Genomic DNA, 55271 nt, shown 5'->3' with positions numbered 1-55271 from the left:
GTATTAATGCTAACGATAATAAAATTGATCCTGTTATGATTATTGAATTAATCAACAAAATCGTCATGTCAGAATTACAAGGACCTGATAAGCTAAGAATTGAATTAAAAATAATGAGTGATATTGCCCAACGAATTGACTCTATCAGGCAATTGATAAAAACACTATCACCTCAAAAGGTGTTAAGTCAACATTAAATGACATAAAAAAACGTTACCCTACAGAATAACTTGTATAATTTTGCCTATGCTGTTTTAAGCTATTCAACTAGTTTTATATGCTTTAACATATTCCCAAAGGTTATCCATGTTTACACAACCTAGTATCATTATTCAAGCTCCTCGCCTAAATTTATCCTTAATGGAACAAGCAGCCGCTACTGCCAATGCTAATCAATTAGTGTTACTAGGTGCTCATGGTGGCTTGCTTTATGATATCGATACCACTTCAGTAAGTGATATTCAACAATGGGCAAAAAACAATCTCATTGATTTTGCTTATTTTGAACAAGGTTTACAGGATTGGAAAAATATGAAAATTCTTGCCATGGATATGGATTCAACCTTGATTAATATTGAATGTATTGATGAAATAGCGGCAATAGCTGGACGCAAAGAACAAGTAGCAGCAATCACTGAGGCAGCTATGCGAGGTGAAATCAAAGATTTTTCTGAAAGTCTACGCAGACGGGTAGCAATGTTAAAGGGTGTACCAGCGACAGCACTAGAACAAGTCTATACCGAAAAGCTCTTCTTAAACCCAGGAGCTGAACATTTATTACAAAAAGCACATCAAGCAGGAATTAAAACCTTGCTAGTTTCTGGCGGATTTACTTTTTTCACAGAACGTTTAAAACAACGCCTAGGACTTTATGAAACTCATGCCAATACTCTAGAGATTGATAGCAATGGTTATTTAACTGGTGAAGTTTTAGGTGATATTGTCGATGCTCAAGCTAAAGCAAACTATTTAAAAACACTAGCAGAAAAAGAAGGAGCAAGCATTCATCAATGTATCGCTATGGGTGACGGATCGAATGATTTATTAATGATGGAGAATGCCTATTATTCGGTTGCCTATAGGGCAAAACCTATCGTACAAGAACAAGCAAGATTTAGTATTAATCATTCTGGCTTAGATGCTATCCTAAACTGGTTTAACCCATAATTTTAGACAACTACCGCTTTTATCAAGCAACCGCTTTTTTAGGCTTTGGTGGATGGGCATGGCGTCCCATAATAAAGCTAAAAATAACTTTACACCATATTGTGCTACCTGCTACTGCTGTCCAATCATTGTAATGCCACCCCTCGATAACGACACCATAAATCGCATAAACAATCATCAGACCAGCTAACAAATGCAAAATTGTGTCCGCAAGAATAAATTTTCTAGGATTGATGGCAGGTACGCCTCGTTTTAATGCCACTAAGGAATAATCCTTTTTTACACCCATACGATACGCACGATATAACCAAAACCCAGCAATTGGAAATAATGATAAAAATAATAACCAAGTCAGTGCTATATCAACATACTCTGCCATTGTCTTCTCCTTTCTGATACTAGGTTGATAAGATAACTTACCAACCTAGCCATTGCTTAATCAACCACTATAGTCTAGTGATCATGAGCAGCACCCGCGCCACGAGGGATACGGATTGACTCTACTAACTGCTGAATATTAGCAGGAACAGCTGGTGTAACTTTACTTACAATGAAGGCAACCACAAAATTGACTAGTGCACCAATAGCACCAATTCCTTCTGGTGAAATACCAAAGAATGAATTTGGCCCACCGATTAAATCGGTATATGTGGTTCCTTGAATGAAGAAGATACCTTTGTGAGCAAACACATAGAATAGCGTCACAAATAGACCAGTAATCATTCCCCATATTGCCCCTTGCTTATTAATCTTAGTACTAAAAATACCCATCATAATAGCAGGGAACAAACTAGATGCAGCAATACCGAAAGCCAGTGCCACAGTACCTGCCGCAAACCCCGGAGGATTTAAGCCCAACCAACCTGCAAATACAATCGCTACAGCCATAGAAATCTTACCAGCCAATAGCTCGTTTTTCTCACTAATATTTGGATTGATCACACTCTTAATCAAGTCATGGGATACCGCTGAAGAGATAGCCATCAATAGCCCTGCTGCGGTAGATAATGCCGCTGCTAGACCACCAGCCGCAACGAGAGCAATTACCCAGTTTGGTAGCATAGCAATTTCAGGGTTAGCCAATACTAGGATATCGGGATTAACATCCATTTCCGATCCTTTCCAACCAGCTGCTTCTGTCTTAGCAACAAACTCAGGGTTTTTGTTCTTATCATTATAGTATTGAATGAGACCATCACCATTCTTATCATTGAATTTCAATAGTCCAGTATGCTCCCAACGTACCATCCATTCAGGTTTAGCAGAATGACTTAATAATGCAGAGTTATCAAATAAATCTCCGCCTTTTACAACATTAGCATTGACTGTTGCATGGACATTATAACGGGCCATTGCACCAACAGCAGGAGCCGTTGTATAAAGAATCGCAATAAACACTAACGCCCATCCAGCTGATTTACGTGCATCTGATACTTTTGGCACAGTGAAGAAACGCACAATAACGTGAGGTAAACCTGCCGTACCAATCATAAGAGATAAGGTAAAGAAGAAGGTGTTGAGTTTACTACCACCGGCAAATTCGGTTGTATACTCTTTGAAACCTAAATCAAGAATGATTTGATTTAAACGCTCTAATAAAGGTTGACCTGATTCAACTAAATTACCACCTAGACCAGTCTGAGGTAATACATGTCCCGTTAATTGTAATGAGATAAAAATAGCAGGAATCGTGTAAGCAAGAATTAACACAATAAATTGGGCTACTTGTGTATAAGTGATACCCTTCATACCACCAAATACAGCGTAGAAGAATACGATACCCATACCGATATAAATACCAGTTTCGTTAGATACATCTAGGAAACGAGAGAACGCTACACCCACACCAGTCATTTGACCAATAACATAGGTAACAGAAGCTAATAATAAACATACTACCGCTACGGTACGCGCACTATTACTATAGAAACGATCACCAATAAACTCAGGCACAGTGAAACGACCAAATTTACGTAGATATGGTGCTAATAACATCGCTAATAGCACATAACCACCTGTCCAGCCCATTAAGAATACGGTACCACCATATCCCATATTGGCAATAAGACCAGCCATACCAATAAATGAAGCCGCAGACATCCAGTCTGCACCTGTTGCCATACCATTTACAATAGGATGTACACCGCCACCAGCTACATAGAACTCTTGGGTGCTACCAGCGCGAGACCACCATGCAATACCGAGGTAAAGTGCAAAACTGAGTCCAACGACTATATACGTAATTGTTTGTAAATCCATACTGAACTCCTATTCCTCGTGTACATCGAAACGTTTATCAATATCACCCATTTTCTTGGTGTAGTAGAAAATCAGGATAATGAAGATATAAATAGAGCCCTGTTGAGCAAACCAGAATCCTAATGGATAACCTCCAATATGGAATTGGTTAAAGAACTCGACGAACAAAATACCCGCACCATAAGAGCATAAAAACCAAACAACGAGAATGGACAATAACAACCTTTTAGTTGCTTTCCAGTACCCGCCATGGTCGATTTGTTGATGATTGTCGCTCATTTTTGTTCTCCTCTTTTAGATTATAAGAATGTAATAGATTAATGCTTCATAAACGACTGTTTCAGTATATTTTCATCCATTAAAAAGGCAAAGGTTTTTTTCTAAAAATTAGGGAAATCTCTAATAAATTAAGATATTTTTTATTTAAAAATAAGTAGTTATACTAGGTACATATAGTCACTATTTTCGATACAGTAACTGGTATGCCTATAAATTTTTTTGATTTAAATTAAATTCAAATCAGCTTTGTTACATATTTTTATTTTGCCTAATCTAGCAATCAACAGGGTCTCGTTATGGAAGCTATCCGCTCAACCATTAGTCATTTACAACAATTCTTACCTTTCCAAAAAATGGATATTTCATCAATGACACTATTAGCGGAGCAAGCAGAAATCAATTACTTTTCCGAAGGGGAAATTCTTCTAGATAATAAAAAAGATACGCCACCTGATGTGTTTTTTATTATGAAACAAGGCGTTGTCCAAAGCCAACGAGAAGCAAAAGAAAACCAATTCTATAAGAATGCCTTTGAATTTGAAGAAGGCGAAGGTTTTCCATTTGGACCACTCATTTCTAATACCCCAAATACTAGCCAATTTATTGCACTAACGGATTGTTTTGTTTATCAAATTCCTAGCTCAGTGTTTTACCAGTTAAGAGAGCAAAGTACAGAATTTCGTGCGTTCTGTGAAACTCGTGTGGCTTCATTATTAGAGGAATCAAAACGTATTATTCAAAATCAATATACCAATAGCACCACCTCTCAACAGACCTTATCTCTTCAACTAGGAGAGTTACTCAACAAAGAAGCATTTTCATGTAAAGCCGATAAGCCCATTCGTGATGTTCTAGATATGATGGATAAAACTGGTATTGGCTCTATGGTAGTCGTTAATGAGCATATTCAGCCTATTGGTATATTTACCTTACATGATGTTTTACGTCGAATTACCATTCCGCAAGCATCCCTTGATCGACCTATAGCTGATTTCATGACGACTGACCCTATCTGTTTAAATAAAGAGGATATGGCTTATGAAGCTGCTTTATTAATGGCGAAATATGGCTTTAGACATATTCTCATTATTGATCACCAGCATACCTTTTTAGGTGTAGTGTCTGAGCGAGACTTATTTTCTTTACAACGTATTGGACTACGCGATATTAGCCATATGATTCATCATGCAACACATTTAGAAGAGCTCAAGCTATCACTTGTAGAGATTAAAAAACTGGCTCAAAACATGATGGCTCAAGGTGTGGCAATTGGACAACTCACCCATATTATTTCAACCTTAAATGATTTAATTACCGAGAAAGTTATTGAGCTACAACAAAAAGCACATCCAGAATTAGCAAATATTGATTTTTGTTGGATTGCCATGGGGTCAGAAGGCCGTATGGAACAAATGTTTTATACAGATCAAGATAACGGTATTATTTATAAGGATAGTCAAAACAACCATGCACATAAACAAGTACTATTGTCATTTGCTCATGCTGTCAATCACGATTTAGATAAGCTTGGCTTTCCACTATGCAAAGGTAATATCATGGCAATGAATCCTGAATGCTGTTTGAGTGAAAAAGAATGGCAGCAACGATTTACTAAATGGATTGATGTACCTGATTCCAAAGCTTTATTAAATAGTACGATTTTTTTCGATTTCCGAGCCATTTCGGGCGACTTTTCCCTAGCAAATGATTTACGTACTTGGTTGCAAGAATATGCCTCAATACAAAAAATGTTCTTCCGCTTTCTCACGCAAAATGCCTTAAATAATCGCCCTCCTCTTGGATTACTCAAGGATTTTAATACTAATAGCCATAATGCGATTGACTTGAAAATAAATGGTTCTGCCTTATTGGTTGATATAGCACGTATTCTTGCGCTTGAACATGGTTCAAATAGTACCAACACTGTTCAACGCTTTAAAGATATTATTAACAAAGCTGGCTTTACTGAAAAACAAATTAATGGGTGTATTGAATCTTTCTTGTTTATCCAACTATTACGTATGCAACATCATTTTGAGTTGGATAAAGCCAATCTACCGCTAAGTAATGAAATAAAACCAAGCGAGCTAAACTCTCTAAATACCCGTGTATTAAAAGAAGCTTTTCGCTTAATCCGTGAACTCCAAAGTAGCCTTGCTCATCGTTTCCATTTATAGAGGCGAATATGTCACTACCCCGATTCATTAAATCTTTCTTTAATCCTAGTCCTGTCATAGATGAACATATTCAACAACGTCTTGAGCGATGGAAAGCTTTACCTGAACCAGACTTAGCACAACCATTCACCAATATAAAATTTATTATTCTTGATGTAGAAACAAGTGGATTTAGTTTACGCAAAGACCAATTAATTGCCATTGGTGCTTGTCAATTAATCAATGGAAAAATTCCTCTATCGCAAACACTAGATGTTATTCTGAGGCAAGAACAAAGTAGTAGCAAAAAAAATATTTTAATCCATCGCATTAGCAGACAAGCGCAACTCAATGGCATAGATCCGGCTGAAGCACTAATGCAATTTTTAGAGTTTATTGGTAAACAACCTCTTGTTGCCTTTTATGTAGGGTTCGATAAACCAATGCTAAATAAAGCATTAAAAAAATACCTTGGCATAGATTTAAATAATCGTACTTGGCTAGATATTGCTTTTGTTGCCCCCTTATTCTTTCCTGAACATGCCAGACAGCATCGTAATCTAGATTATTGGATGAATTTATTTGCTATTCAAAATAGCAATAGACATAAAGCCATCTCTGATGCCATTGCAACAGCTCAAGTCATGCAAGTGATTATGAAATCAGCGCCAGAGAATCTTAAAATAACTGAACTAAAACGAATGGAAGCAAAAGCCATGCGTATTCATCAAGAATTACACGGACAAAAATAATAGTCTTATTGGCAAATATATAAAGAGATTTTCAACTCTTCTTCAATATACTAGGAAGCAGATTTTGGATGACGCATCAAATGTCGCCACACAAATCCTGGAAAAGATAGCACCAAGAAAATACAAATACCTATAGCGTAAAATTGCCAGCTTTGTGTATATTTATTGGCATAGTAAGATTCAATAAAGAAGCCCACAGCAGCGACAAAACAGATAGCAAGAATCAACTCTAGCAATTCAATACCAATATTTTTATACGAAATATATTTGCCATAAAAATAGCCTGGTGCCATAAAAATCAATATATATACAAATAGCGCAAAGAGTTTAGCACTAAGAGGAAAAGCAGGTTCAGATAATAGATAAAACGTGAACCCCATCAACACATATGATATTAATGCTCTTGCCGTATAAAACCCAGCAAATTTTTCTGGCTCACCCTTAAGTTGATAAGGGACAAAAGCAAATATCCGCTTGGTCAAAAACGGCAAATTAGCACAAACAATCGCCAACAATATAATTAACCAAACGGATATTTCTGGATACATACTACTTATTCAAAAAAACTAATTATTGTCCAAATTTAAGTGAAGCATCAATCACTTGGACACATAGTGTTAATAAAGCGCCAGGTAAAATACCTAGCAACACAATTAAGAAACCATTCACTGATAATACACCACTACGGAAACTTACTTGGTTACCGATAGCAGGTGCATTTACTGGTGGCTCATCAAAGTAGACTGTTTTCACTACTCTTAGATAGTAAAAAGCACCAATTAATGAGAACAGTACAGCAATCACTGTTAGTGCAATATGACCCGCTGCTAATGCGGCTTGAAGCACAACCAATTTAGCATAGAATCCTACTAATGGAGGAATACCTGCTAACGAGAACATCAAGATTAAGATAGCAAATGCCAGTAATGGATTGCGTTTATTTAAACCTGCTAAATCGCTAATCTCTTCACTTTCGAAATGATTACGGCTAAGGATTAACACCACACCAAATGAAGCTAATGTTGTTAACACATAGGTAATCATGTAGAACAATGATGCACCATAGGCTCCACTAGTCAATTTACCATCAGAAACACCCGACAATAAACCTAGCAACACAAAACCAATATGTGAAATAGTCGAGTAGGCAAGCATACGTTTAAAGTTAGTTTGCATAATCGCTGTCAAGTTACCAATCGCAAGTGATAACACTGCTAAGATAATTAACATTGGTTGCCAACTGATTGACACAGCATTCATCGTCTCAACTAATAAGCGTAATGCCATCGCAAAAGCCGCTAATTTTGGAGCCGCAGCAATAGTCAACGTAACTGCTGTTGGTGCTCCCTGATAAACGTCAGGAATCCACATATGGAAAGGCACCGCTCCAAGTTTGAAGGCAATACCACCTACGACAAATACAACACCTAATACAAATGCCATTTGCTCATATTTACCTGAATGTAATGCTTGCGCGACATCAGCTAAATTTACATAGCCAGTCGCACCATACACCATTGAGATACCATAGAGCATAAAGCCAGAAGCTAAAGAGCCAAGAATATAGTATTTCATCGCAGACTCAATGCTACCTAAATGGTCACGGCGGACAGCAACTAGCGCATATAACGCCAATGACATTAACTCTAAACCAAGGTAAATAGTTAACATGCTTGACGCAGAAATCATCACCATTTGACCTAGTAAAGCATAAAGTGTTAAGGCATAGTACTCACCACCTTTCACCATAAAACGCTCGACTAAATACGTGCGGCTATAGATTAACGTAACAAGTACAGCAATGTATGAAAATACTTTTAATAGGTGTGCTAATGGATCAACTGTAAATTGTTGATAAAAAGTCGTTCCATCTACCCCACTATTCCATTGGAATAAAGAGATAATACACACAACAACTAATGAGACTATTGATAGTGTGTAACTTAATGCACTATCTTTCGATTTCGCAAAAGCCTCTACAAGTAGAATACCGGTTGCCAAAATACAGAGAACAATTTCCGGTAATGCGAGTACAAAATTAAATTGATTATCCATTATTGTCCTAGCCTACAGTTTAGATTGAGCAACATGCTCAAGTAAGTTTTGTGCTGAAACGTGAATAACATCTGTAAATGCTTGTGGATATACACCCATAAATAATGTAAATACAGCTAAACAAGCGAGGACAGCAAATTCACGTTTATTAATATCACTCATTTCTGCTACATGTGGATTTTTGACTGAACCATACGCAACACGTTTAACCATCCATAATGAGTAAGAAGCACCCAAAATTAATGCGGTTGCCGTTAATAGACCAATCCAGAAATTATATTCCACCGCACCTAAAATCACATAGAACTCACCAACGAATCCACTTGTCGCTGGTAAACCACTATTTGCCATAGAGAACAATACAAAGAAAGTCACAAATTTTGGCATCACATTAATCACACCACCGTAATCAGCAATACGACGTGAATGTAAGCGATCATAAAGTACACCGATACACATAAACATCGCACCAGAGACGAAGCCATGTGAAATCATTTGGATAATAGCACCCTCAAGACCTGTTGTATTAAACATAAAGAAGCCTAAGGTCACAAATGCCATATGTGCCACAGAAGAATAGGCAACCAATTTTTTCATATCGTCCTGAACAATTGCTACAAGACCAATATAAATCACCGCAATTAATGATAATGCAATCATTAAACCTGCCATGCTTTGTGATGCATCAGGAGCGATAGGTAAAGAGAAACGCAAGAAACCATACGCACCTAATTTCAACATAATCGCTGCAAGTACAATTGAACCACCTGTAGGCGCTTCAACGTGAGCATCAGGCAACCAAGTATGAACTGGCCACATCGGTACTTTAACAGCAAAGGCTGCAAACAAGGCAAAGAAAATGAATAGTTGTGGCGTCATACCTAAAGGCAATTTTTGCCATGTCGCAATATCAAACGTGCCTGTTTGAGTATACAAATAAATAAACGCAATCAGTGTTAGTAAAGAACCTAGCAATGTATATAAAAAGAATTTGAAGGCGGCATAAACACGATTTGGTCCTCCCCAAACACCAATAATAATATACATAGGAATAAGCGTTGCTTCGAAAAATACATAGAAAAGCAAGCCATCTAATGCGACAAACACACCTACCATTAATCCAGAAAGGATTAAGAAAGCGGCCATGTATTGCGCTACTCGGCTAGTGATAACCTCCCAACCAGCTACTACCACCATAATGGTAATAAATGCGGTTAGGATCACAAACCATACACTGATACCGTCCACACCTAAATGGTAAGATACATTAAAGGCATCAATCCAAGCTACTTGCTCTACAAACTGCATATCTGCTGTAGATGCGTCAAAGCCCGCGATAATAGGTAACGTTACTAAAAAACTGACTATTGCACCAATCAATGCCATTTTTCTCGTATAGTCTGCGCGATCATCTCGCCCAAAAACTAATACTAAAATACCAGCAATAATGGGTACAAAAATCGATAAGGAAAGCCATGGAATAGTTGATGTCATTTCGCCGCCCTTATTTCACCAAAACAAAGAAAGAAATTAATACGATTAAACCCGCAATCATTGCAAACGCATAATGATAAATATGACCTGATTGTAGTACTCGGCTAATTGCCGCTACTAAACCGACTAAACGGGTTGAACCACCAATAAGGATGCCTTCAATAATACCTTTATCGCCGACATTCCAGAATAACTTACCTAAGCTACGTGCTCCTCGTGCAAATACATTCTCATAAATCCAATCTACATAGTATTTGTTTTCAAGAACACGATTCACGCCAGAGAATGCTTTATAAATCTTAGGAGGTAATGAAGGATTAATCACATACCCATATAAGGCTACAACTAAACCTGCTACCATTAACCAGAATGGTAACGTAGTAAATGCGTGAATACCATACTCTACCCAACCGTGGAAATGTTCTGCTAATGCAGGCATTGCTGTGCTATGTTCGCCACCAGTAAAGATAACATCTTTAAAGTAACCACCAAATAACAATGCATCAACTGCCCAAGCACCAATGCCGACTGACGGAATAGCTAATACCACTAATGGCAAGGTTACGACCCATGGTGACTCGTGTGGTTTACCACCATGATGTCCATGATCATCATGTCCGTGATTATCGTGATGATCATTATGTGCATGGTCTGTCGTATCAAATCTCTCTTTACCATGGAACACTAAGAAGTAAACACGGAAAGAGTAAAGAGATGTCACGAATACACCGATCAGAGTTGCATAATAAGCAAAGCCGGAACCCCAAACACTTGCATGGTGGGCAGCCTCAATAACATGCTCTTTCGAATAAAAACCTGAGAAGAACGGTGTACCAACTAGTGATAATGTACCAATTAAGAAAGTAATCCAAGTGATTGGCATATATTTGCGTAAACCACCCATATTACGAATATCTTGGTCATGATGCATACCAATAATGACTGAACCAGCTCCCAAGAACAATAATGCTTTAAAGAAAGCATGTGTCATTAAGTGGAATACTGCCACTGAGTAAGCAGATGCTCCTAGTGCTACAGTCATATAACCAAGTTGCGATAATGTTGAGTAAGCCACAACGCGTTTAATATCGTTTTGGATAAGACCCAAGATACCTAAGAATAACGCACCAATTGCGCCCACCACAATAATCAATGATAAAGCACTAGGAGCTAACTCATAGATTGGAGAGAAGCGTGATACCATAAAGATACCTGCTGTCACCATGGTTGCCGCATGAATTAACGCTGAAATAGGAGTAGGACCTTCCATTGAGTCAGGTAACCATGCATGTAATGGCACTTGAGCTGATTTACCCATAGCACCAATGAATAGGCAAATACATGCGAGAGTCAGCATATGCCAATCACCTAAAACAGTGACCTGATTTAATTCTTGCGTTTTTGCAAAAATTTGATCGTAATTCATTGAACCAGTGAAAGCAAAAAGTAAACCAATACCTAGGATAAATCCAAAGTCACCCACACGGTTTACCAAGAATGCTTTCATGTTCGCAAAAATGGCGGTATCTTTGGTATACCAGAAACCGATAAGTAGATAAGAGACTAAACCTACTGCTTCCCAACCAAAGAACAATAGCAACATATTATTACCCATCACTAGCATTAACATAGAGAAGGTGAATAATGAAATATAGGCAAAGAAGCGTTGGTAGCCGGGGTCATCAGCCATATAGCCAATCGTGTAGATATGTACCATCAATGAAACTGATGTGACTACAACCATCATTAATGCACTTAAAGGATCAATTAAAAATCCTATATCAATCTTAATGTTGCCAATCATGCTCCACGTATAGATTGAGTCATTAAAATAGGCATCATGCATAATGACTTGGTACAGTACAAAAATTGAGGCAATCGCTGAGAAAGCAACTAATGCAATCGTCACCATATGCGATCCTCTACGGCTCACACAATTCCCCAAAAAGCCTGTACCAAATAAGCCTGCCAAAATTGCACCTAGCAATGGTGCAAAGGCAATGCATGCTAAGAGAATAGGAGAAAATGTTGTCATTCTTAATCCCCTTACCCTTTTAGACGAGCTACGTCGTCTACATTAATAGAATTAATCTTACGGAATAGTAATACTAAAATCGCTAAACCAATTGCCGCTTCAGAGGCAGCCACCGTAAGAATAAAAAACACAAAAATTTGACCCGCTGTATCAGGTAAGCCATTTACAGGATGCCATACAGAAAATGCCACAAAATTTATATTGACAGCTAATAACATCAATTCAATTGACATTAGCAAGCTAATCAAGTTGCGACGATTAAAGAAAATACCAAAAATACCTAATGCAAATAAAATTGCACCAAGAATAAGGTAATGCGCTAGAGTAATAGTCATTATTTTTCACCCCCATCAACATTAGGAGTGTCCACTTCTGATTTCATATCCACTAAACGTACACGATCTTTTGCTTTGACATATAACTGATCACTAGCAAGAATATATTTACGGTTCTTACGATCACGTAATGTTAAGGCAATCGCTGAAATCATACCCACTAAAAGAATCAACGCACCCACTTGAATTGCAAATGAGTATTGAGTATACATCGCTATACCTAACTCTAGTGTATTGTTATAACCTTCAGGCAAGGTAGCAGGTGCTGGTGTATTTAAATAAGCTGACCCTAATACAAAGGCCACTTCAGTCACCATAATACCTCCCACAACGATACCGATAGGCAAGTAAGTTCTAAAACTACTACGTAATGATTCTGGAACGACATCAATCATCATCACTACGAATAAGAACAGCACCATCACTGCTCCTACATATACCACAATCAGTAATAGCCCGAGAAATTCTGCGCCAATCAAAATCCACAGCATTGATGCTGTAAAGAACCCTAAAATAAGGTGTAATACAGCAACTACTGGATGGCGTGCTAATATGACTCGCACCGATGCATAAATGAGCACTACCGCTAAAATATAAAATAACACAGTTGAAAATATCATGTTATTCACCTGCCCTATCGATAAGGCGCATCAGCTTCACGACGCGCTGCAATTTCTGGTTCATACTTATCACCAACGGCTAAAAGCATATCTTTAGTGAAATATAAATCACCACGTTTTTCTCCGTGATATTCGTGAATATGTGTTTCCACAATCGCATCGACAGGACAACTTTCTTCACAAAAACCACAGAAAATACATTTGGTTAAGTCAATGTCATAACGCTTAGTACGGCGACTACCGTCTGCTCGTTCTTCAGACTCAATACTAATTGCCATTGCTGGACAAATAGCTTCACATAATTTACAGGCAATACAACGCTCTTCACCATTAGCATATCGGCGTTGTGCATGTAAACCACGAAAACGTGGTGACATCGGTGTCTTTTCATATGGATAACGTAAGGTAAATTTTGGCTTGAAGAAATATTTACCTGTTAATGCCATACCCTTGAGTAACTCAGTCAAGAATAGGCTTCCAAAGTGATTTTTAAAACTCATCTTACCTACTCCTTAGTTATGGGTCCAAATATTAAATGGTGTTTGCATCCAAATCGCCACAACTACTAACCAAATACCTGTTAATGGGATGAAAATTTTCCACCCCAAACGCATAATTTGGTCATAACGATAACGTGGGAATGATGCACGGAACCAAATAAAGAACGACACAACAACAAAAGCCTTGATGCCTAACCATAGCCAACCTGGAATCATATTAAATGGCGCAAAGTCTAAAGGACTAGACCAACCACCAAGGAATAAAATTGATGCCATTGCTGATAAAAGAATCATATTGGCATACTCTGCTAAGAAGAACATTGCAAAGCCCATACCAGAATATTCCACCATATGACCAGCTACGATCTCAGACTCACCCTCAACCACATCAAATGGATGACGGTTTGTCTCCGCAACTGTTGAAATCACATAAATAACGAACAATGGTAATAATGGTAACCAGTTCCAAGAAAGGAATGTTAGTCCTAAATCAGCAAACCAACCCTTTGTTTGTGTTGTCACAATACCATTCATATTTAGCGTACCAGACACAAGCAACACAGTTAGTAATACAAAACCCATCGCCAATTCATATGAAATCATTTGCGCTGATGCACGCATAGCGGCAATAAATGGATATTTGGAGTTTGATGCCCAACCTGCAAGAATCACACCATATACACCTAATGACGTCACAGCCATCACAAACAATAATCCTGCATTGATATTAGCCAATACAGCTTCAGGACCAAAAGGTATCACAGCCCAAGCCGCTAATGCGGGAACTAATGTCAAGATTGGAGCCACAATATACAAAATTTTGTTTGACTTTGAAGGAACAATAACTTCTTTTGTTAATAACTTTAGTACGTCCGCAAATGGCTGTAGAATACCACCAGGCCCCACTCTATTTGGACCGCGACGGATATGCATATAACCAATCATGCGACGTTCCCATAATGTTAAGAAAGCCACACAGATAATAATTGGCAATGCAATCACTAAAATTTTAATGATTGACCAAATGACTAACCACGCTGTTTCACCAATAAGGTTAATACCCCAGGTATTAAGCGCAGCTATACCATCTGTGAACCAAGACCAAATATCCATTTTAGATTCGCTCCACAGTTAAACGGGCATAGGAATTACCTAATACCGCAGTTTCATCAAATCCTTGAGCCAAACGAATAGTTCCGTCAGCAAGGTCGTTGTCTGCCTCAACAACAAACTCTGCAGAACCATTAGCAGACTTCACTCTTACCTTATCACCAATTGCCACTTGCATAGAAGCTAATGTATTAGCATTCAACCGTGCTTTTGGCGCTTTACTGATCTCAGTTGCTTGTAAAGATTCAGCACGTCTTACTACAGCATCTGTACGATAAATAGATACTTCTGCAACACGCTCTAAACCTGTTTCAGCTTCACCACGACGAACTTCTTGACCAATGACATTGACTTTATTATTAAGTTTAGCTGCTACACTAGTACCAACTAACTCATCACGAACTTGCTCTGATGACTCTTGCTCAAAACCAGAGAATTGTAAAAGATTACCCATCACACGCAAGACTTTCCATGCTGGACGTGATTGACCTTGAGAAGCAACAACTCCTTTAAAGCTTTGTACACGACCTTCTGCATTAATAAATGTACCTGATGTTTCAGTAAATGGCGCTACAGGTAACATCACTTTAGCCCAAGAAGATGCGGCTGACTTATAGGAAGTTAGTGCAATACCAAATGCATTGGCTAATGTTTTCTCTGCTTGTAAGCCATTTTCAATATCAAACTTAGGCTCAGCATGTAAGACCACATAAGCTTTTAACTGGTTATCAACCATTTGTTTAGCACTCAATCCATCACCTTGAGCAACAGCACCAACGATATAAGCACCCACAGTATTTGCTGCTGCAGTTAGGAAGCCTAATGTTGCATCATAGGCTTGTGCTAAATCTTGTGCCTTAGCTACAATTTGAGAAGCATCAGGTGCCGCAACTGCTGCATTACCTAAGAATACAGCAGGCTTAGTACCACCTACTAGATGGCTTGCCAAGACTTGTACTGGATCTGCCATATCCACTTGCTGACCTGCTTTTTGAGCAACTACTGCCTTAGCCACAGCATCAACTGTATTAGCTAATTGACTAGGCGCAACTGTTAAACGAGCACTAATAGGGAATAAAGGATCTTCACCATAACTATCAATTAAAACGATACGAGCTCCACGTTTTGCTACTTGACGTAAACGTTGTGCCATTAATGGATGATCTTTACGTAAATATGAACCGATTACTACAACACCGTCTACTGTATCTAAATCAGCGATTGGCATGCCTAACCAAGGAGCTCCCTGGAATGCACGCGCAAAGTTCGCATCGTTATTACGCAACAATGAATCCACATTAGCAGACCCTAAACCATTGAATAAACGTTTTAGTAACGCTAACTCTTCTAATGTAGATGTTTCACTAGTTAACGCACCAATATATTCTGGGCCGTCATGAGTAGCAATTTGTTGTAACGCATCAGTAGCCACTTTGAGTGCATCTTGCCAAGAGGTCTCACGCCAAACATTGTTCTCATCTCTCACCATTGGTACTGTGAGACGATCTTCGACATTCAACCCTTCGTATGACCAACGATCTTTATCGCTAATCCAGCACTCATTTACCTCTTCATTTTCAAAAGGCACTACACGCATCACTTGATCGCCTTTGACCTGAACAACGAGGTTAGTACCTAAACTATCATGAGGACTAACAGAGCGACGACGAGCTAACTCCCATGTACGCGCTGAATAACGGAAAGGTTTTGATGTTAAAGCCCCCACTGGACAAATATCAATCATATTGCCAGATAGTTCAGACTCAACAGCCTTACCAACAAATGAAGTAATCTCTGAGTGCTCACCACGATTTAACATGCCAAGTTCCATTTGACCAGCGACTTCCTGACCGAAACGAACACAACGAGTACATTGAATACAACGCGACATTTCCTCAGCAGAAACCAAAGGTCCCATTGACTTATGCATCACTACACGTTTTTCTTCTTTATAGCGCGAAGCAGATTTACCATAGCCAACAGCTAAGTCTTGTAACTGGCATTCACCACCTTGGTCACAAATTGGGCAATCTAATGGGTGATTAATTAATAAAAATTCCATCACCGCTTCTTGAGCCGCTTTTGCTTTTTCTGAGTTTGTATGAACCACCATACCTTGTGTCACTGGTGTTGCACAGGCAGGTAATGCTTTAGGAGCCTTTTCCACTTCCACTAAACACATACGGCAGTTAGCTGCAATAGATAACTTCTTGTGATAGCAAAAATGTGGCACATAAATACCGAGTTCGTTGGCTGCATGCATTACCATGCTACCGTCAGGAACTGATACTGTTTTACCATCAATAGTCAATTCAACCATTTTTGACCTACTTATAAGGAGCTACAACACATTTTTTATGTTCAATGTGGTGCGCAAATTCATCACGATAATGTTTTAAGAAACCACGTACTGGCATTGCAGCGGCATCACCTAGCGCACAAATCGTACGCCCCATAATATTACCCGCTACTGTATCTAGCATGTCTAAATCTTCTTGACGACCCTGTCCATGCTCAATTCTATTCACAATCCGATATAGCCAACCAGTACCCTCACGACAAGGAGTACATTGACCACAGCTTTCTTCATAATAGAAATAAGATAATCTCAATAATGATTTGACCATGCATCGTGTATCATCCATCACGATTACAGCACCAGACCCTAGCATTGAACCTGCTTTTGAAATAGAGTCATAATCCATGGTTAAATCCATCATAATATTGCCTGGAATCACTGGTGCACTTGATCCACCAGGAATAACAGCTTTTAGGTTAGCTCCATTTCGCATACCGCCAGCCAACTCCAACAATGTAGAAAATGGAGTACCTAAAGGAATCTCGTAAGTTCCTGGACGCTCTACATCACCGGTGATAGAGAATAATTTTGTACCACCATTATTTGGAATACCTACCTCAGCATACGCTTGACCACCATTGCGAATAATCCATGGTACAGCCGCAAAGGTTTCAGTATTATTAATCGTTGTTGGTTTACCATATAAACCAAAGCTTGCTGGGAACGGTGGTTTAAAACGTGGCTGACCTTTTTTACCTTCTAATGATTCTAAAAGACCAGTTTCTTCACCGCATACATAAGCACCATAACCATGATGAGCGTGAAGCTGAAAGCTGAAATCTGTTCCTAGAATATTAGCCCCTAGGAAACCAGCTGCTCTCGCCTCTTCTAATGCTTGTTCAAAACGTTGATAGATTTCGAAAATTTCACCGTGGATATAGTTATAACCGACACTAACACCCATAGCAAAACCAGCAATAATCATACCTTCAATCACTGCATGAGGATTAAAACGTAAAATATCACGGTCTTTGAATGTTCCTGGTTCACCTTCATCCGAGTTACAAACAATATATTTTTGACCCGGGAAAGAACGAGGCATAAAGCTCCACTTTAGACCTGTCGGGAAACCTGCACCACCACGACCACGTAAACCAGATGCTTTTACTTCAGCAATCACTTCTTCTTGAGTCATGCCTGTTGTGAGAATTTTACGAACAGCTTCGTAACCACCCCGTTTAATATAATCCTCAAGATGCCAGTTATCACCATTCAAATCAGCAAGAATTTGAGGCTTAATATGGCGTCCGTGCAGTGCCATACTATTGACTAAATCATTGCCTGGATTTGGTGCTAGACCATGAGAATACTTATCTAAAAAACTCATGCTTGCCCCTCTTTGCGAATATCAGCTAACATCTCATCAATGCGCTCTTTTGACATGCGAACACACATATGATGGTTATTGACCAATAAAACAGGTGCATCACCACAGGCGCCCATACATTCACCCTCTTTAAGAGTAACTAGCCCATCTGGTGTTGTTTCATTCACATCAATACCCAATTGTTCTTTTAGGTAATCCAGTGTTTTTTCACCGTCTCTTAAAGCACACGGCAAGTTTGTACAAACAGTAATTTTGAAACGACCCACTGGTTTAAGGTCATACATATTATAAAATGTCGCTACCTCTTGTACCGCAATAGGAGGCATACCAATATAGTTAGCGACATCATCAATGATTTCTGGAGAAACCCAGCCTTTCTCAGTTTGCGCAATACGCAATGCTGACATGACTGCTGACTGACGCTGATCGGCTGGATATTTCGCCAATTCAATATCAATCAATTTATAAGCCTGTTCTGAAAGCAACATAGTTATTGTTCCAAATAATTTGCTAGTACAACGCTAGCGGTCAATTTCACCAAACACAATATCTTGAGTACCGATAATCGTGACTGCATCTGCCAACATATGTCCACGTGACATTTCATCTAATGATTGCAAGTGCACAAACCCTGGCGCACGAATTTTCAAGCGATAAGGCTTATTCGCACCGTCAGATACCATATAAATACCAAACTCACCTTTCGGATGCTCAACTGCAGAATATACTTCACCTGCAGGAACTGAATAGCCTTCAGTGAAAAGTTTGAAATGGTGAATCAAATCTTCCATCCCTGTTTTCATATCTGCTCTTTTTGGTGGAGCAATCTTATGATCATCTGTAATTACAGGGCCTGGATTATTTTTCAACCATTTAACACATTGGGCAATAATTCGATTACTCTCACGCATTTCGGCAACACGCACTAAGTAACGATCATAGCAGTCACCATTTACACCAACAGGAACATTAAACTCTAGTCGATCATAAACTTCATAAGGTTGTTTGCGACGTAAATCCCATTCAACACCCGAACCTCGTAACATAACACCAGAAAAACCTAATTGTTTAGCACGTTCAGGTTCAACAACACCAATACCCACTAAACGTTGCTTCCAAATACGATTATCTGTTAAAAGCGTTTCATACTCATCCACACATTTAGGGAAACGCAATGTGAAGTCTTCAATAAAGTCCAATAAAGAACCTTCACGATTTGCATTTAAGCGTTTTAATTCTCGAACACTACGATATTTTGAGTCAATCTCGTGTTTTGGCATTGTATCTGGCAAATCACGATATACACCACCAGGACGATAGTAAGCTGCATGCATACGAGCACCTGATACCGCTTCGTAACAGTCCATTAAATCCTCACGTTCACGGAATGCATAAAGCATTACTGCCATCGCCCCGACGTCAAGTGCATGCGTACCCACACTCATTAGGTGATTAAGGATACGAGTAATTTCATCAAACATAACTCGGATATATTGAGCACGAATAGGCACCTCAATACCCATTAAACGCTCAATTGCCATCACATAAGCGTGCTCATTACTCAGCATAGATACGTAGTCCAAACGATCCATATAAGGCAAGGCCTGCAAGAACGTTTTAGATTCAGCTAATTTTTCAGTACCACGATGCAATAAACCAATATGTGGATCCGCTCGTTGAATAACCTCACCATTTAATTCTAGGATTAAACGTAACACACCATGTGCTGCAGGGTGCTGAGGACCAAAGTTCAGGGTATAACTTTTAATATCTGACATAATCTTATCGTCCTGCTCCATAACCCTCTTCACGAATTACACGTGGTGTAATCTCACGAGGCTCAATAGTGACTGGTTGATAAATAACACGTTGACTCTCTTGGTCATAACGCATTTCTACGTAACCAGATAATGGGAAATCTTTACGGAATGGATGACCGATAAAACCATAGTCTGTCAAAATACGACGTAAGTCTGGATGTCCCTCAAACAGGATACCAAACATATCAAACGCCTCTCTTTCAAACCATCCTAAACTCGGCCATACCTCTACCAATGAAGGCAACATTGGTAAATCATCATCCGTTGCAAATACACGCACACGCAAGCGCCAGTTATGCGTAATTGATAGCAAGTGTACGACTGCAGCAAAGCGACCAGGAAAAGGAGTCTTCGGACCATTACCAGGCAGACCATAATTTAAATAATCCACGCCTGCCAAATCAATCCCCACTTCAAATTTAAGAGAAGGATGATCTCTAAGCTGCGTACAGGTTTTCACCCATTGTGCGACAGGAACTTCTAAGGTGACTTCACCATGCTTGATAGTCAACGGAAAAGACTCACCAAATTGTTCACGTAATCTATTTTCTAAAGTTTCTAAATGCGTCATTTCGATACCATTTTAAGTTAGCTCGCCAATTCTATGCTTCTCGAGCAATAGTATTAGTACGACGGATTTTATTTTGTAATTGCAACAAACCATAAACAAGTGCCTCGGCTGTTGGAGGACAACCAGGCACATAAATATCTACTGGAACAACTCGATCGCATCCACGCACCACAGAATATGAATAGTGATAATAACCACCACCATTAGCACAGGACCCCATCGAAACTACCCAACGAGGCTCTGCCATCTGATCATATACTTTACGTAGAGCAGGCGCCATTTTATTGCATAATGTACCAGCCACAATCATGACATCAGATTGGCGAGGACTTGGGCGGAAAATTATACCAAATTGGTCTAAATCGTAACGTGCGGCACCTGCATGCATCATTTCCACCGCACAACAGGCTAGACCAAAAGTCATCGGCCACATAGAACCAGTTTTTACCCAGTTCATTACTGCATCAGTGCTAGTAACTAAAAAACCTTTATTATTTAATTGTTCTTCCATAATAATCGACTTCCTAAGAGTTTAATCCCAGTCTAAAGCACCTTTTTTCCACTCGTAGATAAAACCGACTGTCAAAATCACTAAGAACAGCATTGCTGTACCAAAGCCGACCAAACCTACATGACCATTAGCAATTGCCCATGGGAATAAGAAAGCTAACTCTAAATCAAACAAAATAAAAAGAATAGCCACTAAATAATAGCGCACATCAAAACGCATACGCGCATCTTCAAATGCTTCAAAACCACACTCATAAGGAGAATCTTTTTCAGTACCAGGCTTACGGGGACCTAAAAAAGAACCTGCAAAGAGCAAGAAACCACCCAATCCCGTTGCAACAAGGATGAACAGTAACACAGGGAAATATTCAGCAATATTCATGAATAGCCGCCTATTTTAAAAAGATAAAAAAGTTTATAAACTTGTAGATTGTAGCATTTTAGCTAAGCTTATGAGGAGCTTGTTTCAAATTAATTAAATATTTCAGTCAATTTGTTGATGACATAGCACACTTAATCATTTGTCTTTACAAAAACCCTTTTTTGTGTACTATATTTACACAATGATTTTCATGAGACGCACTGGTCTGCCAAAATACACACTTAACCATTGTGCAGCTAAGTCACCTTCACTCACCACTCGTTTTGAGCCCAATCTCTCATCAGCAATCGTTTCAATAGCACTCTCATCATCCTCAAGGACATCCATGGGAATATCTAAGCGTAACATTCCTGGGGCACGGATAACCAAATAACCAAATTTGATATCAAGAGTCATATCTACTATTTTTGGATGGTCTTTAGATAATAATTTATTATCCTCATCAAGCAAAACCCACCGATTTTGATAATCCTCAACTACTTCCTTATTCTGCACAGCAGGACACTGCATAATGGGCGTATACATTCTTTAACTCTCTCCCTTTTCTCTTCTTCTAATATTTTTTACCGATTCAATGACGGAACCACTAAGGTACCAACATCAAGTTGTGCCTTCAAATCAGATAACTTACCCTCAATCAAGATAGGTAACGTTGCTTTTTTAACCTGCACAGTTACCAATCCCTTTTTAACTTTTAGAGGAACTTTTGTTTCAATGACCCCTGGTACATAAAGGTAGTCACTTGCCAATTGAAAATTGGCTTCTCCTTCTTTAGTTTTAAAATCAACAGCCGAGGAATTTATGATTCCCTGCTGGATAGTCAGCAATTCATTTTTAATCTTACCCACCAACTTAATCTTATTAAACGTCATTTGTTCATCAGGATTATTTACCAGAGGCACTTTTAAATTCCACGGATTCATATAGTCTTCAGGATTTTTAAGAATTGATTCAAGATTCAGTCCTTTTAGTGTCCCTTGTCCCGACTCTAAATCAATATCAGCCACCATATTTTTAATTAGCTCATCATCAGAACTACCTTGAGAAGAAAAAAGGATTTTTGCCTTCACCGGTGTTTCTATAAATGAATCTCTATGAAAGTAATCAAAAATTTTCTGCGACTGAATATCTGATAAATTTATATCACCCTCTAAGTACTGCTGATCGACTGTATAAGCCCCGTTAGCATAAACAGAACCCCCAAACAAATTCGCTCTCACAGACTTGACATTGACATTGTTATAATCAAAATTTAATGTTGCCCCTAAATCATCTAAGATAAGATTATCATAGGTAACTTTTTGAAAATTGAAGGTCCCCACACCACTTAATCGCGACAACAACAATTGTTTAACCGTTAATGCTTGTTTTTGTTCTACATTAGCATGAGACGTTTCACTCGAAGGTTTTACTTGTTTGGCTGCAGTAACAGGCGCCACTTCTGTGCTCGGCTTATCCTTAACCAATTCTTTAAGAGGAGCACTCAGATCATTTAAAAAAGCTTCCAAATCAAATTCTTTTGCCTGAACATCAAAAGTAACTTGTGGTTTAAAAAGATTTTTGACAGATCCAGTGACACTAATATCCCCCTGAGATAGCAACGCATTCAATAAGAAATTGGTTTGTTGTTTATTGAAAAAAGTTTGTATATTACCTGTCAGAGGAATAACCTGACGTCCCTTTGGCTGCTCATTAAGTTCAATATTTCCTAAGATAGTAGGTAAATCTATTGATTGTTCAAATAGACTTATAGAGCCTGGCGATTCCAAATTGAGTTTTAAAGAATGGCTTTTATCGACATTATATAAGCCCTTAACCTGTACATTTTTTACACGCAAGGACGAGGCAGTTCCAGAAATTTTATCCAAAAGAATTTCTAAATTCAGTTGTTGCTGTAACGTATTAACTGACACTTTACCTTTAACTGGTTCACCCCCTGCAACCTCAGGTGAAATATTAAGCTCAGGCGCACCAAAATTAATATCTACTGTTTGCTTATCTTTTCTGATAACATTTGCTTTAACATTAAAATTATTTAAAGCTAAACTAATTTTAGGAACATCATAATTCAAAACAGGTGCTTCAAATCCTGCGCTCAACGTATCAATCGTTGATTTTTCTAAACCGTTACCCTGAATAGTTAATTCTAAATTTTTGCCCACCAAGGCATTTAAATTAGAATCAAATACAACAGACCCCTCAGCTGTGGTTTCCGTTAAGTCTAAATCATTCCACCTACCCTTTAAGTCCGCTTTTAAACGATTAAACTCATATTTATTATCTTGAGGATTCAATAGCATAAGCCCGTTTAACACCAACTTACTGTCTACATCGGGTTTATCACCTTTAACATCGGCATTCAAATTTAAATCAAATGCCTGTCCTGCCGTAATACGCCCTGTTCTTACACCCATATTTTGAAGCTGGACGTTATAATCCCGTTGCTTATCTTGTAGGGTAACCTGACCATTATTCAGTGTAAGACCAGCAATATCAATTTTAAAATCTGTTTGTTCAACTCGCTCTGATACCGTTTTATTAAGTGAGTGAATATTTGGAATAATAGGAACCGATTTTGCTAAAGAGAAGTCCAATAGATTATCAAAATTAAACTTACCATTTTCGTCTTTCTCAATATGCATATTAAAACCATCAATATCTAAATGATCTACTAAGAATCGATTAGACATTAACGGCCACAATGCCACAGCCATTTTGGCATGCTTGATATCAGCAAAAACAGTAGAACTTCCCTGTTCAGATAAAGAAACGTCTTCAAGAGACAACCCTATTCTAGGGAAAAGTGATAAATTAATATCCCCATCAACGACTAATTCACGGTTATATTGTTCTTTTATCAATTGAGCTAATTTATTTTTATATGCGGTTGGATCCAAATTTAAAATAAAAACAGCTACCCCAATAAAGGCTACCACCAATAAAACGACACAGCTCACTACTATGCGTTTAAACCACTTCTTCATTATCTAGTCCTATCAATATCGGCGGTGTCAAATTCACTTATACATTAAATAAGAAATTTAAAACATCACCGTCTTTCACGATATAGTCCTTACCTTCTGCACGCATTTTACCGGCTTCCTTAGCACCTTGCTCACCCTTATATTGGATAAAATCTTCAAAGGCAATTGTTTGGGCACGAATAAAGCCGCGTTCAAAGTCGGTATGAATCACACCTGCTGCTTTAGGAGCTGTATCACCGATCTTAATTGTCCAAGCACGAACTTCTTTAACACCCGCAGTAAAGTATGTTTGCAGCCCAAGTAGTTTGAACCCGGCACGAATCACGCGATTTAAGCCTGGCTCTTGCATACCCATATCAGCCAAAAACATTTCTTTATCCTCATCTTCCAAATCAGCAATCTCTGCCTCAATCGCTGCGCAAACGGCAACAACAGGGGAATTTTCAGATTCAGCATATTTTTTGACTGCATCAAGATGGGGATTATTGTCAAAGCCATCTTCTTTTACATTGGCCACATACATAGCAGGTTTTGCTGTAATAAATCCATAAGGTTTGATAATAGCAAGTTCTTCATCATCTAATTGTAACGAACGGATAGCTTTAGCTTCATTAAGTACAGGAACAATTTTTTCTAATACTGCCGTTAATTTCTGCGCCTCTTTATCTCCAGCACGAGCAACTTTTTGAGATTTTAATAACGCTTTTTCTGCTGATGCTAAATCCGCTAAAGCCAATTCAGTATTAATCACTTCAATATCATTAATCGGATCTACTTTGCCAGCAACATGTACCACATTAGGATCTTCAAAACAACGTACCACATGCACAACGGCATCTGTTTCTCTAATATTTGCTAAGAATTGGTTGCCCAAGCCCTCTCCTTTTGAAGCCCCAGCTACTAGACCAGCAATATCCACAAACTCAACCGTGGCAGGCAAAATACGTTCAGGTTTTACAATTTCTGCTAACTGTTTTAAACGAGTATCTGGTACCTCAACAATACCAACATTAGGTTCAATAGTACAGAAAGGATAATTTTCTGCAGCAATACCCGCTTTGGTCAATGCATTAAAAAGCGTTGATTTTCCAACATTAGGTAATCCAACAATACCACACTGTAAAGCCATAACAATCCTTAAAAAATTTTATTTAAACAAGAAACACTCTCGTTCATTTATCTCAATATTTCTATAATACACTTGCCATTATGGAAGGATTTATCCACCATAAAATCGCTAAAAGCAAAGCAGGAACTCCATTAAACATAGCGTGCATCACCACTGGAGTCACAAAACTATCTCTTACTCTCATCCATGCCAAAACACTACCGGTTAACCATTGAGGCAAAATCAAAAATGGCAATAAATACCATTCTTTTTGTGCACTACCCGGTGTTAATTCATAATTCCATAAATGCATACTTGCAAAAATAAATACAGAAATATGAAATACAAATGGAAAAATCTTAATATAAACTTTTCGCCATCTATACGGTAACGCCTGTTTTTCTGTGGTCAGATTAAATAAATCAAACAGTAGAAACAGGGCTAATAATACCATAACCACAGCTAAACTCATGACTCTGATACCATTACTAAACACATAAATCATTGCACCGACATAGAGAATGATTAATTTTGGTCGTCGCAAGCTATAACGAAATAGTAATTCTTCTACCAAAGGCGCCCATATTGCTGCCATAAAAAATAGGATGGGAACATATAAACTATGAAGTTTATGATTGGCCCCCAATGAACCAGAGACTCCCATCGCAATAGGGGCAAGTACAAAAACATTCATTCCCCATAAAAAAATTAACCATTTAAATAATAGTGTAAACGGTGTATGTATTTTTAGGTCACTCCACCAACCACTACCACGACGCCCCTCTATACGCACATTGAGCGTAGGTTTTTTCATATATTGCCAATACTCTAGCAAGTCTTGTTTAAACGTACGCATTACTTATCCTTATGCTCAGACAATGCTCGAGAGGCTAAATTTTTATCACCTCGCAACAAAGCATCAATAGACACCCTCGCCCGCATCAAACTATCTTCCAAAAATGGCATATCTTCTTTTCGCGGCGGATGCAATACATAATCAGCCACCTGTTGACTTAAGCCCAACTTACGTGGATGCCCAACGCCAATTCTAATACGCCAGAAATCCGGACTACCCAGTTGGGCTTGTATATCTCTTAAACCATTATGACCCGCATGCCCCCCACCTTTTTTTAATTTTACCTCACCGGGCATCAGATCAAGTTCATCATGTAACACCAAAATCTGTTCTGTAGTAATTTTATAAAACTGAGCCAAGGCTCTTACGGCTTGACCAGACCTGTTCATATAGGTAGATGGCTTTAATAAGTATATATTACCTTCTAGTGTTTTAAATTTTGCGACCAAACCAAAAAAACCAGGCTCAACATTAAAACTAGCCTTATAACTCTCAGCTAATTGATCTACTAACCAAAACCCAACATTATGACGAGTAGCCTCATACTCTATTCCTGGATTTCCAAGACCAACAATTAAACGAATAGGTTCCATGCAAAATCTCCTTATGAACAAAAACCCCCGCAGTTAGGAACAACGGGGGTCAGATAGATAATTCGTTAAACTATATTAACAAATACCTAATTATTCAGCAGCAGCTTCGCCTTCATTTTTATCAGCAGCTGCATCACCTTCTTCTGCTACTTCAGAACCACCTGCAGGAACAACGGCAGAAGCAATCACAGGGTCATCACCGTGAACGATAAATTCAACGCCTTTTGGTACTTTAACATTGCTCAAGTGTACCACGCCAGCATTATCTAACTCACTTAGATCTACTTCGATAAATTGTGGTAAATCTTTTGGTAAGCAAGAAATTTCTACTTCGGTTACGATACGAGAAATATTATTACCGTGCAATTTAACGGCAGGAGAGTTTTCTTCATTAACAAAGTGTAAAGGCACTTTTGTATGAAGTTTTTGAGAGGCATCAACGCGTTGGAAGTCAACGTGTAAAACTTGTGGTTTGTAAGCATGCCATTGAACAGCACGTAATAATACTGTTTCAACTTTACCGTCTAAATGCATATCTAATACAGAAGCATGGAACTCTTCTTTACGAACTGCATGATAGATTTCATTGTGATCTAGCTCAATGCTTAATGCTTCACCTTTACCACCGTAAACGATACCTGGTAAACGACCAGCACGGCGCAGGCGGCGGCTCGCACTCGATCCCTGTACGCTACGTGAAGTTGCTGTAAATTTCATGGATAACTCCGATTAAAAAAATAAAAAAGCCTTGAATCAATCAAAGGCAAGGAAAAAGGTTGTCACCGCGACCAGCAACAACCCAATAAAAATTATTCTGCAAACATTGAGCTCACTGACTCTGCTGTAGAAATACGAGAGATAGTTTCACCCAATAAAGCAGCCGTTGATAATTGACGAATTTTACCACAGTTTGCTGCTGCTTCAGATAAAGGAATCGTATCTGTCACAACTAACTCATCAATCTCAGAAGCCGTAATACGTGGAATTGCCTCACCAGATAATACTGGATGCGTACAGTAAGCATAAACAGCTTTCGCACCTCTTTCTTTTAAGGCAGCAGCCGCTTTAGTTAGCGTACCTGCTGTATCCACCATATCGTCCATAATTAAACAAGTACGACCTTGAATATCACCAATAATATTCATCACTTCAGAGACGTTTGCTCTAGGACGACGCTTATCAATAATAGCCAAGTCTGTTTCTAATTGTTTTGCCAATGCACGAGCTCGCACCACACCACCAATATCAGGAGAGACAACGACTAAATCTTCATATTTACGACTAGCAATATCTTCTAATAAAACAGGGCTTGCATAAATATTATCCACGGGAATATCAAAGAAACCTTGGATTTGATCTGCATGTAAATCCATCGTCAATACACGATTAACACCAACCGCTTGCAACATATTCGCCACAACCTTTGCGGTAATTGCCACACGAGCAGAACGTGGGCGACGATCTTGTCTTGCATAACCAAAATATGGTATAGCTGCCGTAATTGTTCCAGCAGAGGCACGACGCAAAGCATCAACCATTACCATAATCTCCATCAGATTATCATTGGTCGGTGCACATGTCGGTTGTAAAACAAACACTTCTCTACCACGCACATTTTCTAAAATTTCTACCATCACCTCGCCATCAGAAAAACGACCAACCGTCATTTTACCTAGTGGCATACTTAAGTGATTAGCAACATCTGCAGCCAATTTTGGATTAGCTGTCCCCGTAAAAATCATGAAGTTATTCGTAGGCATGGTAGTAATAGAATATAGAGGCGTGAGATTTTAAATAAAAAAACCGCTTATCCCAACAACCAAAAGGATGTAGCATAAACGGTCCAATAAGTGTTGGCTGGGGCGGAAGGATTCGAACCTTCGCATGCCGGAATCAAAATCCGGTGCCTTAACCAGCTTGGCGACGCCCCAACACTGTATCTTTATCAAGACTGCTTAGATTGCTTGCCTGACAAGAACTAAATTATGAACCATTTCTTAATTGTTGCATAGTGTTTTACACTAAATTTTCAGAAAAAGTTAAAAAAAAAACAACAAAACAATGTTTTTCAGATAACAAAAAAAATCGTTCCTTTTAAAAATCGTTCCTTTTAATGTTGCTCTCTCAGTTTTTTGCGTAACTATTTATTAAAAATTAATCTTCACTGAATACTTAACGGTTCTTCATGCTTGTATTGGATGAGTCCTTAAAGTACGCACAAGGAAAATATTTTCAATTGGCAATGCCAAAGACGACTGCGACAATAGGGTTAATAATTTTTCTTTCGCCATTAACCCCTCTTGTTCATTACCACATGGCATAAAAAAACATGACCCAGACCCTGTCATACGAAACGTAAAGCCTTCCTGATTAAGCAAAGAAATCATCGTTTGTAAATCGGGATACAGCTTAAAGGCTATAGGCTCCAAGTCATTATGCCCCACCAATCTTCCCTGTTCAATACCTACCTTTAACGTTTGTAATTGCTGATCGGATAAAACTGTAGTGTCTCTTTTTAAGTCACTATCTTTAAAAATCAATGCCGTGGGAATCGAAAGGGCAGGCCTTAAAATAAGATAGCATTGAGGCTTCAATTCAAAGGCAGTTAATTGCTCACCAACACCACTTGCAATAGCTGATTGTCCAAAAATAAAAAAAGGAACATCAGCCCCCAATTCCAACCCAAGCTTAGCTAAAGTTTGCTGAGACAAGCCACATTGCCATAAATGATTTAACGCCATTAAGGTCGTTGCAGCATCACTAGAACCTCCCCCTAAGCCAGCACCACTAGGAATAATTTTATCCACATAAATGTTTGCCCCCAATTTACGTTGGCTATATGTTTGGAGCAGTTTTGCTGCCTTAATCACTAGGTCAGACTCTTCTGGAATACCTTCAATTTGGTTAACGCGCCGAATAATACCGTCAGAGCGCACAGTAAAATCCAATTTATCGCACAAATCCACCATCACAAATAGTGATTGCAATTGATGATATCCGTCAGCTCGACGCCCATTAACATGCAAAAACAAATTTAATTTAGCAGGTGCTAAGGCTGAATAATCACTCATGGTGGTAAATTTTCTAAGAGTCCAATAAGGTCAATATAATTAAAACAATTAAGATTCTATTGAACAATCAAACGAATCTTAATTCTTTCTGTCGTTTGGTTACGGATAAGATTAAACTTAGTCGGACCGATACTATCGTAGTCACTCATAGTGACATCCCAACCTGCTTGTTTAAAAGAAGTTAATTTACCAGCGTTATCATGAGATTCTTCGATCAACGGCTGATTAGGAATCTTTTGGCCTTTAATCCAATAACGTAAACCACTCACTGGAATTTCTTGCCCTATCACTTGTGCCACTAACGCATCTGGATTGGGAGCTTCAAACACTTCGCCAGAAGATCGTGTTAATTTTGAATATCCTGGCAATACCTCGACTCTGGCTAAGGTCTGTCCTAGTGGGCTACTCAAGTCAAGAACAACGTTTTCACCTACACCATTCCATAAGAAATTACCTTGCACAGAATCTGTATTTTTATCTTGTGTTTTATCAAATACCAATAACGCAAATTTACCTGTTCTTTGTATGGCGTTTTGTGCATTCACACCAGTTCCTTGGCTAGGCTGTTGTGGTGCTAAACTCGAACAAGCCGCCAATGTAGCTACTGTAAGAACACTCATTAATCTGATTAATTTTTTCATCATTTCTTATCCAAATTCAATCGTTTACTAGTTTCTAGCAAAATTGGGTCTGAGGGGTAATTAGACAAGCCATAATCAAGGATATCCTTAGCTCTTTTTTGTTCCCCTAAGGTATTGTAGACATCCGCTAAGTGAGCGGCAATAATGGGCTGTTGTTCAATATCGTATGCTCGCTCCAAATATTGCATCGCAGAGTCATAGTTTTTTAACCGATATTGTAACCACCCCATACTATCAAGAATATAAGGATTTGATGCATCTATACGCAATGCTTCCGTGAGTAATTGTTCTGCTTCTTCTAAATTATAGTTTCTGTCTGCATAAATATAACCTAGCGCATTATAACCATCAGCCATATTTGGCTCTGATTTAATCACTTCCCTCAGCAATTTTTCTGCTGGCCACACCTCACCTCTTTTTTCATAAAGCATCGCCAAGGCATATTTAATATCAGCACTTTCAGGCAACTCTTTGAGTGCATCGTTGTAATATACAACAGCCTGATCAGTACGACCCGACTCATTTAACAGATTTCCTCCAAACCAAAGAATATTTCCTCTGCTTTCTGGAAACGCAATCGTCGCATTTTCTAATACGGATAAAGCCTGACGCACATCACTCAAATTTGCTAATAGCTGGGCTTTTTCCATCAGCATGTTAGCATCTAATTTATCCGCCTTAATTAAGTCGATTTGATTTAAGGCTAAACGATATTTTTTTTCTGCTTTTAAAATAGATACCATTAACTTACGAGCATCTAACAATGAGTCTTCTAATGAAGAAGGACTAGTGACATTTGCAGAGTCGCCATTGTTCGCTTTTATACTATCGCTTTCCTCGCTACTAATAGCCGTGTCAATATTTGTATCGTCATTAACCTTTTCGGTAACTTTCTTATTAATCTGTTTTTTTACTTTTTCGGCGGCAAGTTTTTTTACCGTTAAGTCAATAAATTGACTTAATACCTTACGTGCATGAGTCCAATCTTGTGCATCGTAGTGGATTAATGCTTGGAAATACAATAACTCACTATCTTTAGGGTTACGCTTTTGCAATTTACTTATTTCAGCAATTGCCTCATCATAAGCGTTATCCTTACTAAGTTCATTAATATAACTCAGTGATAAAATACGATTGTCAGGATTTTTTTTCAGAAATTCTTTGACAAATGCCATACCCTGCGCTCGTTTTGGACCTTGTGCAAGGCTTAACACTCGAATTGCTGCATCCTCAGAGGTTGGATTCGTATCAATGGCTTTAAATGTTTCCTGCCATGCCAAATCGTCCTTATCAGCTTCTATCGCAAAATCAGCATATAAAAGGTGATAATTTGTTGAGGAAAATGCAAATGGTTTAGTACTATCTTCAAATAATTTTAACGCTTTATTCTTATCTTTTAACTCACTCAAAATAGCAGCATTATCACTTAATTTATCCTCAATTTTATCCTTAGCTGCTGTTTTTAAATTCTGTTGCAATACCTGAACTAACTCATCTTCTTTACCTGTTTCACCCAGTAATAGCATATATAGATTAGCTACTTCCTCATTATCAGGATCTTCTTTATACCAATATCTAACCGCTTCATAAGCCTGTTCATATTTGCCTTCGGAATAATAATAACTAGTGGCAATTTCAGCAATCCAAGGTACTACTTCATATGACTTAGTAAAATTCAACGCTTCCTGAGCGGCATAAGCATAGTTCCCATCTACCAAAGCAGTTTCTATCGTCAAAATACTTTGAATTTTGTCCGGATCTACATCATTTTCTTGATTTTTTTTATTCACAGAAAAAGAATGCGCATGCTCATTGACCGTCATGTGCATCGGTGAATTGTTTTCACCGACCGACTCAACTGTGGTATTTTGTGCTAACACACTTTCAACAAGAAAGCTTGCGACAAGACTAATGAATAACCTACGTTTAGCTATATTCATACTGTACTAATATAATTCCACACTACTAATTACCTTGCCCGGGTTCAAAATAGCATTAGGATCTAAGGCTCTCTTAATTTTCCTCATTAATGCCAACCCAATCTCATCTTTATAATCAGGCAAAATATCTTTCTTCAATTGACCAATACCATGTTCAGCAGAGATTGATCCATCAAACCGAGCAACACTATCATAGACAATTGTGTTCATCTCTTTTTGTAAGTCTAAGAAACCTTCTTCCTGTCCATCAGGTGCTCCAACATTATAGTGTAAATTACCGTCACCTAAATGACCAAATACAATATGTTGTACCCCTGGAAAACGCTCTTGAAGTAACGCATTAGTTTGCTCAATAAAAGCACTTACTTGCGAAATTGGAATAGCAATATCATGCTTAATCCCCTTACCCACTTTGATTTCAGCAAAAGGAATACTCTCACGGATATGCCATAAGTCATTACTTTGTTGAACTGTTTGAGCAATAATAGCATCCTGCACAACTCCTTGCTCGATAGCGTTACCAATCACCTTTTCTACTAATTGATTAGCATGATCTTGGTCTTCATGATCAGAAATTTCAATCAATACATACCATGGTGATTTATTGACCTCAAAAGGAATTTTAACCGTCGGTAAATGCTGCCTAACACTCTCTATACAAAATGATGAAATCAATTCAAAGCCTGTCAACAATGACCCAAAACCTTGTTTCAGTACTGACAATACGTGAACGGCCGCATCAACATCCTTAATAGCTAATAACGCCGTGCGAATAGCTTGAGGTTTTGGAAATAGTTTTAAGGTAGCTGCTGTAATAATTCCTAAAGTTCCTTCACTCCCAATAAATAAGTCGCGCAAATCATAACCAGTATTATCTTTGCGTAGTCCTTTTAGACCATTCCAAATTTCACCCTCTGCTGTCACTACTTGCAATCCTAGCGTTAAGTCTCTGGCATTCCCATAGCGTACTACTTGTGTTCCACCAGCATTAGTCGCTAAATTACCACCGATTGTACAACTCCCTTCAGACGCCAAGCTTAAAGGAAAAAGTCGTCCAACCTCCTCAGCTGCTGTCTGAATAGTCTGTAAGATACAACCTGCTTCTACTGTTATGGTGTCATTATCTGTATCAATGGCGATAATATTATTTAAGCGATTAGTGAGTAGAACTACAGCATCCCCCTTATTACCAGGCGTTGCTCCTCCGCATAAGCCAGTATTCCCACCTTGTGTCACAATGGGGGTAACATATTGTTGGCACAGGCGCACCACATCAGCAATCTCTTCTACATTAGCCGGACGGACGACTGCCAAAGCTTTTCCTGTAAAACGACCTCGCCAATCTGTCAAAAATGGTGTAGCTTCTTCACCACTTAGCACAAACTCCTCACCCACAACTTGCTGCAGATCTTCAAATAAAGACATATTTTTCCCTTGCACATACTATCACAATGTTTAAATTTTGTGATTTTTAATCTATGATGATTCATTCTACCTAAAAAACAGGTCATAATATTCTAATCTTATTTATTTTTTCAAATACACCATGACACAGATTAATCCTAACGTTTTTAAGGCATATGATATTAGAGGAATTTTTCCTACACAAATTAATACTGAGTTTGCCCTACTTCTCGGTAGAGCATTAGGCGCCAGAACCAAACAACTTGGTCATACACAATTTGTAATAGGTTTTGATGGTCGTCACAGTAGCCCAGAATTAGCCAAAGCATTATCTACCGGTCTTCAAGATCAAGGGTTAGAGGTCATCAACATTGGCATGGTACCCACACCATTAGTTTATTTTTACACTTATGCTCACCATATTGGTGCTTGTGTAGCGATTACTGGTAGTCACAATCCTCCCGATTATAATGGTTTTAAGATGATGTTAGATGGTAAAGCTATCTACGGCGAAGCAGTCATCTCTTTAAAACAAGAGATGCTCTCTTTAGACCAACAGCCACTATTAAAAGCATCAGGATCAGAAAAAAATATTAATATAATCCCCGATTATATTAAACGCATTTGTTCCGACATCAAACTTGCTCGTCCTATGCATATTGCCATTGATGCTGGTAATGGTATTGGTGGTAAAGTAGCCCCTGAATTATTCCGTTCGCTAGGTTGTACTGTTGATGAGCTTTTCTGCGACGTAAATGCCGATTTTCCTAATCATCACCCTGATCCAGCTGACCCTCATAATTTAGAAGATTTAATCAAACACGTGAAGGAATCTGATTGTGAAATTGGTCTAGCATTTGACGGTGACGGTGATCGTCTAGGTGTCGTCACCAAATCAGGAGAAATTATTTGGCCTGACCGTCAATTAATTTTATATAGCCAAGACGTATTAAAACGTGAGCCTGGTGCGACCATTGTATTTGATGTGAAATGCAGTCGTCATGTTGCCGAACAAATCGAAGCCGCTGGTGGTACTGCCTTAATGTGGCAAACAGGTCATTCTTTAATCAAACAAAAAATGAAAGATGTCAATGCTGCTCTTGGCGGTGAAATGAGTGGGCATACATTCTTTAAAGAGCGTTGGTATGGGTTTGATGACGGCTTATATACAGGTACACGTTTATTAGAAATTCTCTCTGCTTATAATAATCCGTCTACCGTATTAGAGGCTTTACCTCAAGATAAAAATACGCCTGAGATTAAAGTAGAAATGCAAGAAGGTCAGCCACATGCCTTGATTAAAGTATTACAAGAAAAGGCTTCGCTACCGACAGCCAAACGCCTGATTACGATTGACGGCATTCGTGCAGAGTATGAGGACGGTTTTGGACTGGCTCGTGCGTCTAACACCACGCCTGTTCTTGTGCTTCGTTTTGAAGGTCGTAATGAAGAAAGCTTGGCACGTATTAAAGCCGAGTTCAAGGCGATGCTAAAAGAACACGCCGGAATTGATGTGGTGATTTAAATTCAGACTTTATCGGGACTTATAGCACCATATCTGCTACCTTTTACTGTGCACAAAGTGCCCGATAAACCTCTAGGTGTTTTTCAATAATAATGGGCATGGCAAATTCTTGCTCTGCCAAAGCTCTCCCCTCTTTACCCATTGATTGGCGTAACTCAGGATTATCGGCTAATTGTTGTACCGCCTTGAAAATAGCCTCCCCATCTTTTACGGGCACAAGTAAACCACTTTTATTTGGCGTAATTGTATCACGACAACCTGGCACATCTGTTGTTACTATCGGTCTACCTGCCGCTGCAGCTTCTAATAATGACTTAGGAATCCCTTCTCTATACGATGGCAACACTATGATATGTGACTTTGCATAAAGCGTTGCAATATCGTTTACTTCCCCTAGCAAGGTAACATATTTACCTATAGCTTGGTACTCTTCTTCTGTTAATGAAGCAGGGTTTCCTTCATCAATACTGCCTGCTAATTGCCAGACAAATTGTTTTTGTGTGTCTAATTTAGCCGCTTCCACAAACTCAAAAACCCCCTTATCCTTAAGCAATCGAGCTGCCATAGTAATGGTGATTGGCTCATTGGGCTCTGGTGTATAGCGAAACTCTTTCATATCCACACCAGCACCACGGATTAATACCACTTGCGTTGGCGTGACGGCACCAATACCCGTCAAGAGTTGTTGGTCATCCCTATTTTGAAAAATCGTTCGACTATGTTTATGCCCTAGCGCAAATTGATAGAGTCTAGATACCACCAATTTCAAAATATCTAGCCCTTTTCGCTGGCGCGTAAAAATATAACCTAAGCCCGAAATAGCATATACCACTGATGGTATCCTTGCTAAGCGTGCAGCAATACCACCATATAGTACAGGCTTAATTGTCACTAAATGGACTAAATCAGGTTTGACTTTTTTGAGTAAACGATACAAACCTATAATTGTTTTTAGTTCACTCAAGGGATTGGTACCACTACGTGACATCTCAATGGGATAATGCGTAAAACCTAATTGTTTAATCTTAGCGACTGACTCTCCATCCATTGTGGCGATTTCTACTTGATAACCTTGTTGTTTAGCCGCTAACGCAATCTTTACACGATGTGACAGAAAAAAAGCAGGGTTATTTACGATAAATAAAATTTTTTTCATCTCTCTTTTCCCTATCGCTTAGCCATCGCGTGCCAGATACTTTCATAATGGCTTACCATCGTTTGCAAGCTAAATGACTCAAGAACACGTTGACGACCTTGTTGTGCGAATGCTAACCAGTGCTCTGCTTGCTCCTTGCTTTGATGTGGCTTAGCTAATAAATCTAAGGCTTGATTCATTTTTTCTGCCAAATCCTTAGGATTAGCTGGTTGTGCTACCCATCCATATTGATCCACAATTAAAGCAGCATCACCCACATCAGTAACGACATTAGGGCTTAAACAAGCCATAGACTCTGAAACCACATTAGGAAAGCCCTCTGCAATACTTGAAAGTACATGAATATCTATTGCTGACATAATCTCTGGAATATCAGCACGTAGTCCAAGCAATAAAACATCTTTATCCACCATTAAGCTCAGTTCAGCCAATAACTGCATTAATTCAGCATTATCTCGATCTAAACCTTTACCCACTAATACCAAAACCGCATCAGGATGACTCTTCTTAATTTCCTGAAATGCGATTAATAAACTCTTATGATCTTTTAAAGGATTCCAACGTGCTACAAATCCTAATACGGGTATTTGCTCACTAATATGCCAACTTTCTCTGAGTGCTTGTGCAGCAGCTACATTTATTTGCCATTTAGAAAAATCATAGCCATTTTGAATGACGTGCATTTTGCTTTTTTGATAACCCCAAGAAGCATGAATCAACGCAGCCTTTTCTCCACATACAATAATTTTTTCAGGAATAAAACAAGAGAAAAAAGCACTGATACGTGCCAAATAATAATTCATTTTTGAGGTATTTTTTAAGCTATCACCAGAGTTACGAATCCCCCAAGCAATATGCTTATAGCCAGCTACTCTCGCTGCAATACCACCAAAGAAGTCACCATGATACATCCAAGTCTGGATCACATCACCCCGAAGCTGTTTCAATAACTTTACTAATTTCCAAAAATCACCCAAACCTACTTTACCTGATTGCATACCAATCGTATAAACAGCCACGCCAGCTTGTCGTAACACCTCACCAAAAACACCCTCATCAGAAAAACTAACGACAATATTTTCTACTGATGAATGGGTTACCAAACGACTTAATACCGTTTCTGCACCGCCTTGACCGAGTCCACTAATTAAATGAATGACTCGCAATGTCATGCCATCACCTCTTTGAACAATTGATCCCATTGTTCTAATACACAAACTTCAGAATATCTTTCAAACACACTTTCTTGGGCTATCATCGCCAAACGATTTCTTTCATCTGCATTTTGCATTAATTCTTTAAGTGCTTGCTGATAAGCTATCTCATCACCTAAAGGAATAAGTTTAGCTATTTTGCCATCAAGACTAAGCTCTCTAGGTCCACTTGGACAGTCATAGCAAACAACTGGCAAGCCATTCGCCATTGCCTCAAGCATTACATTTGGAAAACCCTCTAGCCGAGAACTCATCGCCAACATAGAGGCTGATCTCATCACATCCCAAGGAGTTGTTGTTTTGCCCATCAGAATAATTTGATCGCCCATATCATGCCATTGGATTAAATCATCTAATTTATCTTTTTCTGGACCATCACCATAAATATGCAAATCCCAATCAGGGAATTGTTTAGCAATTGTAGCGAAATTTTTAATCAGTACATCAAACTGTTTGCTAGCTACCAAACGCCCCATAGCGACCACTACTTTTTGATTTTTGACGGTCGGAGAGAGTTTTTTCAATGCAGATGGTAAAGGATTGGGAATAACGGATATTTTTTTTAATCTAGGCAATTCTTGCTGAAAACGCTTTGCCCGACTGTTCAGTTTGGAGCATAACCACATCTGCCCATGGATAAGTTAATTGACGCAAACGTTTTAAACTTGAACTAATTTGTTGAAAGCTAGGATCAGAGCGTTCACACACAATAATAGGACAAGAAAGTCCTTTATGAGCTAATAAAGCCATCACATTGACATTCGTCAAAAATGATACCACGACATCTGGTTGATACTCTTTAATTACCTTTCGTAAAATAAATGGTTTAGTAACTCGTGCTAATAATGGATTTTTGGATAAACGTTGACTTAACCAATCAACTTTTATATGAGCATTTAATGGGTAAAAAGACTGCCCACTACCTTGACTATAACAAGGCACTAGAATAACCTCATAGCCCTTAATCGACCACGCATTCGCTAATGTACTAGCAACACGCTCTGCTCCCCCTGCATTTAAAGAGCTGACTAAAAATAATATTCTCATCAGTTAGACCTCAATAGCGTAAGCATCAATCCATGCTTGAAGCATTAAAATACCCCATAAATGAGCACTCCAATCTCCTTTTTTATTCAGATGAGCTTGCCATGTTTGCTGAATAATATCGCTATTTAATAAGCCCTGTTGTTGCAACCGACGATTGTCTAATAACTGATTAGCCCATTCTCGTAATGGTCCACGCAACCACTCACCTAGCGGGACAGAAAAACCTTTTTTAGGTCTATCTAACAGAGCCTTAGGAACATAGCGATAGAGTAACTCTTTCATTAACCATTTTTGCTGTCCATCACGCTCTTTATACTTCCAGTGAATATCCCAAACAAATTCAAAAAGTTGATGATCTAACAAAGGGACTCGAGTTTCTAAAGAATAATACATTGCGGCTCTATCTACTTTCACCAAAATATCATCAGGAAGATAAGACAAGGTATCTACAATCATCATACTTTCTTTTAGACTACGCAAAGCCGATAGTGAAAACGCCGTTACAGGTTCTTTAGCCCCTAACACCAATTGCTCTGGATGTTTCCAATATGACACAAAAGGCTGATAAAACTCGACCGCATTTTCAGCTTGTAGTAATTGTACTGATTGCTCTAACTTAGCCCGGTGAGAAATATCACTTGTTTTGTCCGCTAAAATTCGTGCTGTTTTGGCTAATGGTTTATGTAGAAAATAAGGTAATTTTTCATAGTAATTCCACCATTTTTGCGCACGTTTATAGCGATTATAACCACCAAATAGCTCATCTCCTGCATCACCCGACAAAGCTACTTTGACGTGTTGAGAGGTTAATTTCATCATCGTCAATACAGGCAATTGTGATGAATCTGCAAACGGTTCACTATAAGCTTGTGGTAACTCTGACACCATATTCAAAGCATCATTGGCATTCATGTATAACTCAGTATGATAAGTTCCTAAATGCTTGGCGACTGCTTTAGCATATTCCGCTTCATTATATTGTGGCTCTTCAAAGCCAATAGAAAACGTATTAATCGGTGTCGCGCTTTGTTTTTGCATCATCGCAACAATTAACGATGAATCTGTCCCACCTGACAAGAAAGCCCCTAAAGGAACATCGGCAAGCATTTGCCCTTTTACAGCTCTCGATAATTCAATCTCAAACGCATCTACAGCACTATTATCATTCGTAAAAACACGATCACTCGTTCGTTTCGCATGCTCATACGCTGACCAATAATTAGTGGCGCTAGGCCAATCCATCCCTGTTTCAAGCTGTTGCTTAGTAAAAACAATATAATGTGCTGGCAATAATTTTTGCGTAGTTTCAAAAATAGTATATGGCGCAGGGATATAGTTATGTCTTAATAATAGTGCGGCAGCATGACGATTAATTTTTTTCGAAAATCCCTCCATTGGCATGATGGCTTTTAGATCAGAGGCAAAAAATAAACCTCCGTTCTCACCTTTAGCAAAATATAATGGTTTTTCACCAAACCGATCTCTTGCTAATGTCAAGGTTTCTTGTTGCTTATCCCATAGAGCAAATGCAAACATTCCCACTAATTTTTTTAATGTTGCATCCACACCCCATGATTCAATGCAAGCTAACAAGGTTTCTGTATCAGAGTGTCCTCGCCAACTGTCTTTGCCAAGCTCATTTCTTAACTGCAAGTGATTATAAATTTCACCGTTAAATACAATGACGAATCGATCGCTGTCACTAAACATGGGTTGATGTCCATGAACCGACAAATCCTGAATGGCAAGACGCACATGAGCAAAGCCTACTGTCTCATCCTGACTTAACCAGACGCCTTGACTATCAGGACCTCTTTGTTTAATTCGCTCACAAGCTTGCTGTAGCAAACTATTTTTGTTTTCTAATGCTCCAATGACACCAACAATACCGCACATGAGCGTTACCTCTTTTCATCTATTAATTCATGAAATAAATTGTCCCATTGGACACTAATTGTTTGCATAGAAAAACGTTCTAGCACTTCAGGCGCTTTGGCTGCAAGATCTGCTCTTTTTTCTGGATGTTGCATCAAATCCCGCAACTGTTCCGCTAGTGCATTAACATCTTCCGCTGGTCTGACGAGCACACCATCAACACGGTCTCGAATAATTTCTCTTGGTCCCGTATCACAATCAAATGAGACAACACACAAGCCACTCGCCATTGCTTCTTGAAGACTATTCGATAACCCCTCATTGCGTGAACTTAATACAAACAAATCTGCTTGCTCGTACCACTGTGCTAAATTCCCAACTCGCCCAGGCACAATAACTTTTTCTTTTAAATTTAAACTATCTATTTGTACTTCTAACTTATGACGCTCTGCACCTTCCCCTAAAATAACTAAACGCCAATCAGGGCAATCAGTGGCTATTTGAGAAAACGCATTAAGTAATAAATCAAACCCTTTTTCGTAATGCAATCTACCCACAGCGAGTAGCATTTTGCTTCCTGATGGCTTATCTATCGGTACCACTGGTTTAGAGATTTTAAGTGGCCACTGAACAGCATTCTGAATAATAGTAACATCAGACCCCGGCACATTTTGTTTCAACCAATCGGCACTCATTTGGGTTAATGCAATGACTTTATCTGCTTTTGGATAAGCGAATTTTCTTAACTTTAGCCAAAAGTTGGATAGTTTTTGAGAAGGAGGGTACGCATGTTCTGTTGCAATGACTTTACTGCGTAAACCCATATTTGCTAAAACCGAGTAAACGGATGAGCTTGTCATAAAGCCTATAACAATATCGGGACGATATTGACGAATTTTGCGTCTAATCGCCTGTTATTTTTTTAAACTGTGCAAATAGACCTACCTCACCATGCTGATGAGTACTCAGTCGCATCACTCGATCATCTGCTACGTATAAATCTGTTTTGGGATCTGATTGTGTCAGTATAGAAACGTCATACCCTTTATACGCCCAATAATTAGCCAAATCAACAGCCACCCGTTCAGCACCTCCACCATGAATGGAAGGGATGACTAGCATAATAGATAAGATTCTTTTACTCTGTATCATACTTAATCGGTGAGCGCCATGCCATTAAAAAATAACATAAAAATGAGCAAAGATACATACTTGCAGTGGCGAGCATAATACCTTCTATACCGTAGATAGGTACTAATAAATAATTCATTAAAAACTTAACAGCAAAATTAGTCAATGCAATGATAGCCATCCAACGATAACGATTTTGACTTGCTAATAACTGCACTAAAATCAGCACACCAAAATAAAATGGCACTTGCAATAAACCAAAGCGAAGTACTTGCGCAACTGCCTCAGTATTTTCTGCTGTAAAAGCACCTCGCTCAAAAACAATTTTGACCATGTAAGGTGCAATAAACCACGCAATAAATAGGGCAATAACTCCTAAACCCACCATGGCTAATGCCCATTTTAACGCAATATTTCGTGCCTGTAGTGGGTTACCTCTATGCTGCACATCCGCTAATACGGGTAACGCAGCTCTCCCCACAGAGGCAGCACCGATACCAATCACTACAGAAATTAGTCTAGTAGCATACCCCATAGTGGCATTGGCATTATTCCCAATATGAGCCGCATACATTTGATCTAATGGCTGCACAAAACTCAACGCTATTTGTCCTACAAGCATTAACCCTGCGGCACTCATTAAACTAGACCATTGATTAGACGTAAAACGCCATGAAGGAATAACTACTCTTTCGTCATCTAGCTTATTTGCCATATATTGCAATAATACTGTTTGTAATAGATAGCCTGCTAGGGTTCCTAAGGCTATCGGCCAAACAGATACATCGCCAGGAGAAAGCATTACCCATGCAAAAATAAACAGTGCAGGTAAACTATCTAATAAATTATTGATATGACGCTCATGTGATCTTAAACGAGCTGTGCTCAAGCCAATGAATAAAATCAATAACCCAACTGGCGCAAATACCCAAATCATTTGCTCACTAAATGCTTTAGCGTGAACACTTAACTTACCAGCCATATGTTCCAATATGATAGGCCAAGCCAACCAAATGACGACAGTACTCACTACCCCTATGGTCAGCACCCATGCCTGTAACTCAGCAATGAAACGGTATCTCTCTTGTTTATCTAAATGCTTAAGTTTAACTAGCACAGGAATAAGCACAATAGAAAAGGCACCCACTATCGTTAAAGGTAACCAATTTGCCATGCTCTGAGTAAATTGATAGGCATCCACAACATCGCTAACGCCATAGCGATTCGCCAATGCCATTTCCTTGATAGCACCGGCTAATTTACCCACAATTAAGAAGAAAGCGACCCGCATCGCACCTGAAATAATGCGCATATGGTCGCTTTTGTGATCTTTTTTATTTTCCAAAATTTACTTTAAAAATTGAATATACCAAGGCATGGCTTTAGCTAAGCCTTGAACAATTGAATACGCTGGCTCATACCCCAGCTGTGTTCTTGCTTTATCAATATTCGCAAATGAATGGCGAACATCGCCTGCCCTAAAATCAGCATACTGAGGTGCCAATGAATAATGCACACCATTTTCTGCCAACGTTTCTTTAATATACTTAAACAAGGTATTTAACGTTGTTTGGGCATGATAAGCCACATTGTATACTTCAAAACCTGTCTCCGGCATATGTGTAGCTGCCAATATATTCGCTTGAATCACATTTTCAACAAAACAAAAATCTCGACTGGTCTCTCCATCACCATTGACTGTGATAGTTTGCTGATGGATCATCGCCGATGTCCATTTTGGAATCACTGCCGCATACGCACCATTCGGTGTTTGACGCTTACCAAAGACATTAAAGTAGCGCAACCCTATTGATTTGAACCCATAGGTACTCGCAAACACTTTCGCATACAACTCATCCACTAATTTAGTAATCGCATACGGTGATAAGGGATTACCAATTTTATGCTCTACTTTTGGCAGATCAGGGTGGTCCCCATAGGTTGAGCTAGACGCCGCAAAGACAAACGCCTTAACTTGTTCATCTCTTGCTGCCACCATCATATTGAGAAAACCACCAATATTGACATCATTACTCGTGATGGGATCATTAATTGAGCGAGGCACAGAGCCTAATGCCGCCTGATGCAACACATAGTCCACGCCTCTTAAAGCTTCTCTACAAGTATCTAGATGACGAATATCTCCTTCTATGAAGCGAAAACGCGCCCATTGTTCAGGGGTAACTTGCGCTTTTACCTCATCTAGATTATGTTGAAAACCTGTTGCAAAATTGTCTAGCCCAACAACAGTTTGATCCATCCCCAACAAGGCTTCTAATAAATTAGAACCGATAAACCCTGCACAACCAGTAACCAACCAGGTCTTTGGATGATGCTTTAACGATTCACATACTTGTTCAAATGCTTTACTCATTTCTATCCTAACTTATAAGCGAATATCAGCTTCTTGTGCGCTTAATACGTATTTCAAGTCATACAATACATGCTCTGGCTTACCTAATGCACGTATTTTCTGTACACCCATCTCTACAAATTGATGATGAGCTACGCCTAGAATAATACCGTCATAAGCACCCTGCTCTGGCACTTTCACTGGTGTAATACCATATTCATGCTGTGCTTCTTCTGCATCCACCCATGGATCATAAACATCCACGTGAATACTGTATTCACCCAATTCTTTGACAATATCAACAATGCGTGTATTACGAATATCTGGACAATTTTCTTTGAACGTTAAGCCCATCACTAACACACGAGCACCTTGTACTTGAATCTTACGCTTAGTCATCGCTTTGACCAATTGTGATACCACATATGACCCCATACTATCGTTTAAACGACGACCCGCTAGGATAATCTCTGGGTGATAGCCAATCGCTTGCGCTTTATGAGTTAAATAATATGGATCCACACCAATACAGTGACCACCCACAAGACCCGGACGGAATGGTAAAAAGTTCCATTTCGTACCTGCTGCCTCTAATACCGCTTGCGTATCAATGCCTAAACGATTAAAAATTAATGCCAATTCATTAATCAACGCAATATTCACATCTCGTTGCGTATTCTCAATCACTTTAGCTGCCTCTGCGACACGGATGCTAGAGGCTTTGTGTGTGCCTGCGGTAATAATAGAACGATATAACTCATCCACCACATCTGCTACTTCTGGGGTTGAACCTGACGTGACTTTCTTAATTGTTGAAACACGGTGCTGTTTATCCCCCGGATTAATACGCTCTGGACTATATCCCGCAAAGAAATCTTTGTTATACGTTAAGCCAGAAAATTTCTCAAGTACGGGAACACAAACTTCTTCTGTGGCACCAGGATAAACTGTTGATTCATAGATGACAATATCACCTTTTTTAAGTTACTTTACCAATGGTCTCACTAGCTTTAACAAGCGGTGTTAAATCTGGTTGCTTATAGTCATCAATTGGCGTAGGCACAGTCACAATAAACGTATTTGATTTGCCTAGCTCTTGACTATCTGCACTAAAACGTAGATGACTCGCTTCTTTTAATTCTTCTGACGATACCTCTAACGTATGATCTACCCCTGATTGGAGTTCTGCGATACGTTTCTGATTAATATCAAATCCTAATGCGTCCCTCTTTTTACCAAACTCTACGGCTAAGGGCAAACCAACATAACCTAAGCCTACAATGGCTAGCTTAATGTCTTCTAATTTCATTTCCTATAAACTCCTAAAGAGCAAAAATTTATTTTATCAAATTCAACTCAACTAAAAAGATAAAAATCGTAAAGCAGTAACAAGCTGAAAAATTCTCCTACGACCTACTATATAAATAAAGTACTCTTATCTTTTCTGAAAAATCGATGGTAATAATAACCACCTAGACAACGCCATTTTACTAATCGTGAATACAACCAAATATAAACACTGGAAAATAACAACATCCCCGCACATAACAGCAAGGCATTATCCCAAAACAAAGTAGCAGGCACTAAATTTACTAATGTTAATACCCATAGATATGGTGACGTCAGTGCATTACATAAATAAGGTGCCGATGCTCGCCCTTCACGATCAAACGCCGAACGTACCAATCGTCTAAAAATCAATTGATGCAAATGTAATGCATCAGGCTGATCAACTGGCACTCCTCGCTTAAATTTACGACGCCAGATAGAAAATAATGTTTCAAATACTGGATAAAACAATACCGCTAATGCATAAAACGGTGAAACAGATGGATTACGCATCACTAATAACACCGCTAACTCAGCGAGAATAAACCCAATAAAATAAGCGCCTCCATCCCCAAGGAATACTCGACCAAAAGGAAAGTTCCATACAAAAAAGCCCACTATCGCAGATGCCATTGACAACGCGATAGTAAAGACAGCCATATCTCCAACTTGATAGGCTACCAAAGCAAGAGAGATGGACATAAGCACAGATACCATAGAAGCCAAACCATTCATGCCATCCACTAAATTAAGTGCATGCGTACAGCCACCAACGGCGACGACTGTAAAGATGAGGGAAATAGGCCAAAAGCTAAAAATATAGTCAAGCCACTCCACATCTACTCGACTCACTCCACCAAAAAACCACCATGCCATTGCGGCAGAAATAAAAGCAGCGATTAAACGCTTACCAGCGCCAACGTCTTTAGTAATATCCTCTAAGATCCCTGCCCCAAACACTGGCAACGAAGCCACAAATAGAGCAGGCCAAAGCCAATGTAATGTCATATTATCTGGCTTACCCCAGACCAAAAGACCTGCCAATGTTCCTGCAAATACGGCTAATCCACCCACACGAGGAGTAGATACTTTATGCGAAGCTTGAGGTTTGTTTAAATCATAATCACCTGTAAAACGACCATGCCATCGTTCAGAAAAGACAATCAGACCGCCTACAGTAAAGGCTGTTAGTACTACGTAGAGATAATGAAGCGAAATAGACACTTTATTCCAATATATAAACAGTCAACTAAATAAATATACAGTAAATACAGTCAACAAGACTTTTGTTTTGCTATCTTAGCCCGAATTCACTATAAGTTTACTGGTAATCCAAAGATTAACCTAATAGTGTCCTATTACGGCAACAGAATTTGATATTTTTAACACTTTATTAGGGTTTTTACTTAATTTTTCTTGCAATGCACAAAAAAAACTGCCATAATGACTTCATTGATGGTTAGTAACCATCTTCAGTTGTCTCCTCCACCCTCCTCCTTTGGTGGATTTAGCCCAAAGTTGCAAAACTTTGGGCTTTTTTTTATCTATTCAGTTTTAGTGTCTTTAATATTAATTATTCTCTTTCGTACACAACAAAATCAAACGCTAAACCATTTTGTTCAGGCTGAGGAGCACGTGATACTTCTTTCCAATGAGCTTTTTCTAATACAGGAAAATAAGTATCTCCATCCATATCAGAATGAATTTCTGTCGCATATACTCTGTGGACGAGAGGGAGAGCCTCCTGATAAATCTGCCCACCACCAATCACAAAAATATTTTCGGCTTGGCTAGCTTTTGCTACAGCAATAGCCTCCTCTAGAGAAGTTACTGTCTGAGTGCCTTCTGCCTGAAAATTCTTATCCCGAGATATCACAATATTAAGGCGACCAGGCAAAGGTCTTCCAAGTGAATCCCTAGTTTTACGCCCCATAATAATAGGACACCCCATAGTCGTTTGTTTAAAATACGCCAAATCAGCAGGTAACTTCCAAGGCATGGTATTGTCCTTACCAATCACGTGCTGCTGATTATAGGCAACGATAATATTTAATCTACTCATTGAACAACCTATCCATTGTTTATTGATGGAATATTAACCTAAATAGCACACCACACCTAAACTATTACTAATTACTAGCAAATAAATACTGTAACCTACTGCTAAATAATGTTGCTGTGCTACCATATTTGTTAATATTTCCTAACTAGCCATTTGATACACTAGCTATATTTTAAAATTCTTATATCCTATATAATACCCCACTAAGTATTAATGCTAAAAAAATCTTGGCGATTAAGGGCGCACAAGAGTAACAAAATAACAGAGTGATTACATGAAACAATATCTTGAGCTATGTCAACGTATTATCGATGAAGGTGTATGGATCGAAAATGAACGCACAGGTAAACGTTGCTTAACGGTGATTAACGCTGATTTAACCTATGATGTAGGTGCAAATGAGTTTCCTCTTGTTACTACGAGAAAAAGTTACTGGAAAGCGGCTATCGCAGAACTACTTGGTTATTTGCGTGGTTATGATAATGCTGCACAATTTCGTGCGATTGGTTGTAATACTTGGAATGCCAATGCTAATGATAACCCGGCATGGCTCGCTAATCCATATCGCAAAGGCGAAGATGATATGGGACGAGTATATGGCGTACAAGGTCGACATTGGCGTAACTCACAAGGTGAAGAATTTGACCAACTTCAAAAAATTTATCAGGATTTAAAAAATGGTATTGATGATAGAGGTGAAATCTTAAGTTTTTATAATCCAGGTGAATTTCATATGGGATGCTTACGTCCATGCATGCATACGCATAATTTTTCACTATTAGGTGATACGCTGTATTTGACTTCTTATCAGCGCTCTTGTGATGTCCCTCTTGGACAAAACTTTAATCAAATTCAAGTCTTTACGTTGCTAGCTCTTATGGCTCAAATAACAGGACATAAGGCTGGTAAGGCATATCACAAAATCGTCAATGCGCATATCTACGAAGACCAATTGGCGTTAATGAGAGACGTTCAACTCAAGCGTGAACCGTACCCTGCGCCCAAATTACATATCAACCCGAATATCAAAACACTTAATGATATCGAAACATGGGTGGCACTAGATGATTTTGAGGTGGAAGGCTATCAATACCATGAGGCGATAGCTTATCCATTTTCTGTCTAGTGATTCAATAGCTTAGAAGTTTATTTGAATCTGCCATAAAACTAACAGATTTAAATAAACTTAAACTAACTATAGAACGCCTGAAACTTAAGACATCTCAAATACTGTAATTTCATGACTAAATGTCGCTGTTTTCTCTAGCATGGCAATTGCAGAACAATATTTATCATGTGACAATTGCACCGCACGCTCAACTGTTTCAGGTTTTAATTGCTTACCACCCACTTTGAAATGAAAGTGAATTTTGGTAAATACTTTTGGATCTGTGTCTGCTCGCTCTGCCGTAATATCCACCGTGCACTGCAATACTTCTTGGCGGCTTCTTTTTAAGATAAGAACCACATCATAAGCACTACAACCGCCAGCACCTGTCAGCATTAACTCCATAGGTCGAGGTGCTAAATTATTACCACCACCTTCTGGCGCTCCATCCATAGCAACGACATGACCACTACCCGTTTTGGTCACAAATAGCATACCCTCTGGACCATTCCATTGCACAGTACACTGCATAGTTATCCTCTCTTATATTATCTTGATAAACAGAATCTCACTAAAGAGGTTCTTTTCTTTAAAAGAACTCTCCTATTGTAAACATAGTAAGCTATGATAAGGTCTAGAATCTTATCAACAAATAAAAAAGACTAAGCCATTTTATCTGACTTAGTCTTTTACTGTATAAGCTTAGCTGTCACCGAAGCTCAATCAGAACACCTTGATAAAAGAACTAATCTCTTATACAAATTGCTCTGCCAAATGACATGCTACTTGACGCCCATCAACCTCTCGAAGTGATGGCTCTTCTTTACTACAGCGCTCTACGGCATGAGGGCAACGTTTATGGAAAGAACAACCTGGAGGTGGATTAATCGGTGAAGGTAACTCACCTTTAATCTTGATTTTCTTATAACGTTTTTCTGGTTGAATTGAAGGCGTTGCTGATAACAAAGCCTGTGTATAAGGATGTAACGGCTTAGTATAAAGTTTCTTTTTATCACTAATTTCTACCGCTTTGCCTAAATACATTACTAGCACATCATCTGCGACATGTTCAACTACAGCTAAGTTATGCGAGATAAATACATACGCAATCTTTAGCTGCTCTTGCAAATCCATAAATAAATTGAGGACTTGTGCTTGAATGGACACATCCAACGCAGAAGTAGGCTCATCAGCAATCACTATTTTAGGATTTAAAATCATCGCACGCGCAATAGCAATACGTTGTCGTTGTCCACCAGAAAACATATGAGGATAACGATAATAATGTTCTGGACGCAAGCCAACAATCTTCATTATTTCATCGACTTTTTGTTTGCGTTCCTGAGCATTTAAATTGGTATTGATAATTAATGGCTCAGATAATTGATCGCCAATCTTTCTACGTGGATTTAGTGATCCATAAGGATTTTGGAACACCATTTGTACCTTACGACGCAAAGATTTTATTTGTGCATGATTATCATAATCCACTGCTTCACCGTCAATAGAAACAGTACCTGCACTTGGGTGCTCAATTAAGGTTAACTGTCTAGCTAATGTAGATTTACCAGAGCCAGACTCTCCTACAATAGCTAATGTCTTGCCTTCTTCTAGATCAAAACTAATGCCATTTAGTGCTTTAACTGTGGCTTTGGGTTTAAGAAAACCACGTGAAACATCATAAAAACGTGCTAAATCGCGCACACTTAACACTATATTACCCATGTGGTTTCTCCATCGCGATTAACGGTTTCAAACAACGAACAGCACGTTCAGCAAAATACTCTAGAGGAACTTTATTTTGCTGGCATTTGTCATCCACATAAGGACAACGTGGCGATAATAAACAGCCTTTGGGGCGGTCATATTGTCCCGGTACAATACCAGGGAGAGTTTTTAAACGAGACTGCCCATGGCTAGATTCTGGAATAGAGGCAAGTAATGCCTCAGTGTATGGATGTGCAGGTCGCATAAAAATTTCTGGGATTTTACCTATTTCTACCCCTTGACCTGCATACATTACACAGACTCTATGTGCCACTTCAGTTACGACAGCCAAATCATGAGTAATCATGATTAATGCCATATTTTTTTCTTTTTGCAAGTTCACTAACAAATCCATAATCTGTGCTTGAATTGTCACGTCTAATGCTGTTGTTGGTTCATCTGCAATTAATAATTTTGGCTCACAGGCAATCGCCATAGCAATCGCAACACGCTGACTCATACCACCTGATAGTTGATGTGGATAAGCCTCCAAACGAGATTCAGGCTCAGGGATTTCTACAATTTTAAGCAACTCAATGGCTCGCTCACGTAATGCTCTCCCTTTTAGACCAATATGGACTTTTAACACTTCCTCGATTTGGAAACCTACGGTAAAACTAGGGTTTAACGCCGTCATCGGATCTTGGAAAATCATAGAGATATCTTTACCGATAATTTTACGACGCTCTTTCGGACTGATATTCAACATATCTTTGCCATCAAAGACTAACTTATCCGCTGTGATCTTACCTTGCCCACCTAAAAGTCCCATCAATGCCATCATAGTAACTGACTTACCAGAGCCAGATTCACCCACGATACCTAGGATTTCTCCCTCGTCAACATTAATAGTTAAACCATCAACCGCATAAAAAGGCTTTTCATCTGTGCCAAAACGGACTGATAGATTTTTAATTTCTAATAAACTCATACCCGTTCTTTCCTTATGCTGCTTGTTTTAACTTAGGATCTAAAGCATCGCGTAGACCGTCACCCATTAGGTTAATCGCCAATACGGTTAATAAAATTGTTAACCCTGGAAAAGTAACTACCCACCATGCACTAGAAATATAATCACGAGCTGTCGCCAACATCGTTCCCCATTCTGGTGCTGGTGGCTGTACTCCTAAACCTAAGAAGCCTAAAGCAGCAATATCCAAAATCGCAGATGAGAAACCTAATGTCGCTTGTACAATAATAGGTGCCATACAGTTAGGCAAGACAGCGACAAACATTAAGCGTAATGTACTTGCCCCCGATACACGCGAAGCAACCACGTAGTCTTTATTTAACTCACTCATCACTGAGCCACGAACAAGACGAATATATGCAGGTAAACCAACTACCGCAATCGCAATCATAGCATTCATAATACCAGGCCCAAGAATAGCCATAATCGCAATAGCCAATAATACCGATGGTAATGCCAGCATAATATCGGCAAAACGCATAATCACCTTGCCTAAAACGTTAGGATAAAACCCAGCCAGTAACCCTAAAATAATACCAGGGATTAACGTTAAGATGACGGAGGAAATACCAATAAATAACGACAAACGCCCACCGTGCATAATACGCGATAATATGTCACGTCCCGCCTCATCAGTCCCCAGTATGAACTGTGACGTACCATTTTCTTGCCACATAGGTGGTTGCAACATATGGTCTCTAAACTGCTCTACTGGACTATAAGGGGAAATAAATGGCGCAAAGATTGCCACTAATACCATAAAAATGAGAAAAACTAACCCAGCCACAGCACCTTTATTACGGGCAAAGTGTGATACAAACTCTTTGAATGGTGATGGGTATTTAATTTCTACCTTATTCTCTGTTGTCATCATAATTCCTTAACGAGAATGGCGAATTCGTGGATTCACAATACCATAAACCACATCGACCAATAAGTTAACAATAATAATCATAGTTGCCACTATTAGCAGACCATTTTGAACAACAGGATAGTCCCGACGGAAAATAGAATCCACTAACCATTTACCAATCCCCGGCCAAGAGAAAATGGTTTCAGTCAATACAGCACCTCCGATTAAGGTTCCTATTTGTAAACCAATCACAGTTACCACAGCAATCAAGGCATTTCTTAACGTGTGAATAAAAATCACTCTTCTAGGTGACAACCCTTTTGCTTTTGCTGTTCTAACATAATCCTCACCCATTACCTCTAGCATTGATGAACGTGTCATACGAGAAATAACCGCTAATGGAATAGTACCTAGCACTATTGTCGGCAGAATTAAATGGTGTAACGCATCTAACCAAGCACCTTTATTAAATTCTGGATCTTCTAACTCTGCCATCCACGCATCAATTAACATAAAACCTGTATGGGGTTGCACATCAAAATTTAGGCTAATACGACCAGAGACAGGCGTCCATCCTAACATACTTGAAAACAACATGATAAGCATTAACCCCCACCAAAAAATTGGCATAGAATAACCAGTCAAAGACAAGCTCATCACACTATGGTCAATCCAAGAACCACGCTTAACCGCTGCAAGAACCCCTAATAAAATACCAAACACAACACCAAATAATAAGGCCATTAAGCCTAGTTCTAATGTTGCAGGGAATAGTGCCTTAAACTCAGACCAGACACTAGTACTGGTTACAAATGATTTACCTAAATTACCATGGGCTAAACTAGATAAATAGTTGAAATATTGTTCATATAAAGGCTTATCCAAGCCTAATTTTTGCATCATACTGGCATACACTTGAGGATCATTTGATCGCTCACCGATCATAATTTGGACCGGATCACCAGGAATCGCGTGAATTAATAAAAACGTTAGTAATGTAATCCCAAAGAAAGTGGGGATCAATACTAAAATGCGTTTTAGCAGAAATAGAAACATTATAATTATCCTGTCTGCTCAGTTTATTCATTTATAGTCATAACACTATAAATATAACCACCAAGAAAAAAACCAAAGGAGCAGAGCAAGCAATTGCTCCACTCCCACATCTGTTCAGCATCAAAACTTATTTAACGCTGACACCTGTAAACTCAAAGGCACCAAAAGGACTAATTTTGAAACCTTCTACGTTTTTACCCATAGGCACGCTCACAATAGAGGTACCAATAGGAGAGCCAGGCATTTGCTCATGCCAAATCACTTGTGCTTGTTCATAAAGCTTAGTTCGTTGGCCCATGTCACTTAATTGACGTGCTTCAGCAATCAACTTTTGGAAAGGATCATAGCAGAAGCGAGAATAGTTATTCCCACCCACAGCCTCACAGCTAAATAATGTACCTAACCAGTTATCAGGGTCTCCATTATCACCTGTCCAGCCTGCCATCATGATTTGATGCTCACCCGATTTAGCACGCTTCATATACTCACCCCATTCATAGGTGGTAATATTCACTTTGACACCAATCTTCGCCCAGTCGGCTTGTAGGATCTCTGCCATTAAGCAGCCATTTGGGTTATAAGGACGTTGTACAGGTAAAGACCATAAGGTCGCTTCAAACCCATTAGGATAGCCCGCTTTCGCTAATAACTCTTTTGCTTTGGCGATGTCCGTTTCACGAGATTTAATCTCTTTATTGAATGACCATTGGGTTGGTGGCATTGGGTTTGGAGCTAGCTCCCCTTGACCACCATAAACCGCCTGAATAATGGCAGGTTTATTCATTGCCATATCAAGAGCCACACGTACATCCGTCTTATTAAATGGCTCTTTCTCAGTATTATAGTAAATAAACCCTACATTAAAACCAGGCTGTGACATTACTTTTAACTTAACATCTTTTTTCATGCCGTCAATATCCGCCGGCAATGGGTAAGACATGATATGACATTCACCCGCTTTTAATTTTTGATAACGAACAGACGCATCTTTCGTAATCGCAAAAATTAAGTTATCTACCAACGGCATATCATCTTTATTCCAGTACTCCTTATTCGCTTTATAACGAATTGAGGCGTCTTTTTGATAGCGTTCAAAAATAAATGGTCCTGTCCCTACGGGTTGCTGATTAATCATTTCTGCTTTACCGTCAGCTAATAATTTATCCGCATACTCTTTGGAATAAATAGAACCAATAGGCATCGCTAAGGTCTGTGTAAATGAGGCATCCGTATTATTTAGCGTGATTTTAACAGTGTAATCATCCATTTTTTCCACGGATTTAACATTAGCTTTTAAACCCATATCCGTATAGTAGGGAAACTCCACTGGATACGCTTTATTAAAGGCGTTTTCTTTGTTGCCTAGGCGATCAAACGTATATACCACGTCATCGGCATTAAATTCACGTGTTGGTGTAAAGTATTTAGTCGTATGCCATTTCACCCCTTTGCGTAGGTGGAATGTATACACCAAACCATCATCAGACACATCACTGA

51 protein-coding genes, 1 tRNA gene and 2 pseudogenes are annotated in these 55271 nt (G+C 38.9%); 6 read left to right on the top strand and 48 right to left on the bottom strand.

What is annotated here, in order from left to right; translation table 11 throughout:
* Together V757_RS0113880 and serB are read left to right on the top strand one after the other, a co-directional pair.
* The coding region (locus tag V757_RS0113880) for a hypothetical protein (RefSeq protein ID WP_031274424.1) at positions 1-197 on the top strand (197 nt) is incomplete at its 5' end.
* 109 nt (positions 198-306) lie between these two features.
* Positions 307-1167 (top strand): phosphoserine phosphatase SerB, encoded by an 861-nt coding sequence (gene serB / locus V757_RS20265; protein WP_023950502.1) that lies wholly within the window; start codon positions 307-309, stop codon positions 1165-1167.
* A gap of 22 nt (positions 1168-1189) precedes the next feature.
* Here serB and V757_RS20260 read toward each other — a convergent pair whose 3' ends face one another.
* The 3 genes from V757_RS20260 to V757_RS20250 form a co-directional block, all read right to left on the bottom strand.
* On the bottom strand, positions 1190-1546 hold the full coding sequence (locus V757_RS20260) for a hypothetical protein (RefSeq protein ID WP_023950500.1): 357 nt from the start codon (positions 1544-1546) through the stop codon (positions 1190-1192).
* Positions 1547-1620: 74 nt separating this feature from the next.
* Complete coding sequence (locus V757_RS20255) at positions 1621-3426, bottom strand: sodium:solute symporter family protein (protein ID WP_023950498.1); 1806 nt, start codon at positions 3424-3426, stop codon at positions 1621-1623.
* A gap of 9 nt (positions 3427-3435) precedes the next feature.
* Positions 3436-3705 (bottom strand): DUF4212 domain-containing protein, encoded by a 270-nt coding sequence (locus tag V757_RS20250; RefSeq protein ID WP_023950493.1) that lies wholly within the window; start codon positions 3703-3705, stop codon positions 3436-3438.
* Between the two features lie 296 nt (positions 3706-4001).
* On the opposite strand from V757_RS20250, the gene V757_RS20245 reads away from it, so the two are divergent.
* Entirely contained in the window at positions 4002-5882 is a 1881-nt protein-coding gene (locus tag V757_RS20245) for a DUF294 nucleotidyltransferase-like domain-containing protein (RefSeq protein WP_023950491.1), read from the top strand.
* Between the two features lie 8 nt (positions 5883-5890).
* Positions 5891-6613 carry a 3'-5' exonuclease gene (locus V757_RS20240; protein WP_023950489.1) on the top strand — a complete coding sequence of 241 codons (723 nt, stop codon included), beginning with the start codon at positions 5891-5893 and terminating at the stop codon, positions 6611-6613.
* A gap of 50 nt (positions 6614-6663) precedes the next feature.
* Here V757_RS20240 and V757_RS0113875 read toward each other — a convergent pair whose 3' ends face one another.
* The 27 genes from V757_RS0113875 to V757_RS20110 all read right to left on the bottom strand — a co-directional run bounded on the left by V757_RS0113875 (position 6664) and on the right by V757_RS20110 (position 34349).
* Positions 6664-7161, bottom strand: coding sequence for a DUF2818 family protein (locus V757_RS0113875; protein ID WP_031274421.1), 498 nt, complete (start codon positions 7159-7161; stop codon positions 6664-6666).
* Positions 7162-7183: 22 nt separating this feature from the next.
* The gene (nuoN, locus tag V757_RS20235; protein WP_023950487.1) at positions 7184-8668 is read right to left on the bottom strand and encodes an NADH-quinone oxidoreductase subunit NuoN; all 1485 of its coding nucleotides are present in this window, start codon (positions 8666-8668) and stop codon (positions 7184-7186) included.
* A 12-nt stretch (positions 8669-8680) separates the two neighbouring features.
* Positions 8681-10162, bottom strand: a complete 1482-nt coding sequence (locus V757_RS20230) for an NADH-quinone oxidoreductase subunit M (protein ID WP_023950485.1) — start codon at positions 10160-10162, stop codon at positions 8681-8683.
* 10 nt (positions 10163-10172) lie between these two features.
* Complete coding sequence (nuoL, locus tag V757_RS20225) at positions 10173-12197, bottom strand: NADH-quinone oxidoreductase subunit L (protein ID WP_023950483.1); 2025 nt, start codon at positions 12195-12197, stop codon at positions 10173-10175.
* Between the two features lie 11 nt (positions 12198-12208).
* On the bottom strand, positions 12209-12532 hold the full coding sequence (gene nuoK, locus V757_RS20220; protein WP_023950481.1) for an NADH-quinone oxidoreductase subunit NuoK: 324 nt from the start codon (positions 12530-12532) through the stop codon (positions 12209-12211).
* A complete protein-coding gene (locus V757_RS20215; RefSeq protein WP_023950479.1) occupies positions 12532-13152 on the bottom strand; it encodes an NADH-quinone oxidoreductase subunit J in 621 nt (206 codons plus the stop codon). Before V757_RS20215 ends, nuoK begins: the two co-directional genes overlap by 1 nt.
* 14 nt (positions 13153-13166) lie before the next feature.
* On the bottom strand, positions 13167-13652 hold the full coding sequence (gene nuoI / locus V757_RS20210) for an NADH-quinone oxidoreductase subunit NuoI (RefSeq protein ID WP_023950477.1): 486 nt from the start codon (positions 13650-13652) through the stop codon (positions 13167-13169).
* Between the two features lie 12 nt (positions 13653-13664).
* Positions 13665-14765, bottom strand: coding sequence for an NADH-quinone oxidoreductase subunit NuoH (gene nuoH, locus V757_RS20205; protein WP_023950475.1), 1101 nt, complete (start codon positions 14763-14765; stop codon positions 13665-13667).
* Position 14766: 1 nt separating this feature from the next.
* Positions 14767-17082, bottom strand: a complete 2316-nt coding sequence (gene nuoG, locus V757_RS20200; protein WP_023950473.1) for an NADH-quinone oxidoreductase subunit NuoG — start codon at positions 17080-17082, stop codon at positions 14767-14769.
* 7 nt (positions 17083-17089) lie between these two features.
* Positions 17090-18448 carry an NADH-quinone oxidoreductase subunit NuoF gene (gene nuoF / locus V757_RS20195; protein WP_023950471.1) on the bottom strand — a complete coding sequence of 453 codons (1359 nt, stop codon included), beginning with the start codon at positions 18446-18448 and terminating at the stop codon, positions 17090-17092.
* Positions 18445-18936, bottom strand: a complete 492-nt coding sequence (nuoE, locus tag V757_RS20190) for an NADH-quinone oxidoreductase subunit NuoE (RefSeq protein ID WP_023950469.1) — start codon at positions 18934-18936, stop codon at positions 18445-18447. The genes nuoF and nuoE overlap by 4 nt, the downstream gene beginning before the upstream one ends.
* Positions 18937-18969: 33 nt before the next feature.
* Positions 18970-20226: an NADH-quinone oxidoreductase subunit D gene (locus tag V757_RS20185; protein ID WP_031274419.1), complete on the bottom strand. Its 1257-nt coding sequence runs from the start codon at positions 20224-20226 to the stop codon at positions 18970-18972.
* Positions 20227-20230: 4 nt separating this feature from the next.
* Positions 20231-20839, bottom strand: coding sequence for an NADH-quinone oxidoreductase subunit C (locus V757_RS20180; protein ID WP_023950465.1), 609 nt, complete (start codon positions 20837-20839; stop codon positions 20231-20233).
* A 31-nt stretch (positions 20840-20870) separates the two neighbouring features.
* Entirely contained in the window at positions 20871-21350 is a 480-nt protein-coding gene (locus V757_RS20175; RefSeq protein ID WP_023950463.1) for a NuoB/complex I 20 kDa subunit family protein, read from the bottom strand.
* Between the two features lie 21 nt (positions 21351-21371).
* Positions 21372-21731, bottom strand: a complete 360-nt coding sequence (locus V757_RS20170; RefSeq protein ID WP_023950461.1) for an NADH-quinone oxidoreductase subunit A — start codon at positions 21729-21731, stop codon at positions 21372-21374.
* Between the two features lie 174 nt (positions 21732-21905).
* Entirely contained in the window at positions 21906-22256 is a 351-nt protein-coding gene (locus V757_RS20165) for an MOSC N-terminal beta barrel domain-containing protein (protein WP_031274416.1), read from the bottom strand.
* 38 nt (positions 22257-22294) lie between these two features.
* Positions 22295-24715 carry an AsmA family protein gene (locus V757_RS20160; RefSeq protein ID WP_023950457.1) on the bottom strand — a complete coding sequence of 807 codons (2421 nt, stop codon included), beginning with the start codon at positions 24713-24715 and terminating at the stop codon, positions 22295-22297.
* Positions 24716-24752: 37 nt separating this feature from the next.
* Positions 24753-25844, bottom strand: coding sequence for a redox-regulated ATPase YchF (gene ychF, locus V757_RS20155; RefSeq protein ID WP_023950455.1), 1092 nt, complete (start codon positions 25842-25844; stop codon positions 24753-24755).
* A gap of 61 nt (positions 25845-25905) precedes the next feature.
* Positions 25906-26679, bottom strand: a complete 774-nt coding sequence (locus V757_RS20150; protein WP_023950453.1) for a CPBP family glutamic-type intramembrane protease — start codon at positions 26677-26679, stop codon at positions 25906-25908.
* A complete protein-coding gene (pth, locus tag V757_RS20145; RefSeq protein ID WP_023950451.1) occupies positions 26679-27272 on the bottom strand; it encodes an aminoacyl-tRNA hydrolase in 594 nt (197 codons plus the stop codon). Before pth ends, V757_RS20150 begins: the two co-directional genes overlap by 1 nt.
* Before the next feature lie 90 nt (positions 27273-27362).
* Positions 27363-27989 carry a 50S ribosomal protein L25/general stress protein Ctc gene (locus tag V757_RS20140; protein WP_023950449.1) on the bottom strand — a complete coding sequence of 209 codons (627 nt, stop codon included), beginning with the start codon at positions 27987-27989 and terminating at the stop codon, positions 27363-27365.
* A 92-nt stretch (positions 27990-28081) separates the two neighbouring features.
* Positions 28082-29032 carry a ribose-phosphate pyrophosphokinase gene (locus V757_RS20135; protein ID WP_036694353.1) on the bottom strand — a complete coding sequence of 317 codons (951 nt, stop codon included), beginning with the start codon at positions 29030-29032 and terminating at the stop codon, positions 28082-28084.
* Between the two features lie 94 nt (positions 29033-29126).
* Positions 29127-29203: transfer RNA gene (locus V757_RS20130), tRNA-Gln, on the bottom strand.
* A gap of 252 nt (positions 29204-29455) precedes the next feature.
* Entirely contained in the window at positions 29456-30343 is an 888-nt protein-coding gene (gene ispE, locus V757_RS20125) for a 4-(cytidine 5'-diphospho)-2-C-methyl-D-erythritol kinase (RefSeq protein WP_023950446.1), read from the bottom strand.
* A 56-nt stretch (positions 30344-30399) separates the two neighbouring features.
* Positions 30400-30987, bottom strand: a complete 588-nt coding sequence (gene lolB, locus V757_RS20120; protein WP_023950445.1) for a lipoprotein insertase outer membrane protein LolB — start codon at positions 30985-30987, stop codon at positions 30400-30402.
* Positions 30984-32924, bottom strand: coding sequence for a tetratricopeptide repeat protein (locus V757_RS20115; RefSeq protein WP_023950443.1), 1941 nt, complete (start codon positions 32922-32924; stop codon positions 30984-30986). The genes lolB and V757_RS20115 overlap by 4 nt, the downstream gene beginning before the upstream one ends.
* A 6-nt stretch (positions 32925-32930) precedes the next feature.
* Positions 32931-34349, bottom strand: coding sequence for an FAD-binding oxidoreductase (locus tag V757_RS20110; protein WP_023950441.1), 1419 nt, complete (start codon positions 34347-34349; stop codon positions 32931-32933).
* Between the two features lie 121 nt (positions 34350-34470).
* Between V757_RS20110 and V757_RS20105 the strand changes: the two genes are divergently transcribed.
* A complete protein-coding gene (locus V757_RS20105; RefSeq protein ID WP_023950439.1) occupies positions 34471-35853 on the top strand; it encodes a phosphomannomutase/phosphoglucomutase in 1383 nt (460 codons plus the stop codon).
* Between the two features lie 43 nt (positions 35854-35896).
* Here V757_RS20105 and V757_RS0113870 read toward each other — a convergent pair whose 3' ends face one another.
* From V757_RS0113870 to V757_RS20065, 12 genes and pseudogenes are all read right to left on the bottom strand, one after another.
* Positions 35897-37009, bottom strand: a complete 1113-nt coding sequence (locus tag V757_RS0113870) for a glycosyltransferase family 4 protein (RefSeq protein WP_031274408.1) — start codon at positions 37007-37009, stop codon at positions 35897-35899.
* 11 nt (positions 37010-37020) lie between these two features.
* Complete coding sequence (locus tag V757_RS0113865) at positions 37021-38181, bottom strand: glycosyltransferase (protein ID WP_031274406.1); 1161 nt, start codon at positions 38179-38181, stop codon at positions 37021-37023.
* On the bottom strand, positions 38178-38798 hold the full coding sequence (locus V757_RS29225; RefSeq protein WP_052019291.1) for a glycosyltransferase: 621 nt from the start codon (positions 38796-38798) through the stop codon (positions 38178-38180). Before V757_RS29225 ends, V757_RS0113865 begins: the two co-directional genes overlap by 4 nt.
* Positions 38791-39270, bottom strand: a complete 480-nt coding sequence (locus tag V757_RS29220; protein ID WP_052019290.1) for a glycosyltransferase — start codon at positions 39268-39270, stop codon at positions 38791-38793. Before V757_RS29220 ends, V757_RS29225 begins: the two co-directional genes overlap by 8 nt.
* A 3-nt stretch (positions 39271-39273) precedes the next feature.
* Positions 39274-41166, bottom strand: a complete 1893-nt coding sequence (asnB, locus tag V757_RS20095; protein ID WP_023950437.1) for an asparagine synthase (glutamine-hydrolyzing) — start codon at positions 41164-41166, stop codon at positions 39274-39276.
* 5 nt (positions 41167-41171) lie between these two features.
* Positions 41172-42005: a glycosyltransferase family 4 protein gene (locus V757_RS20090; protein WP_245586980.1), complete on the bottom strand. Its 834-nt coding sequence runs from the start codon at positions 42003-42005 to the stop codon at positions 41172-41174.
* Positions 42006-42048: 43 nt separating this feature from the next.
* Complete coding sequence (locus V757_RS29215; RefSeq protein WP_245586979.1) at positions 42049-42297, bottom strand: glycosyltransferase family protein; 249 nt, start codon at positions 42295-42297, stop codon at positions 42049-42051.
* Complete coding sequence (gene murJ / locus V757_RS20085) at positions 42284-43588, bottom strand: murein biosynthesis integral membrane protein MurJ (RefSeq protein ID WP_023950435.1); 1305 nt, start codon at positions 43586-43588, stop codon at positions 42284-42286. Before murJ ends, V757_RS29215 begins: the two co-directional genes overlap by 14 nt.
* Before the next feature lie 36 nt (positions 43589-43624).
* Positions 43625-44650 carry an SDR family oxidoreductase gene (locus V757_RS20080; RefSeq protein WP_023950433.1) on the bottom strand — a complete coding sequence of 342 codons (1026 nt, stop codon included), beginning with the start codon at positions 44648-44650 and terminating at the stop codon, positions 43625-43627.
* Between the two features lie 12 nt (positions 44651-44662).
* Positions 44663-45938 (bottom strand): annotated as a pseudogene (gene tviB, locus V757_RS20075) (Vi polysaccharide biosynthesis UDP-N-acetylglucosamine C-6 dehydrogenase TviB).
* Positions 45939-46064: 126 nt separating this feature from the next.
* Positions 46065-47182: pseudogene (locus tag V757_RS20070) on the bottom strand (MraY family glycosyltransferase).
* Between the two features lie 349 nt (positions 47183-47531).
* On the bottom strand, positions 47532-48020 hold the full coding sequence (locus V757_RS20065) for a dihydrofolate reductase (RefSeq protein ID WP_023950429.1): 489 nt from the start codon (positions 48018-48020) through the stop codon (positions 47532-47534).
* Between the two features lie 274 nt (positions 48021-48294).
* On the opposite strand from V757_RS20065, the gene V757_RS20060 reads away from it, so the two are divergent.
* The gene (locus V757_RS20060; RefSeq protein ID WP_023950425.1) at positions 48295-49146 is read left to right on the top strand and encodes a thymidylate synthase; all 852 of its coding nucleotides are present in this window, start codon (positions 48295-48297) and stop codon (positions 49144-49146) included.
* Between the two features lie 87 nt (positions 49147-49233).
* Here V757_RS20060 and V757_RS20055 read toward each other — a convergent pair whose 3' ends face one another.
* From V757_RS20055 to V757_RS20030, 6 genes are all read right to left on the bottom strand, one after another.
* Complete coding sequence (locus V757_RS20055; protein WP_023950423.1) at positions 49234-49659, bottom strand: OsmC family protein; 426 nt, start codon at positions 49657-49659, stop codon at positions 49234-49236.
* A 222-nt stretch (positions 49660-49881) separates the two neighbouring features.
* Positions 49882-50853 carry a peptide ABC transporter ATP-binding protein gene (locus V757_RS20050; RefSeq protein ID WP_023950421.1) on the bottom strand — a complete coding sequence of 324 codons (972 nt, stop codon included), beginning with the start codon at positions 50851-50853 and terminating at the stop codon, positions 49882-49884.
* The gene (locus V757_RS20045) at positions 50846-51826 is read right to left on the bottom strand and encodes an ABC transporter ATP-binding protein (RefSeq protein ID WP_023950419.1); all 981 of its coding nucleotides are present in this window, start codon (positions 51824-51826) and stop codon (positions 50846-50848) included. Before V757_RS20045 ends, V757_RS20050 begins: the two co-directional genes overlap by 8 nt.
* 13 nt (positions 51827-51839) lie before the next feature.
* On the bottom strand, positions 51840-52736 hold the full coding sequence (locus tag V757_RS20040) for an ABC transporter permease subunit (RefSeq protein WP_023950417.1): 897 nt from the start codon (positions 52734-52736) through the stop codon (positions 51840-51842).
* 9 nt (positions 52737-52745) lie between these two features.
* Positions 52746-53774, bottom strand: a complete 1029-nt coding sequence (locus V757_RS20035; protein WP_023950415.1) for an ABC transporter permease subunit — start codon at positions 53772-53774, stop codon at positions 52746-52748.
* A 127-nt stretch (positions 53775-53901) separates the two neighbouring features.
* The coding region (locus V757_RS20030; protein ID WP_023950413.1) for an ABC transporter substrate-binding protein at positions 53902-55271 on the bottom strand (1370 nt) is incomplete at its 5' end.

Origin of the sequence: Pelistega indica (genome assembly GCF_000506865.1) — a bacterium.
GTDB classification, from domain to species: domain Bacteria; phylum Pseudomonadota; class Gammaproteobacteria; order Burkholderiales; family Burkholderiaceae_B; genus Taylorella; species Taylorella indica.
Note: the sequence above shows the minus strand (reverse complement) of the source record. Positions and strands in the feature narration are given on the sequence as shown.

What these genes read in the sequence shown, in the direction of transcription:
- V757_RS20110 (WP_023950441.1), bottom strand. Translation starts at nt 34,349, where the DNA reads ATGTCTTTATTTGAAGATCTGCAGCAAGTTGTGGGTGAGGAGTTTGTG.
- nuoK (WP_023950481.1), bottom strand. Translation starts at nt 12,532, where the DNA reads ATGACTATTACTCTAGCGCATTACCTTATTCTTGGTGCAATTTTATTT.
- V757_RS20055 (WP_023950423.1), bottom strand. Translation starts at nt 49,659, where the DNA reads ATGCAGTGTACTGTGCAATGGAATGGTCCAGAGGGTATGCTATTTGTG.
- nuoE (WP_023950469.1), bottom strand. Translation starts at nt 18,936, where the DNA reads ATGTTGCTTTCAGAACAGGCTTATAAATTGATTGATATTGAATTGGCG.
- V757_RS20215 (WP_023950479.1), bottom strand. Translation starts at nt 13,152, where the DNA reads ATGATATTTTCAACTGTGTTATTTTATATTTTAGCGGTAGTGCTCATT.
- V757_RS20045 (WP_023950419.1), bottom strand. Translation starts at nt 51,826, where the DNA reads ATGAGTTTATTAGAAATTAAAAATCTATCAGTCCGTTTTGGCACAGAT.
- lolB (WP_023950445.1), bottom strand. Translation starts at nt 30,987, where the DNA reads ATGATGAAAAAATTAATCAGATTAATGAGTGTTCTTACAGTAGCTACA.
- V757_RS20140 (WP_023950449.1), bottom strand. Translation starts at nt 27,989, where the DNA reads ATGAAATTTACAGCAACTTCACGTAGCGTACAGGGATCGAGTGCGAGC.
- ispE (WP_023950446.1), bottom strand. Translation starts at nt 30,343, where the DNA reads ATGAGTGATTATTCAGCCTTAGCACCTGCTAAATTAAATTTGTTTTTG.
- nuoH (WP_023950475.1), bottom strand. Translation starts at nt 14,765, where the DNA reads ATGGATATTTGGTCTTGGTTCACAGATGGTATAGCTGCGCTTAATACC.
- nuoL (WP_023950483.1), bottom strand. Translation starts at nt 12,197, where the DNA reads ATGACAACATTTTCTCCTATTCTCTTAGCATGCATTGCCTTTGCACCA.
- V757_RS20115 (WP_023950443.1), bottom strand. Translation starts at nt 32,924, where the DNA reads ATGAATATAGCTAAACGTAGGTTATTCATTAGTCTTGTCGCAAGCTTT.
- V757_RS20105 (WP_023950439.1), top strand. Translation starts at nt 34,471, where the DNA reads ATGACACAGATTAATCCTAACGTTTTTAAGGCATATGATATTAGAGGA.
- V757_RS20090 (WP_245586980.1), bottom strand. Translation starts at nt 42,005, where the DNA reads ATGACAAGCTCATCCGTTTACTCGGTTTTAGCAAATATGGGTTTACGC.
- V757_RS20040 (WP_023950417.1), bottom strand. Translation starts at nt 52,736, where the DNA reads ATGACAACAGAGAATAAGGTAGAAATTAAATACCCATCACCATTCAAA.
- V757_RS20035 (WP_023950415.1), bottom strand. Translation starts at nt 53,774, where the DNA reads ATGTTTCTATTTCTGCTAAAACGCATTTTAGTATTGATCCCCACTTTC.
- ychF (WP_023950455.1), bottom strand. Translation starts at nt 25,844, where the DNA reads ATGGCTTTACAGTGTGGTATTGTTGGATTACCTAATGTTGGAAAATCA.
- V757_RS29215 (WP_245586979.1), bottom strand. Translation starts at nt 42,297, where the DNA reads ATGATACAGAGTAAAAGAATCTTATCTATTATGCTAGTCATCCCTTCC.
- nuoN (WP_023950487.1), bottom strand. Translation starts at nt 8,668, where the DNA reads ATGGATAATCAATTTAATTTTGTACTCGCATTACCGGAAATTGTTCTC.
- nuoF (WP_023950471.1), bottom strand. Translation starts at nt 18,448, where the DNA reads ATGAGTTTTTTAGATAAGTATTCTCATGGTCTAGCACCAAATCCAGGC.
- V757_RS29220 (WP_052019290.1), bottom strand. Translation starts at nt 39,270, where the DNA reads ATGAGAATATTATTTTTAGTCAGCTCTTTAAATGCAGGGGGAGCAGAG.
- serB (WP_023950502.1), top strand. Translation starts at nt 307, where the DNA reads ATGTTTACACAACCTAGTATCATTATTCAAGCTCCTCGCCTAAATTTA.
- nuoI (WP_023950477.1), bottom strand. Translation starts at nt 13,652, where the DNA reads ATGAGTTTTAAAAATCACTTTGGAAGCCTATTCTTGACTGAGTTACTC.
- V757_RS0113875 (WP_031274421.1), bottom strand. Translation starts at nt 7,161, where the DNA reads ATGTATCCAGAAATATCCGTTTGGTTAATTATATTGTTGGCGATTGTT.
- V757_RS20180 (WP_023950465.1), bottom strand. Translation starts at nt 20,839, where the DNA reads ATGACGCATTTAGAAACTTTAGAAAATAGATTACGTGAACAATTTGGT.
- V757_RS20165 (WP_031274416.1), bottom strand. Translation starts at nt 22,256, where the DNA reads ATGTATACGCCCATTATGCAGTGTCCTGCTGTGCAGAATAAGGAAGTA.
- V757_RS20135 (WP_036694353.1), bottom strand. Translation starts at nt 29,032, where the DNA reads ATGCCTACGAATAACTTCATGATTTTTACGGGGACAGCTAATCCAAAA.
- V757_RS20255 (WP_023950498.1), bottom strand. Translation starts at nt 3,426, where the DNA reads ATGGATTTACAAACAATTACGTATATAGTCGTTGGACTCAGTTTTGCA.
- V757_RS20160 (WP_023950457.1), bottom strand. Translation starts at nt 24,715, where the DNA reads ATGAAGAAGTGGTTTAAACGCATAGTAGTGAGCTGTGTCGTTTTATTG.
- V757_RS0113870 (WP_031274408.1), bottom strand. Translation starts at nt 37,009, where the DNA reads ATGAAAAAAATTTTATTTATCGTAAATAACCCTGCTTTTTTTCTGTCA.
- pth (WP_023950451.1), bottom strand. Translation starts at nt 27,272, where the DNA reads ATGGAACCTATTCGTTTAATTGTTGGTCTTGGAAATCCAGGAATAGAG.
- V757_RS20170 (WP_023950461.1), bottom strand. Translation starts at nt 21,731, where the DNA reads ATGAATATTGCTGAATATTTCCCTGTGTTACTGTTCATCCTTGTTGCA.
- V757_RS20060 (WP_023950425.1), top strand. Translation starts at nt 48,295, where the DNA reads ATGAAACAATATCTTGAGCTATGTCAACGTATTATCGATGAAGGTGTA.
- V757_RS20150 (WP_023950453.1), bottom strand. Translation starts at nt 26,679, where the DNA reads ATGCGTACGTTTAAACAAGACTTGCTAGAGTATTGGCAATATATGAAA.
- V757_RS20240 (WP_023950489.1), top strand. Translation starts at nt 5,891, where the DNA reads ATGTCACTACCCCGATTCATTAAATCTTTCTTTAATCCTAGTCCTGTC.
- V757_RS20065 (WP_023950429.1), bottom strand. Translation starts at nt 48,020, where the DNA reads ATGAGTAGATTAAATATTATCGTTGCCTATAATCAGCAGCACGTGATT.
- V757_RS20245 (WP_023950491.1), top strand. Translation starts at nt 4,002, where the DNA reads ATGGAAGCTATCCGCTCAACCATTAGTCATTTACAACAATTCTTACCT.
- murJ (WP_023950435.1), bottom strand. Translation starts at nt 43,588, where the DNA reads ATGCGCATTATTTCAGGTGCGATGCGGGTCGCTTTCTTCTTAATTGTG.
- V757_RS0113865 (WP_031274406.1), bottom strand. Translation starts at nt 38,181, where the DNA reads ATGACATTGCGAGTCATTCATTTAATTAGTGGACTCGGTCAAGGCGGT.
- nuoG (WP_023950473.1), bottom strand. Translation starts at nt 17,082, where the DNA reads ATGGTTGAATTGACTATTGATGGTAAAACAGTATCAGTTCCTGACGGT.
- V757_RS20230 (WP_023950485.1), bottom strand. Translation starts at nt 10,162, where the DNA reads ATGACATCAACTATTCCATGGCTTTCCTTATCGATTTTTGTACCCATT.
- V757_RS20250 (WP_023950493.1), bottom strand. Translation starts at nt 3,705, where the DNA reads ATGAGCGACAATCATCAACAAATCGACCATGGCGGGTACTGGAAAGCA.
- asnB (WP_023950437.1), bottom strand. Translation starts at nt 41,166, where the DNA reads ATGTGCGGTATTGTTGGTGTCATTGGAGCATTAGAAAACAAAAATAGT.
- V757_RS20260 (WP_023950500.1), bottom strand. Translation starts at nt 1,546, where the DNA reads ATGGCAGAGTATGTTGATATAGCACTGACTTGGTTATTATTTTTATCA.
- V757_RS20175 (WP_023950463.1), bottom strand. Translation starts at nt 21,350, where the DNA reads ATGGAAGAACAATTAAATAATAAAGGTTTTTTAGTTACTAGCACTGAT.
- V757_RS20080 (WP_023950433.1), bottom strand. Translation starts at nt 44,650, where the DNA reads ATGAGTAAAGCATTTGAACAAGTATGTGAATCGTTAAAGCATCATCCA.
- V757_RS20185 (WP_031274419.1), bottom strand. Translation starts at nt 20,226, where the DNA reads ATGTCAGATATTAAAAGTTATACCCTGAACTTTGGTCCTCAGCACCCT.
- V757_RS20050 (WP_023950421.1), bottom strand. Translation starts at nt 50,853, where the DNA reads ATGGGTAATATAGTGTTAAGTGTGCGCGATTTAGCACGTTTTTATGAT.